The 56,720-nt window shown below is 72.1% G+C and carries 54 protein-coding genes and 1 riboswitch (1 of these 55 running past the window's edge); of the genes, 26 read left to right on the top strand and 28 right to left on the bottom strand.

What is annotated here, in order from left to right:
• Nucleotides 1-1,055, bottom strand: the 5' portion of a protein-coding gene (locus AB0D27_RS17125) for an aminotransferase class V-fold PLP-dependent enzyme (RefSeq protein WP_362508765.1). The gene continues 46 nt to the left of window position 1, outside the view; 1,055 of the gene's 1,101 nt are visible here — the first part of the coding sequence; it begins with the start codon at nt 1,053-1,055; the stop codon falls past the left edge of the window.
• Between the two features lie 174 nt (nt 1,056-1,229).
• Here AB0D27_RS17125 and AB0D27_RS17120 point away from each other — a divergent pair, with 174 nt between their 5' ends.
• The 5 genes from AB0D27_RS17120 to AB0D27_RS17100 all read left to right on the top strand — a co-directional run bounded on the left by AB0D27_RS17120 (nt 1,230) and on the right by AB0D27_RS17100 (nt 5,962).
• Nucleotides 1,230-2,078, top strand: a complete 849-nt coding sequence (locus tag AB0D27_RS17120) for a transporter substrate-binding domain-containing protein (RefSeq protein ID WP_362508615.1) — start codon at nt 1,230-1,232, stop codon at nt 2,076-2,078.
• Nucleotides 2,075-2,908, top strand: coding sequence for an amino acid ABC transporter permease (locus AB0D27_RS17115; protein WP_362508612.1), 834 nt, complete (start codon nt 2,075-2,077; stop codon nt 2,906-2,908). Before AB0D27_RS17120 ends, AB0D27_RS17115 begins: the two co-directional genes overlap by 4 nt.
• A complete protein-coding gene (locus tag AB0D27_RS17110; RefSeq protein WP_362508609.1) occupies nt 2,905-3,711 on the top strand; it encodes an amino acid ABC transporter ATP-binding protein in 807 nt (268 codons plus the stop codon). The genes AB0D27_RS17115 and AB0D27_RS17110 overlap by 4 nt, the downstream gene beginning before the upstream one ends.
• 33 nt (nt 3,712-3,744) lie before the next feature.
• Nucleotides 3,745-4,836: an amidohydrolase family protein gene (locus tag AB0D27_RS17105; RefSeq protein WP_362508607.1), complete on the top strand. Its 1,092-nt coding sequence runs from the start codon at nt 3,745-3,747 to the stop codon at nt 4,834-4,836.
• 247 nt (nt 4,837-5,083) lie between these two features.
• Nucleotides 5,084-5,962: an SCO1860 family LAETG-anchored protein gene (locus tag AB0D27_RS17100; RefSeq protein WP_362508604.1), complete on the top strand. Its 879-nt coding sequence runs from the start codon at nt 5,084-5,086 to the stop codon at nt 5,960-5,962.
• Between the two features lie 222 nt (nt 5,963-6,184).
• Here AB0D27_RS17100 and cobC read toward each other — a convergent pair whose 3' ends face one another.
• Genes cobC through cobM form a run of 6 tightly spaced genes read right to left on the bottom strand, consistent with a single transcriptional unit; the run spans nt 6,185 to nt 12,694 of the window.
• Complete coding sequence (cobC, locus tag AB0D27_RS17095) at nt 6,185-7,342, bottom strand: Rv2231c family pyridoxal phosphate-dependent protein CobC (RefSeq protein WP_362508601.1); 1,158 nt, start codon at nt 7,340-7,342, stop codon at nt 6,185-6,187.
• Complete coding sequence (locus AB0D27_RS17090; protein WP_362508598.1) at nt 7,332-8,264, bottom strand: sirohydrochlorin chelatase; 933 nt, start codon at nt 8,262-8,264, stop codon at nt 7,332-7,334. Before AB0D27_RS17090 ends, cobC begins: the two co-directional genes overlap by 11 nt.
• Complete coding sequence (locus AB0D27_RS17085; protein WP_362508595.1) at nt 8,261-8,890, bottom strand: precorrin-8X methylmutase; 630 nt, start codon at nt 8,888-8,890, stop codon at nt 8,261-8,263. The genes AB0D27_RS17090 and AB0D27_RS17085 overlap by 4 nt, the downstream gene beginning before the upstream one ends.
• On the bottom strand, nt 8,887-10,626 hold the full coding sequence (cobJ, locus tag AB0D27_RS17080; protein ID WP_362508592.1) for a precorrin-3B C(17)-methyltransferase: 1,740 nt from the start codon (nt 10,624-10,626) through the stop codon (nt 8,887-8,889). The genes AB0D27_RS17085 and cobJ overlap by 4 nt, the downstream gene beginning before the upstream one ends.
• Nucleotides 10,623-11,873: a precorrin-6y C5,15-methyltransferase (decarboxylating) subunit CbiE gene (gene cbiE, locus AB0D27_RS17075; protein ID WP_362508589.1), complete on the bottom strand. Its 1,251-nt coding sequence runs from the start codon at nt 11,871-11,873 to the stop codon at nt 10,623-10,625. Before cbiE ends, cobJ begins: the two co-directional genes overlap by 4 nt.
• On the bottom strand, nt 11,870-12,694 hold the full coding sequence (gene cobM / locus AB0D27_RS17070; RefSeq protein WP_362508586.1) for a precorrin-4 C(11)-methyltransferase: 825 nt from the start codon (nt 12,692-12,694) through the stop codon (nt 11,870-11,872). Before cobM ends, cbiE begins: the two co-directional genes overlap by 4 nt.
• 153 nt (nt 12,695-12,847) lie before the next feature.
• Between cobM and AB0D27_RS17065 the strand changes: the two genes are divergently transcribed.
• On the top strand, nt 12,848-13,633 hold the full coding sequence (locus tag AB0D27_RS17065) for a ZIP family metal transporter (protein ID WP_362508583.1): 786 nt from the start codon (nt 12,848-12,850) through the stop codon (nt 13,631-13,633).
• 11 nt (nt 13,634-13,644) lie between these two features.
• Here the strand turns inward: AB0D27_RS17065 and cobI are convergent, their stop codons facing one another.
• The 10 genes from cobI to AB0D27_RS17015 all read right to left on the bottom strand — a co-directional run bounded on the left by cobI (nt 13,645) and on the right by AB0D27_RS17015 (nt 27,282).
• A complete protein-coding gene (gene cobI / locus AB0D27_RS17060) occupies nt 13,645-14,376 on the bottom strand; it encodes a precorrin-2 C(20)-methyltransferase (RefSeq protein WP_362508580.1) in 732 nt (243 codons plus the stop codon).
• Nucleotides 14,373-15,815, bottom strand: a complete 1,443-nt coding sequence (locus AB0D27_RS17055; protein WP_362508577.1) for a cobyrinate a,c-diamide synthase — start codon at nt 15,813-15,815, stop codon at nt 14,373-14,375. The genes cobI and AB0D27_RS17055 overlap by 4 nt, the downstream gene beginning before the upstream one ends.
• Nucleotides 15,809-16,408 (bottom strand): cob(I)yrinic acid a,c-diamide adenosyltransferase, encoded by a 600-nt coding sequence (cobO, locus tag AB0D27_RS17050; protein WP_362508574.1) that lies wholly within the window; start codon nt 16,406-16,408, stop codon nt 15,809-15,811. The genes AB0D27_RS17055 and cobO overlap by 7 nt, the downstream gene beginning before the upstream one ends.
• On the bottom strand, nt 16,408-18,405 hold the full coding sequence (locus AB0D27_RS17045; protein WP_362508571.1) for a putative cobaltochelatase: 1,998 nt from the start codon (nt 18,403-18,405) through the stop codon (nt 16,408-16,410). The genes cobO and AB0D27_RS17045 overlap by 1 nt, the downstream gene beginning before the upstream one ends.
• Nucleotides 18,402-22,055 (bottom strand): cobaltochelatase subunit CobN, encoded by a 3,654-nt coding sequence (cobN, locus tag AB0D27_RS17040; RefSeq protein WP_362508568.1) that lies wholly within the window; start codon nt 22,053-22,055, stop codon nt 18,402-18,404. The genes AB0D27_RS17045 and cobN overlap by 4 nt, the downstream gene beginning before the upstream one ends.
• Nucleotides 22,052-23,560, bottom strand: coding sequence for a cobyric acid synthase (locus AB0D27_RS17035; RefSeq protein WP_362508565.1), 1,509 nt, complete (start codon nt 23,558-23,560; stop codon nt 22,052-22,054). Before AB0D27_RS17035 ends, cobN begins: the two co-directional genes overlap by 4 nt.
• Nucleotides 23,557-24,498 carry a cobalamin biosynthesis protein gene (locus tag AB0D27_RS17030; RefSeq protein WP_362508562.1) on the bottom strand — a complete coding sequence of 314 codons (942 nt, stop codon included), beginning with the start codon at nt 24,496-24,498 and terminating at the stop codon, nt 23,557-23,559. The genes AB0D27_RS17035 and AB0D27_RS17030 overlap by 4 nt, the downstream gene beginning before the upstream one ends.
• A 109-nt stretch (nt 24,499-24,607) precedes the next feature.
• Nucleotides 24,608-24,749, bottom strand: a riboswitch (cobalamin riboswitch).
• A gap of 126 nt (nt 24,750-24,875) precedes the next feature.
• Nucleotides 24,876-25,100, bottom strand: a complete 225-nt coding sequence (locus AB0D27_RS17025; protein WP_362508559.1) for a hypothetical protein — start codon at nt 25,098-25,100, stop codon at nt 24,876-24,878.
• Nucleotides 25,101-25,112: 12 nt separating this feature from the next.
• A complete protein-coding gene (locus AB0D27_RS17020; protein ID WP_362508556.1) occupies nt 25,113-26,354 on the bottom strand; it encodes an inorganic phosphate transporter in 1,242 nt (413 codons plus the stop codon).
• 178 nt (nt 26,355-26,532) lie between these two features.
• The gene (locus tag AB0D27_RS17015; protein WP_362508553.1) at nt 26,533-27,282 is read right to left on the bottom strand and encodes a lysozyme; all 750 of its coding nucleotides are present in this window, start codon (nt 27,280-27,282) and stop codon (nt 26,533-26,535) included.
• 196 nt (nt 27,283-27,478) lie between these two features.
• On the opposite strand from AB0D27_RS17015, the gene AB0D27_RS17010 reads away from it, so the two are divergent.
• The 3 genes from AB0D27_RS17010 (at nt 27,479) to AB0D27_RS17000 (ending at nt 31,132) form a co-directional block, all read left to right on the top strand.
• Nucleotides 27,479-28,210: a class II aldolase/adducin family protein gene (locus AB0D27_RS17010; RefSeq protein ID WP_362508550.1), complete on the top strand. Its 732-nt coding sequence runs from the start codon at nt 27,479-27,481 to the stop codon at nt 28,208-28,210.
• Nucleotides 28,211-28,410: 200 nt separating this feature from the next.
• Complete coding sequence (locus AB0D27_RS17005) at nt 28,411-29,538, top strand: alpha/beta fold hydrolase (protein WP_362508547.1); 1,128 nt, start codon at nt 28,411-28,413, stop codon at nt 29,536-29,538.
• 190 nt (nt 29,539-29,728) lie between these two features.
• Complete coding sequence (locus AB0D27_RS17000; protein ID WP_362508544.1) at nt 29,729-31,132, top strand: hypothetical protein; 1,404 nt, start codon at nt 29,729-29,731, stop codon at nt 31,130-31,132.
• A gap of 18 nt (nt 31,133-31,150) precedes the next feature.
• Here AB0D27_RS17000 and AB0D27_RS16995 read toward each other — a convergent pair whose 3' ends face one another.
• Both AB0D27_RS16995 and AB0D27_RS16990 read right to left on the bottom strand, forming a co-directional pair.
• Nucleotides 31,151-31,564, bottom strand: a complete 414-nt coding sequence (locus tag AB0D27_RS16995; protein WP_362508541.1) for a VOC family protein — start codon at nt 31,562-31,564, stop codon at nt 31,151-31,153.
• Nucleotides 31,565-31,667: 103 nt separating this feature from the next.
• Complete coding sequence (locus AB0D27_RS16990; RefSeq protein ID WP_362508538.1) at nt 31,668-32,558, bottom strand: neutral zinc metallopeptidase; 891 nt, start codon at nt 32,556-32,558, stop codon at nt 31,668-31,670.
• 188 nt (nt 32,559-32,746) lie between these two features.
• Here AB0D27_RS16990 and AB0D27_RS16985 point away from each other — a divergent pair, with 188 nt between their 5' ends.
• The 4 genes from AB0D27_RS16985 (at nt 32,747) to AB0D27_RS16970 (ending at nt 36,838) form a co-directional block, all read left to right on the top strand.
• A complete protein-coding gene (locus AB0D27_RS16985; protein WP_362508535.1) occupies nt 32,747-33,616 on the top strand; it encodes a hypothetical protein in 870 nt (289 codons plus the stop codon).
• 91 nt (nt 33,617-33,707) lie between these two features.
• A complete protein-coding gene (locus tag AB0D27_RS16980; RefSeq protein ID WP_362508532.1) occupies nt 33,708-35,306 on the top strand; it encodes an ABC-F family ATP-binding cassette domain-containing protein in 1,599 nt (532 codons plus the stop codon).
• Nucleotides 35,307-35,678: 372 nt separating this feature from the next.
• Nucleotides 35,679-35,900, top strand: coding sequence for a helix-turn-helix domain-containing protein (locus AB0D27_RS16975; RefSeq protein ID WP_006123601.1), 222 nt, complete (start codon nt 35,679-35,681; stop codon nt 35,898-35,900).
• A gap of 146 nt (nt 35,901-36,046) precedes the next feature.
• The gene (locus tag AB0D27_RS16970; protein ID WP_362508529.1) at nt 36,047-36,838 is read left to right on the top strand and encodes an enoyl-CoA hydratase/isomerase family protein; all 792 of its coding nucleotides are present in this window, start codon (nt 36,047-36,049) and stop codon (nt 36,836-36,838) included.
• Between the two features lie 92 nt (nt 36,839-36,930).
• Here AB0D27_RS16970 and AB0D27_RS16965 read toward each other — a convergent pair whose 3' ends face one another.
• Nucleotides 36,931-37,662, bottom strand: coding sequence for a nucleopolyhedrovirus P10 family protein (locus AB0D27_RS16965; RefSeq protein WP_362508527.1), 732 nt, complete (start codon nt 37,660-37,662; stop codon nt 36,931-36,933).
• Between the two features lie 84 nt (nt 37,663-37,746).
• On the opposite strand from AB0D27_RS16965, the gene AB0D27_RS16960 reads away from it, so the two are divergent.
• Genes AB0D27_RS16960 through amaP form a run of 5 tightly spaced genes read left to right on the top strand, consistent with a single transcriptional unit; the run spans nt 37,747 to nt 40,088 of the window.
• Nucleotides 37,747-38,229 carry an Asp23/Gls24 family envelope stress response protein gene (locus tag AB0D27_RS16960; protein ID WP_362508524.1) on the top strand — a complete coding sequence of 161 codons (483 nt, stop codon included), beginning with the start codon at nt 37,747-37,749 and terminating at the stop codon, nt 38,227-38,229.
• Between the two features lie 31 nt (nt 38,230-38,260).
• A complete protein-coding gene (locus AB0D27_RS16955; RefSeq protein ID WP_362027959.1) occupies nt 38,261-38,446 on the top strand; it encodes a hypothetical protein in 186 nt (61 codons plus the stop codon).
• Nucleotides 38,447-38,449: 3 nt separating this feature from the next.
• Nucleotides 38,450-38,833 (top strand): hypothetical protein, encoded by a 384-nt coding sequence (locus tag AB0D27_RS16950; protein WP_362508521.1) that lies wholly within the window; start codon nt 38,450-38,452, stop codon nt 38,831-38,833.
• Complete coding sequence (locus tag AB0D27_RS16945; protein ID WP_362508518.1) at nt 38,830-39,504, top strand: DUF6286 domain-containing protein; 675 nt, start codon at nt 38,830-38,832, stop codon at nt 39,502-39,504. Before AB0D27_RS16950 ends, AB0D27_RS16945 begins: the two co-directional genes overlap by 4 nt.
• A gap of 5 nt (nt 39,505-39,509) precedes the next feature.
• Nucleotides 39,510-40,088, top strand: a complete 579-nt coding sequence (amaP, locus tag AB0D27_RS16940) for an alkaline shock response membrane anchor protein AmaP (RefSeq protein ID WP_362508515.1) — start codon at nt 39,510-39,512, stop codon at nt 40,086-40,088.
• A 10-nt stretch (nt 40,089-40,098) separates the two neighbouring features.
• Here amaP and AB0D27_RS16935 read toward each other — a convergent pair whose 3' ends face one another.
• From AB0D27_RS16935 to AB0D27_RS16910, 6 genes are all read right to left on the bottom strand, one after another.
• On the bottom strand, nt 40,099-40,854 hold the full coding sequence (locus AB0D27_RS16935; RefSeq protein WP_362508512.1) for an SDR family oxidoreductase: 756 nt from the start codon (nt 40,852-40,854) through the stop codon (nt 40,099-40,101).
• A gap of 4 nt (nt 40,855-40,858) precedes the next feature.
• Entirely contained in the window at nt 40,859-42,643 is a 1,785-nt protein-coding gene (locus tag AB0D27_RS16930; protein WP_362508510.1) for a glycoside hydrolase family 15 protein, read from the bottom strand.
• Between the two features lie 72 nt (nt 42,644-42,715).
• A complete protein-coding gene (locus tag AB0D27_RS16925) occupies nt 42,716-43,507 on the bottom strand; it encodes an SURF1 family protein (protein ID WP_362508507.1) in 792 nt (263 codons plus the stop codon).
• Between the two features lie 84 nt (nt 43,508-43,591).
• Nucleotides 43,592-43,825 (bottom strand): hypothetical protein, encoded by a 234-nt coding sequence (locus AB0D27_RS16920; protein WP_362508504.1) that lies wholly within the window; start codon nt 43,823-43,825, stop codon nt 43,592-43,594.
• 78 nt (nt 43,826-43,903) lie between these two features.
• Entirely contained in the window at nt 43,904-44,881 is a 978-nt protein-coding gene (locus tag AB0D27_RS16915) for a DEDDh family exonuclease (protein ID WP_362508501.1), read from the bottom strand.
• A gap of 555 nt (nt 44,882-45,436) precedes the next feature.
• Entirely contained in the window at nt 45,437-46,054 is a 618-nt protein-coding gene (locus AB0D27_RS16910) for a TetR family transcriptional regulator (RefSeq protein WP_362508498.1), read from the bottom strand.
• Nucleotides 46,055-46,153: 99 nt separating this feature from the next.
• Here AB0D27_RS16910 and AB0D27_RS16905 point away from each other — a divergent pair, with 99 nt between their 5' ends.
• The 8 genes from AB0D27_RS16905 (at nt 46,154) to AB0D27_RS16870 (ending at nt 53,970) form a co-directional block, all read left to right on the top strand.
• Nucleotides 46,154-46,951 (top strand): acetoacetate decarboxylase family protein, encoded by a 798-nt coding sequence (locus tag AB0D27_RS16905; RefSeq protein ID WP_362508495.1) that lies wholly within the window; start codon nt 46,154-46,156, stop codon nt 46,949-46,951.
• Nucleotides 46,951-47,835 (top strand): SDR family NAD(P)-dependent oxidoreductase, encoded by an 885-nt coding sequence (locus AB0D27_RS16900; protein WP_362508493.1) that lies wholly within the window; start codon nt 46,951-46,953, stop codon nt 47,833-47,835. Before AB0D27_RS16905 ends, AB0D27_RS16900 begins: the two co-directional genes overlap by 1 nt.
• Nucleotides 47,836-47,846: 11 nt before the next feature.
• A complete protein-coding gene (locus AB0D27_RS16895) occupies nt 47,847-49,130 on the top strand; it encodes an amidohydrolase family protein (RefSeq protein WP_362508490.1) in 1,284 nt (427 codons plus the stop codon).
• Complete coding sequence (locus AB0D27_RS16890) at nt 49,127-50,356, top strand: amidohydrolase family protein (protein ID WP_362508487.1); 1,230 nt, start codon at nt 49,127-49,129, stop codon at nt 50,354-50,356. The genes AB0D27_RS16895 and AB0D27_RS16890 overlap by 4 nt, the downstream gene beginning before the upstream one ends.
• A gap of 160 nt (nt 50,357-50,516) precedes the next feature.
• Entirely contained in the window at nt 50,517-51,227 is a 711-nt protein-coding gene (locus AB0D27_RS16885; RefSeq protein WP_362508484.1) for a VIT family protein, read from the top strand.
• A 110-nt stretch (nt 51,228-51,337) separates the two neighbouring features.
• Nucleotides 51,338-52,216: a sterol desaturase family protein gene (locus AB0D27_RS16880; RefSeq protein WP_362508481.1), complete on the top strand. Its 879-nt coding sequence runs from the start codon at nt 51,338-51,340 to the stop codon at nt 52,214-52,216.
• Nucleotides 52,213-52,887 (top strand): lysoplasmalogenase, encoded by a 675-nt coding sequence (locus AB0D27_RS16875; RefSeq protein WP_362508478.1) that lies wholly within the window; start codon nt 52,213-52,215, stop codon nt 52,885-52,887. The genes AB0D27_RS16880 and AB0D27_RS16875 overlap by 4 nt, the downstream gene beginning before the upstream one ends.
• A gap of 39 nt (nt 52,888-52,926) precedes the next feature.
• Nucleotides 52,927-53,970: a zinc-dependent alcohol dehydrogenase family protein gene (locus AB0D27_RS16870; RefSeq protein WP_362508475.1), complete on the top strand. Its 1,044-nt coding sequence runs from the start codon at nt 52,927-52,929 to the stop codon at nt 53,968-53,970.
• A gap of 15 nt (nt 53,971-53,985) precedes the next feature.
• Here AB0D27_RS16870 and AB0D27_RS16865 read toward each other — a convergent pair whose 3' ends face one another.
• Together AB0D27_RS16865 and AB0D27_RS16860 are read right to left on the bottom strand one after the other, a co-directional pair.
• Nucleotides 53,986-55,260, bottom strand: coding sequence for a CopD family protein (locus AB0D27_RS16865; RefSeq protein WP_362508473.1), 1,275 nt, complete (start codon nt 55,258-55,260; stop codon nt 53,986-53,988).
• 100 nt (nt 55,261-55,360) lie between these two features.
• Complete coding sequence (locus AB0D27_RS16860) at nt 55,361-56,698, bottom strand: CoA transferase (RefSeq protein WP_362508470.1); 1,338 nt, start codon at nt 56,696-56,698, stop codon at nt 55,361-55,363.
• Between the last annotated feature and the right edge of the window lie 22 nt (nt 56,699-56,720).

Here is a 56,720-nt window from a genome sequence, read left to right as displayed (position 1 = left end):
ACCGAGAGTCCCAGCTCGGCAAGCGCGGCCCCCAGTCCCGCGAGGCTGGAGTGAACGACGCCTCGAGTGGCGTCCGGCCCGTAGTGGTTCACCCGGACCATCGAGGTGGACAGAGCGCCCCCACCGGCGACCAGCGGCAGCCCCGGATCCGCCGCCAGCACCTTCGCGACCAGCGCCGAAGCGTCGACCCCCGCCGGCACCCGCAGCGTCGTGGCGACGGGCGCCGCGTCGGAGGCGGCGTACACATACGGCTCGAGCCCGCCGCCCAGAGCGACGGCGCCGGCCCGAGTGGCCGCCGCGGCCGAGGCATGCCGGTCCATCACCGCGTCGAGCCCCTCACCCTCGATCCGCTCGGCACACGCCTCGAGCGCCAGCATCTCCAGCTGCGCCGGCGCGTGCAGCAACGCCTTGCGGCCGCCGTCGACCCACCTCTCCTTCCAGTCCAGCAAGGACAGGTACGAGCGGCGTGGCGCCGCCGGATTCGCGGCCATCCGCGCCCAGGCCCGCTCGCTCACCGACACCGCCGACACCCCCGCGGGGCCGCCCATGGCCTTCTGCGCCCCGATCACGCACAGGTCGACACCCCACGCGTCCGGCAGCACCGGCTCGGCACCGATCGACGCGACGGCGTCCAGAGAGAAGAGCGCGCCGTGCTCGCGTACGACCTCGCCGATCTCCGCGACCGGATTGGTGTTCCCGGTGGCGGCCTCCGCGTGCACCAGCGACACGAAGTCGATGCAGGGGTGGTCGGCGAAGGCCTCGCGGATCTGCGCGGCGGTGACCGCGGTGTGGAAGGGCACCGCCAGGTCGATCACGCTCGCCCCGCAGTCCCGCAGCCAGTCCCCGAAGGTCTGCCCGTACGGCCCGGTGATCACGTTGAGCGCGGTGGTGCCGGGCCCGGCCGTCGCACGGATGGCCCCCTCCAGCGGGAGCAGCGCCTCGCCCTGCATGATCACGACGTCCTGCTCGGTGGAGAGCAGCCGGGCCACACGGTCCTCGATCGACGCGAAGTGCGCGGCGCTCAGTGGCGCCAGGTCCAGGAAGGGATGGGTCACGGCGGTGCTCTCTTCGTTCACGGGGGCGACGGATCAGAGCGTAACCGGCGCCGCCGCGGCGCCCCTGACCGGCGACTTCCGAGGCCGACCGGCCCGGTAGCCATCGGATTGATTTGAGCAACTCAAACCTTTCCTTATAATCGGAACCCTCAGTTCCCCCACAGGGAGGTCCCCGTGAACTCGGTCCTCGGACGCCGGTCCCGCATTCTGGCCGCCACCACCGCGACGGCCGGGCTGCTGCTCGTGGCCGGCTGTTCCTCGGACAGCGGAGGGGGCAAGGCCACCGCCAAGGGGGTTCCCCTGGTCAAGGCGGGCCAGCTCACGACGTGCACCCACCTCCCGTACCCGCCCTTCCAGTCGGAGATCAACGGCAAGGTGCAGGGCTTCGACGTCTCGCTCATCGACCTGGTCGCGGGGAACCTCGGCGTGAAGCAGGACATCGTCGACACGCCCTTCGAGAACTTCAAGACGGGCGCGTTCCTCAACTCCGAGCAGTGCGACCTCGCCGCGGCCGGCATGACGATCACCGCGGAGCGCAAGAAGAACGTCGACTTCTCCGACCCGTACTTCGACGCGACGCAGGCCGTCCTGGTCGACAAGAAGAGCGGTATCAACTCGCTCGCCGACGTGAAGGCCAAGGGCAAGAAGCTCGGCGCCCAGGCGCAGACGACCGGCGAGGACTACGCGAAGAGCAAGGGCTTCGACCCGGTCTCCTTCGAGTCCTCCGACGCGGTCCTGAGCGGTCTGCGTTCCGGCCAGGTGCAGGCCGTCATCATCGACTACCCGGTCGTGCAGGGCTGGCTCAAGGACAAGGCCAAGGCCGACGCCTTCAAGGTGGTCGACAACCTCAACACCGGTGAGCAGTACGGCTTCACGGTGAAGAAGGGCAACACCAAGCTCCTCGCCGCGATCAACAAGGCGATCAAGGACGCGAAGGCCGACGGCACGTACAAGAAGCTCTACGAGAAGTGGATCGGCCCGTACCACGCGTCCGCGGCCTCCGCCTCCCCGTCCGCCTCATGACTGAGGCCGACGCACCAGTACAGCCCCGCAAGTCTGGCCTGACCCGGCGTCAGAAGCGCGCGCTCTCACGCGGCGCGCAGTACGCCGTCTTCGTCGCCGCCGTGATCGCCTTCGCCGTCACGGCCGACTGGGGACGGCTGAAGAACCAGTTCGCGCAGTGGGACCTGGCCCGGCAGATGTTCCCGGAAGTCATCACGCTGGCGCTGAAGAACACCGTGCTCTACACGATGTCCGGCTTCGTCGTCGGCCTCGTGCTCGGCATGGTCATCGCCCTGATGCGGCTGTCCCCGGTGGGCCCCTACCGCTGGGTCGCCGGCATCTACATCGAGATCTTCCGGGGACTGCCCGCCCTGCTGATCTTCGTCTTCGTCGGCGTTGCCGTGCCGTTGGCGTTCCCGGGCACGGAGATCCCGGGCGGCACCTACGGGAAGGTGGCGCTGGCGCTCGGCCTGGTGTCGGCCGCCTATATGGCCGAGACGATCCGCGCGGGCATCCAGGCGGTGCCCAAGGGGCAGATGGAGGCGGCCCGTTCGCTGGGCTTCTCGCACGCGCGGGCCATGGTCTCCATCGTCATCCCGCAGGCGTTCCGCATCGTGATCCCGCCGCTCACCAACGAACTCGTGCTCCTCTTCAAGGACTCCTCGCTGGTGCTGTTCCTCGGTGTCACGCTGGAGGAGCGCGAACTCACCAAGTTCGGGCGCGACTTGGCGAGCCAGACCGCCAACTCCACGCCGATCCTGGTCGCGGGCCTGTGCTATCTGCTGGTCACGGTGCCGCTCGGGTTCGTCGTCCGCCGCCTGGAGGCCAAGGCCGGGGAGGCCACCAAGTGAGCACGCCAGAGATCGAAGTCCGGGGCCTGCACAAGTCCTTCGGCGACAACGAGGTGCTGCGGGGTATCGACCTGGAGATCAACCAGGGCGAAGTCGTCTGCGTGATCGGCCCTTCGGGGTCCGGCAAGTCGACCCTTCTGCGGTGCGTGAACCTCCTGGAGGAACCCACCAAGGGCCAGGTCTTCGTCGGCGGTACGGAGGTCACGCACCCCGACGTCGACATCGACGCCGTACGCCGCCGGATCGGTATGGTCTTCCAGCAGTTCAACCTCTTCCCGCACCTGTCGGTGACCGAGAACCTCACGCTGCCGCAGCGCCGGGTGCTGGGACGGGACAAGGCGGAAGCGGCCCGGGTCGCCGCCGAGAACCTGGAGCGGGTGGGCCTGGCCGAGAAGGCCGACGCGTATCCCTCCTCGCTCTCGGGCGGCCAGCAGCAGCGTGTGGCCATCGCCCGCGCGCTCGCCATGGGCCCCGAGGTGATGCTCTTCGACGAGCCGACCTCCGCACTCGACCCCGAGCTCGTCGGCGACGTACTGGCCGTCATGCGGATGCTCGCCGACGAGGGCATGACGATGATGGTCGTCACCCACGAGATGACCTTCGCGCGCGAGGTCGCCGACCGGGTCGTCTTCATGGACGGCGGCGTGATCGTCGAGCACGGCACCCCCGCGCAGGTCATCGGCAACCCGCGTCACGAGCGCACCCGGCACTTCCTGTCCCGGCTGCTCGACCCCGCGATGGCGGACGTCGAGGAGGAGAGCTCGGACCAGGTGGGCGGCAAGGGGGACCAGGGTCCGGATTAAGGTGCGGGGCCCGCGCGTCCTAAAGTGCGTTTCATGAGCGATCGCGCGGTACTGCACGTGAAGGGGCGGGTGCTCGTCGGGCCCGACGACGTCCGGGACGAACTCTGGGTCGTCGGCGGGAGGATCTCGTACGAGCGTCCCGTTGGCGCCCCTGACATCCGCACCGTCGAGGGCTGGGCGCTGCCCGGTCTCGTGGACGCGCACTGCCACGTCGGCCTCGACACCCACGGACCCGTCCCCGACGACGTCTCCGAGAAGCAGGCGCTCACCGACCGTGACGCGGGAACCCTCCTCATCCGGGACGCGGGCTCGCCCTCCGACACCCGCTGGATCGACGACCGCGAGGACCTCCCGAAGATCATCCGGGCGGGCCGGCACATCGCGCGCACCCGCCGCTACATCCGTAACTACGCGTGGGAGGTCGAACCGGACGACCTCGTCGCGTATGTCGCCCAGGAGGCCCGGCGCGGCGACGGCTGGGTCAAGCTGGTGGGCGACTGGCTCGACCGCGGCACGGGCGACCTGAGCGCCTGCTGGCCCCGGGGCGCCGTCGAGGCCGCGATCGCAGAGGCCCACCGGCTGGGCGCCCGCGTCACGGCGCACTGTTTCGCCGAGGACTCCCTGCGGGACCTGGTCGAGGCGGGCATCGACTGCGTCGAGCACGCGACGGGCCTGACGGAGGAGACGATCCCCCTGTTCGCCGAGCGCGGGGTCGCGATCGTTCCCACGCTGGTGAACATCGCCATCTTCCCGCAGCTCGCGGCCGGCGGTGACGCCAAGTTCCCGCAGTGGTCCGCGCACATGCGGAGGCTGCACGAACGCCGCTACGACACCGTGCGCGCCGCATACGACGCCGGGATCCCCGTCTACGTCGGCACCGACGCGGGCGGCACCCTCGCGCACGGGCTGGCCGCCGGCGAGGTCGCCGAACTCGTCACCGCGGGCATCCCGCCCCTCGAGGCGCTCTCGGCCGCCACGTGGGCCGCGCGGCGGTGGCTCGGGCGGCCCGGGCTCGACGAGGGGGCGCCCGCGGACCTCGTGGTGTACGACGGGGATCCGCGCGCGGATGTACGGGTGCTCGCCGCTCCGCGACGGGTGGTGCTGAACGGGCGGATCGTCGGGTAGTTGACGCGGCGTGACGAGCCGGCCGAGCGGCTCGTTATGCACTTTCCCGTGCTCTCCGGAGTGTTGACCGGCGTGTTCGCGTCGGGGCAGTTGACCGGGTGACGGCAGGGAACACCCGTGCCTCAAGGGTCGAAGACATGTGCGAAAACGCCACGTTGGAGTGAAGTCTCGTCAGGCTGCTGACTGTTCACTCTCCGTGCGTAATTCTTTCGGGGTCCCAAGCTTTTCTCTTATGGGGGTCCCACCCTTGAACCGCAATAACTTCCGTATGCCCGCACGCCGTTTCGCCGCCACGGCGGCCGCCACCGCCCTCGCCGCCGGTCCTGCGGCGCTGGCCGGCGCGGGCTCCGCCCACGCGACCGCTGACCACGGTCGCGCGAGCGCCGTCGTGCTCCGCACCGGGCTCGACGTGTCCCTGCTCAACAAGACCGTGAACGTTCCGCTCACGGTCTCCCTCAACGAGGTCCAGGCGCCGCGGAGCGCCCAGAAGACCGCGCTCGCCGCCCAGTTGGACGGGGTCGACGGGGGGCGTCCGTTCAGCGTGCTGAGCGCGGACGTGGCCACCGCGAAGGCCACGGTCTCCGCCGGGAAGGCCGAGGGCTCCACCCGTCTCGCGCACGCGACGGTCCATGTCCCCGGGCTGCCGCTGCTGTCTCTCATCGAGGTCGGCGCGGTGACCTCGAAGGCGACGTGCGAGGCCGGGAAGAAGCCCGTCGCCACCGCGAACCTTCTCGGCGGTGTCACCGTGTTCGGCAAGAAGGTGACCCTCTCCGCGGGCGGGCCTACGGAGGTGACGGTGCCGGGGGTCGGTGAGGTCCGCCTGGACCTCTCCAGGACGCGGACCACGTCCCGTACGGCGGCGGCGTCCGCGCTCGAACTCACGGTGTCCGTCAACCCGTTGAAGCTGAATGTGGCGGAGGTGGAGGGGACTGTGACGCTGGCGGGGGCGACGTGTGAGTCTCCGGTGGATCCGGTGTCCGATGTGCGGCCTCAAGGTGCCCCTGCGGCGGCGGACCTCGCTGAGACCGGGGGCGGTTCTCTGACGCCCTACATCGCGGGCGGCGCTGTCGCGTTGCTCGCGGCGGGTGGGGGAGCGGTCGCGCTGGCCCGGCGGCGCCGGGGCTGACCAAGGGCTTCTTTCGCCCCCGCCGCCCCTACCCTCCCCCACTCTCGGCTTCGCTCGAGCGGGGGGACCCCCACCGTACCTGGGGGGCTCCGCCCCCCCAGACCCCCCGTATCGCGCTTCGCGCTCGTCCTCAAACGCCGGACGGGCTGAATCCGGGTTGGGGGGCGGAGCCCCCAAGGACGGGACGGGTAGGGGCGGAGGGGGCGAGAAACCGCCTGGTCCTCAGCCCCCCACCACCGTCACGGCCCGATCGAACGCCTGCAAGAACCGGTTGACCGTGGACCGGTCGCGTACCGCCACCCGCAGCCACTCCTCATCGAGGCCGGGGAAGGTGTCCCCGCGGCGCACGGCGAAGCCGAGGTCGCGCAGGTGGCGGCGTACGGCGGCCGCGTGGGGCAGCCGGACGAGCACGAACGGCCCCTCCGCCGGCTCCACGACCGACACCCCGTCGGGGGCGAACTCCCGAAGCCCCGCCAGAAGGTGGGCCCGGTCCGCCGCCACCCGGTGCGCCGCATGCGCGGCCTCCGCGAGCGCCCGGGACGACACACACGCCTCGGCCGCCACCAGCGCGGGCGTGGACACGGGCCAGAGAGGCTGCGCCCGCTCGAGCGCCGTGATCGTCTCGGGTGAGGCGAGAACGTAGCCGATACGGAGCCCCGCCAGGCCCCACGTCTTCGTGAGGCTGCGCAGCACCACGAGACCGGGCACGTCCGTCCGCCCGGCAAGAGCTTCCCGCTCACCGGGCACCGCGTCCATGAACGCCTCGTCGACCACCAACAACCGGCCCGGCCGGGCGAGTTGGACGATCGAGGCGGCCGGGTGCAGCACCGACGTCGGATTGGTCGGATTCCCGATCACGACGAGGTCGGCGTCCTCGGGGACGGACGACGGGTCCAGCCGGAAGCCGTCCGAGGGCCGCAGCAGGACGCGGCCCACCGTATGCCCCGCGTCCCGCAACGCCGCCTCCGGCTCGGTGAACTGCGGGTGCACGACGACCGGTTGACGGGCCTTCAGGGCGCGGGCGAGCAGGACGAAGGCCTCGGCCGCGCCCGCCGTGAGCAGGACGCGCTCCACCGGCAGCCCGTGCCGCGTCGCCACCGCGGCCCGCGCGTCGCGCCCGTCAGGATAAGCCGCGAGCCCGGTCAGCGACGTGGCGATCCGCTCCCGCAGCCACGCGGGAGGCGTGTCCACGCGGACGTTCACCGCGAGATCGGTGAGCGCGGAGCCGTCGTCGCGCACCTCGGCGTCACCGTGATGGCGCAGATCGTGCGCGCCGCCCGCGTGCGCTCTGCCGTCGAGAGCGCCGCCCTCGCTCGCAGCGCCGCCCGCGTGCGCTCCGCCGTTGAGAGCGCCGCTCTCGCCCGCCCCCTCAGTGCGCATGGGAGTGGGAGTGCCCGTGAGAGCTGTGGTGTCCGTGGTGGTGGTGATCGTCGTCGTCCGGGTGGAAGTGCGGCTGCTGGGGGAGCCCCACCTTGTCCTCGAACCCGGGCAGGGCGATCCGGTAGACACAGGAGTCGCAGTTCATCCGCAGGTCACCCTTGACGGCTTCCTGGTAGCGCTCCATGACCAGGTCGAGCAGCTCGGGCTCGGGGCCGATGACGTCGGCGGACCGCACCTCGACGTCCGGGTGAGCGGCCGCCCAGCCCTCGGTCTGCTGGCGTACCCGGTCCGGGAGGATGCCCGTGAAGAGGAAGTAGGGGAGCACGACGATGCGGCGCGCGCCCAGCTTCACACAGCGGTCCAGGCCCGACGGCACGTCCGGCGCCGCCAGCGACACGAAGGCCGTCTCGACGCCCGCGTACCCCCGGCCCTCCCAGAGCAGCCGTGCCGCCTTGTGGACCTCGGCGTTGGCGTCCGGGTCGGTGGAGCCGCGTCCGACGAGCAGCACGGTCACATCGGCCCGGTCCTCCGGGGTGCGGGCGGTGCCGCCGAGGACCTCGTCGAGCCGCCGTTCCAGGACGGTCAGCAGCGACGGGTGCGGGCCCAGCGGACGCCCATACGTGTACGAGATTCCGGGGTGCCGTTCCTTCTCGCGGGCCAGCGCAGCTGGAATGTCACCCTTGGCGTGCCCGGCGGACACCAGCATCAGCGGTACGGCGGCGAAACGCCGTACCCCCTGCTCGACCAGTTCGCTCACGGCGTCACCGAGCGGCGGCGGCGACAGCTCGATGAACCCGCCCGCGACCGGCAGTTCGGGGTGACGGCGCCCCAACTCCCCTACGAAGTCACGGAAAGCCTCGGCTCCGGCCTCGTCCCGGGTGCCGTGTCCGGCGATGAGCAGGGCGGGGGCAGGGGTGGTCACGATGTCTCCTTGACGAACGGTGAGGCCTGGGCGGCCTCCGGAACAGGGTGGTACAGCAGGGCGTTGAGCGCGGCGGCGGCGACCGCCGAACCGCCCTTCTCCGACACGTTGCTGACGGCGGGCAGCCCGCTGTCGCGGAGCGCGGCCTTGGACTCGGCGGCACCGACGAAACCGACGGGCAGACCGATGACGAGCGCCGGATCGGCGTCCAGCCTCAGCAACTCCTCCAGGGCGGTCGGCGCACAGCCGATCACCCACAGCGCGCCGGGCCCGACATCCTCGTACGCGAGCCGGATCGCATGCGCCGAACGGGTCAGGCCGGGGCCCGACTTGGCGTCCTTGAGGCGGCAGACGGTGTCGCGGCGGGTGATCCCCGCCGCGACCATTTCCACGTCCGCCACGACGGGCGCCCCGGCGTGCAGCGCGGTGTGTGCCCGGCGCAGGGTGTCCTCGTCGGTGACGAGGTCCGTCGCGTACTCCAGATCGGCCGCGGAGTGGATCACCCGCTCCACGACCGCGCGCGTCAGCGGCGGGAAATGCGAGGTGTCCAGGCGGGCGCGCAGCCGCCGGAAGGACTCCTGCTCGATAGGGTGCACGACCCGGGCCCCGGGGAACACCTGGCTCACTTGGCCTCCTCCTGCCAGCGGTAGCCGCGCGGCGTCACCATGCGCCCGGCGATCTCTCGGGTCGCCGTGTTGCCCACGGTCACGACGGTCATCATGTCCACCGTCGCCGGATCGAGTCCCGCGAGGGTGCTGAGACGGCTGGATTCGTCCGGCCGCGAGGCGTTGCGTACGACACCCACCGGCGTCGTCGGCTCCCGGTGCTCGGCGAGGACCGCGAGCGCCTTCGGAAGCTGCCAGTCCCGGCCCCGGCTGCGCGGGTTGTAGAACGTGACCACGATGTCCGCCTCGGCGGCGGCCCGTACGCGGCGCTCGATGACCTCCCACGGGGTGTGGAGGTCGGACAGGCTGATCGACACATGGTCGTGGCCGAGCGGCGCGCCCAGGATCGCGCCGGCCGCGAGCGCGGCGGTCACCCCGGGCACCCCCACCACGTCGATGTCGTCGGACGCCTCGGCCAGCGCGGGCGACGCCATCGCGTACACCCCCGCGTCCCCGCTGCCGATCAGCGCGACGGCCTGCCCGCGCCGGGCCTCGGCCACCGCCGTCCGTGCCCGCTCCTCCTCGGCGCCGAGCCCCGACTCCAGGATCCGGGTGCCGGGCCGCAGCAGATCGCGGATCTGGTCGACGTACTGGTCGAGCCCGACGAGCACGGAGGCCCGCCGCAGCTCCTCCTTGGCGCGCGGAGTGAGCAGATCGCGCGCGCCGGGCCCCAGGCCCACCACGGCGAGCCGCCCGCGCGCCGCCCGCCGCACCACCGCGCAGGTCGCCATCGCGGGCTGCCCGTCCGCACGCGCCGACTTCCGCTTGGGGACGAGGAGTTCACCTCCCCCTACGAGGGCCGCCGCCTCCGCGACGGACGGCGTTCCGACGGCGGCGAGCGGCGCGTCCGACGGGTTCGGCACGTCGACCTCCGCCAACTCCTCGGCGGTGTACGTCACCACGGGCACCCCGAGCCGCTCGGCCGCCGCGACGATGCCGGGCTCCGCGGCCTTGGCGTCGACGGTGGCCAGCTCGGCGACGGACCTGGCGGAGAGACCGGCGTCGCGGAGAGTCTCTTCGACCAGTCCGAGGATCTCGTCGGCGGGCGCACCCTTCGAGGCGCCGACGCCGACGACGAGGGAGGGGGGCCGGAGCACGACTTCCCGCACCGAGGGTTCAAGGACGCGGTCGGTGAGGCGGATACGGTACGCCTGTGGGCCATCACCCCGCGCGATGGGCACAGCCGTCGGCGCCGGATTCGCGATATTGGGCGGCAGGGCAGGAAGAGGCCACCTCAACTCCGCGTCCAGCGCCACGGGTTCCCCGTCCAGCATGGCCCGGGAAACCCCCGCGACATCCCCCTCCACGGGGAACCCGAGCGTGTCCAGCCCCGGCACCCCCACGGAGTCGGTCGCAGTGGTCACCACAGGCTCGGCCCCCAGCAACTCGCCCACCTCGCGGGCGAGTTCGTTCGCGCCGCCGGCATGCCCGCCCACGAGGGAAACAGCGAACCGGCCGCCCTCGTCGACGCACACGACCCCGGGGTCGGTCCCCTTGTCGGACAGCAGCGGCGCGACGAGCCGTACCACCGCGCCCGTGGCGAGGAAGCACACCACCTGCTCGCACTCCGCGAACGCGGCCCGCACGGCGTCCCCGACGGACGGTCCGTCGTACACACGGGCACGTGTGGACCACGCCGCGGCCAGCCGGTCACGGGCCGCCGCGCCCGCCGCCGTGGCGGAAATCAGGCCGATCACTGGGGGACTCCTTCGGTACGGGCCGGAGGCCGGACGCCCCACAGCAGAAAAACCGGATTGGTGGCCGCGAGCCGGGTGACGCCACCCGGCAGCGGCGAGAGCCGGGACGACTGCAGCAGGACGCCGTCGCAGTCGAACCCGGCACCGGTGAGCGCGTCCCGGGCGGCCGGCACCCGGTCCAGCGCGGCCATGGCGACCACGACGGCACGCCGGGCCCGCCGCGCGCAGACCGTGACGATCGCGGGCAGCTCACGTCCGCCGCCGCCGATGAACACCGCGTCCGGGTCGTCCAGATCGGAGAGCACCGTGGGCGCGGCCCCGTGCACGACCCGGACGTCCACGCCGTGCGCCTCGGCGTTGGCACGGATCCGCTCGACCCCGTCCCGCGTCTTCTCGATCGCGGTGACGGCGGCGCCGAACCGCGCGCACTCGACGGCGACGGACCCGGAGCCCGCGCCGACGTCCCAGATCAGTTCGCCCAGGCGGGGCCCGATCCGGGCCAGTGCAAGCGCCCGTACCTCGAACTTGCTGATCATCGAGTCGCGATGTGTGAACTCGCCTTCGTCCAGGGCCCATTGGGTGGGACCCGGCTGCGGCCCGGCGACGGTCCGCACGGGGGCGAGGGCACGTGACTCGTCCAGGCACAGGACGACGCTCACCGCCGTACCCCAGTCCCGGACGGCGGCCTCGGCGGGGCTGACCCGCTCCACGCGCTCGTGCTCGGGGTCGCCGAGGGCGCTCGCCACGACGAGGACGCGGTCGCCGCAGCGGTAGGCGAGGGCGGCACCCAACTCGGCGGGCCCGGAGCCGGGGCCGGTCAGCACGGCCACCTTCGGGTGCGCCCGGCAGACGTTCAGCGCGCTGCGCAGGTCACGCCCGTGCGCACTGACCACCACCGCGTCGTCCCAGGGCAGCCCGAGCCGCGCGAAGGCGGTGGCGACGGACGACACGCCGGGGCGGACGTCCAGCCGCTGTGCCCCGAACCGCTCGGCCAGCGCCCGCACGATCCCGAAGAACCCGGGGTCGCCGGAGGCCAGCACGACGACCCGGCCGTCCTTCTCCACGTACCGCTCGATCGTGTCGAGGGCGGGCGCGAGAGGTCCGAGGACGACCTGTTCGGCTCCCTCCGGCAGTCGCGCCGCCGCCAGATGGCGCCGGGCGCCGACGACGAGTCCGGCCTCCGCCAGAGCGGAGGCCGCGTCCGGCGGCAGCGGCGCCCCCGTCCCCGTACCGACGACGGTGATCACGACGGACTGCCCTTCCGCGCCGCACGCAGCTCCGCGCGCGCCCGCGGGTCGGCCTTGCGGAAACCGTGGAAGTGACCGGGGTGGTAGAGGTGCGAGCGCGTGCCGCTCGCGTCGAGCGCCGGGCCGACCAGGAAGAGCGTGTGCTTCCAGAGCTTGTGTTCCTTGACCGTCTCCTCGAGCGTCTCGATCGTGCACCTCACGATCAGCTCCTCCGGCCAGGTCGCCTGATAGGCGACCACGACCGGCGTGGACGTCGGATAGCCGCCCTCCAGCAACTCCCGCACCAGCTGCCCGCTGCGCGCGGCGGACAGGAACAGCGCCATGGTCGTGCCGTGCCGCGCGAACTCGCGGACCTCCTCACCGGGCGGCATCGGCGTCTTGCCGCCGCCGAGCCGGGTGAGGATCACCGACTGCGCGACCTCGGGGATCGTCAGCTCGCGCTGCGCCAGCGCGGCCACGGCGGAGAACGACGAGACGCCCGGGATGATCTCGGTCTCGACCCCGATGTCCGTACACCGGTCGAGCTGTTCCTGGGTGCCGCCCCACAGCGCGGGATCGCCGGAGTGGATACGGGCGACCTTCAGGCCGTGCCGCGAAGCCCGCTCGTACACGGCCACGACGTCCTCGAGGGACATCGTCGCGGAATCCAGGATTTCCGCGCCCTCGCGCGCGTGGTCGAGGACCTCCGCCTGCACCAGGCTGGCCGCCCAGATCACGACGTCGGCCTCGGCGATGGCACGCGCGGCGCGGAACGTCAGCAGGTCGGCGGCGCCGGGCCCTGCCCCGACGAAGGTCACCTTGCCGGTGGGGGCATCGGCCATGGGAATCGGTCCTCTCCTACGAAAACTCGAGTGCTGCGAGAGCCGGTACGCGCGTGGGGCAGGGAGCCGCTACGCGCGTGCGGCGAAGAATCAGTACGCGCGGCGTCGTCGACAGACGTGCGCGAACGAGGGCTGATCGGATAGCAAGGGCGTATGGCGGTCCTCGTCGCGCTCGGCGCGTTCCTGATGACGTTGGCCGGCGGCTGGACGGCACAGCGCGTGACCGACCGCCGCCACCTGGTGCTGGGCCTGGCCGGCGGCCTGATGCTGGGCGTGGTCGGCCTGGACCTGCTGCCGGAGGCCCTGCACGCGGCGGGTACCGAGGTCTTCGGCGTACCCGCCGCGCTTTTGCTGTTCGTGGCCGGGTTTCTGCTGGCCCATCTGGTGGAACGGCTGCTGGCCGCCCGCCAGGCCGCGCACGGCGGCGAGGAGCACTTTGAGACCGGCACAGCAGCGCGAAGCGCTTCGACGAGGGGTGGTGGCCGGGAGACGGGCGGGCGCGCGCCCGAGGTGGGCCTGACGGCCGCCGCCGCGATGGTCGGCCACAGTGCGATGGACGGCGTCGCGATCGGCGCCGCCTTCCAGGTCGGCGGCAGCATGGGCCTGGCGGTCGCGCTCGCGGTGATCGCCCATGACTTCGCGGACGGCTTCAACACGTACACGATCACGAGCCTGTACGGGAACGCCCGCCGCAAGGCGGTCGCGATGCTGGTCGCCGACGCCGCGGCCCCCGTGATCGGCGCGGCCTCCACGCTCTTCTTCACCCTGCCTGAACAACCGCTCGGCGGCTATCTCGGCCTCTTCGGCGGCGTACTGCTGTACCTCGCCGCCGCCGAGATCCTCCCCGAGGCGCATCACGAGCACCCGGCCCGCTCGACCCTGCTGTGCACGGTCGCGGGTGTGGGCTTCGTCTGGCTGGTGGTCGGCCTCGCCGCATGACCTTGCGCGGCTCACAGTTTCCCGCCGCGCCGGCCGTCGCGCCGCGCGGGCGCGATGAGCGTGGAGAGATACGGCAGCGGCTCACCGTCCAGCTCGCCCGCGGGCCGGATCGACTCCTCCTCGAGCCCGAGCGCCGACCCCCACACGGCGTCCTCGATCCGCCCGGTCTCGCGCAGCGCCTGCGCGACCTCCCGCGCCTGCCGCCCGAACTTGTACGCGACGACGGTGCCGGGCCCGTTGAGCGCGTCCTTGAGCACGGCGGCCCCCGCGGTGACCGGCACGAGGGTGAGCGGCTCGGTCCCCTCGGTGAGAACGGCACCGGAGCGCGCCGCGAGATCCTGCATCGCGGTGATACCCGGCACGGTCTCGATCACCGTGCCCGGCACCAGCTCCCCGATGGTCTGCGCGAGATAGGTGAACGTGGAGTACACGTTGGGATCACCGATGGTGGCGAAGGCGACGGTGCTGTGCTTGTCGAGCAGGTCCGCGACCCGCGCACCGGCGGCGTCCCAGGCGGCCTCGCGCCGGCCCCGGTCGCTGCGCTCGTTGAGCGCGAAGACGATCCGCAGGACCTTCTCCTCGGGCACGTAGTGCAGCACGGTCGCCTCGGCCCGCCCTCGTTCACCGGTGTCCATGACGGGCACGACGACGACCTCGGCGGTCCGCAGGGCGTTGACGCCCTTGACGGTCACCAGCTCCGGGTCACCGGGCCCGACCCCGACTCCGATCAGCTTGCTGCTCATGACGTCAGGCACCTCTCCACGAACCGACGGGCGACACCGGGCTCGGATGCCCAGTGCGTGTGCAGATAACTCGCGTGCACACCTTGCTGTACGAAACCTTCGAGCCGCCGCTGAGGGGCGCGCACACCCCAGGCGGGAGCCGCCCCGGCGCCGGGTTCGACGACGGTCCGGTGGAACTCGTGCCCGCGCATGCGCGTCCCCGCCGAAGCGAGCACGCTCTGCGACACGGCGACGGCGTCCCGGTAGCCGAGCGTCAGCCGCTCACCCATCCGGGCCGTGGCGTCGAGCACCCCGCACATGGGCTGCCCGTCGAGCTCACGGCACAGATACAGCAGCCCGGCACACTCGGCGGCGACGGGTGCCCCGCCCAACGCCAGCTCGGCAACCGCCTTCCGCAACGGCTCATTGGCCGACAGCTCAGCCGCGTACACCTCGGGAAACCCACCCCCGATGACCACCCCGCCCGTCCCATCGGGCAGCCGCTCGTCCCGAAGCGGATCAAAGCTCACGACCTCGGCCCCGGCGGCGGCAAGCAGTTCGGCATGCTCGGCGTAGGAAAACGTGAAGGCCGGCCCACCGGCGAGAGCGACCACTCTCAGCCCGTCCGGCGTTTGAGGACGAGCCCTTGGGGCGACGGGGGGTTCGGGGGCGCAGCCCCCGAGTTCGGGATCGGGAAGGGGCGGCGGGGGCGAATCCAGCACAGCCTCAGCCGCGCTCCACCCCGCACCCGACAACGCGGGCGCACTGCGCGCCAGCGCGAGCAGACCGTCGAGATCGCACCCCTCCCGCACCCGCGAGGCCATGGCGGCAACCGCATCCACGGCTTCCGCGCGCCGCTCGGCAACAGGCACGAGCCCAAGGTGCCGAGAGGGAGTCTGTACCTGCTCAGCTCGCCGAAGCACCCCGAGAACGGGAACCCCGGACGCGTCCAGAGCCTCCCGCAGCATCACCTCATGCCGCTCGGACCCCACCTTGTTGAGGATCACCCCCGCGACCCGCACCTCGGGATCCCAGGAGGCGAACCCGTGCACCAGCGCCGCCACGGACCGCGACTGCGACGACGCGTCGACGACCAGCACCACCGGCGCCCGAAGCAACTTCGCGACATGAGCGGTGGACGCCAGCTCCCCCTGCCCCGCGGCCCCGTCGAACAGCCCCATGACACCCTCGACGACCGCGAGATCGCACCCGCGCGCGCCATGCGCGAACAACGGCGCGATCAACTCGGGGCCGCACAGATACGCGTCGAGGTTCCGTCCCACACGCCCGGTCGCGAGCGCGTGATACCCGGGGTCGATGTAGTCGGGCCCCACCTTGTGCGGGGACACGGCAAGCCCCCGCGAGGCGAAGGCCGCCATCAGCCCCGTGGCAACGGTGGTCTTGCCACTGCCCGAGGAGGGCGCGGCGATGACCAGCCGAGGGACGGAAGAAGTCACCACTCGATGCCCCTCTGCCCCTTCTGCCCGGCGTCCATCGGATGCTTGACCTTGGACATGTCCGTCACCAGGTCGGCGAACTCGACGAGCTTCTCGGGGGCGTTGCGCCCGGTGATGATCACGTGCTGAGTCCCCGGCCGATCCCGCAGCACAGCGACGACCTCATCGACATCCACCCACCCCCAGTGCATCGGGTAGGCGAACTCATCCAGGACGTACAACCGGTACGTCTCGGCGGCGAGGTCCCGCTTGACCTGCTCCCAGCCCTCGCGGGCCTTCTCCTCGTTGTCCATCTGGGAGTCGCGCTGGACCCAGGACCAGCCCTCGCCCATCTTGTGCCAGTCGACGGAGCCGCCCTCGCCGGAATCACCGAGCACGCGCAGCGCGTTCTCTTCCCCGACCTTCCACTTCGCCGACTTGACGAACTGGAACACCCCGATGGGCCACCCCTGGTTCCAGGCGCGCAGCGCGAGCCCGAACGCGGCGGTGGACTTGCCCTTCCCGATCCCCGTGTGCACGACGACCAGCGGACGGTTACGCCGCTGACGTGTCGTCAAGCCGTCGTCCGGCACGACACTCGGCTGTCCCTGAGGCATTACGCGGCCCTCCTGCTGCCCTGAATTCCCTTGACAAGACCGGCGATCGAGTCCGCCCGCAGCTCGTCCAACGTCACTGCAGTGCCGCCCAGTTCACCGGCGAGCTGCCCGGCGAGCCCGAGCCGCACGGGCCCCGCCTCGCAGTCGACGACCACGGAGGCGACCCCGTCGGCCGCGAACAGCCGCGCCGCACGCCCAGCCAGCGCGACCGGCTCCGGCCCACCCGTGGCCCGCCCGTCGGTCACCACGACGACCAGTGGCCGCCGGGCCGCGTCCCGCAGCCGCTCGACCCGCAGCACGTCGTGCGCCCGCAGCAGCCCGGCCGCGAGAGGCGTCCGCCCGCCCGTCGGCAGCGACTCCAGCCGGGCCGCCGCCGCGTCCACGGAAGAGGTGGGCGGCAGCGCGAGGTCGGCCGACGATCCCCGGAAGGTCACCAGGCCCACCTTGTCCCGCCGCTGGTAGGCGTCGAGGAGCAGCGACAGCACGGCGCCCTTCACCGCGCTCATCCGCTGCCGGGCCGCCATCGACCCGGAGGCGTCCACGACGAAGAGCACGAGGTTGCCCTCACGCCCCTCCCGGGTGGCCTGCCGCAGATCGTCCCGCCGTACGACCAGTCCCGGCCCCGACCGTCCGCGCGCCCGCTGATGAGGCGCGGCGGCCCGCACGGTCGCCGCCAAGTGCAGCTTGGTGAGCGCCCCTCGGGGCTGCCGCGAGCCGGTGGTCCGCCCATGCTCGGTCCGCGCGCGCGAACGCCGCCCGGCCGCGCCCTCACCGAGCCCGGGCACGCTCAGTACCTTCGTACGGAAGGGTTCGGCCGCCCGTGCGGGGGACTGCTCGCCGCCTGGCTGCGGCTGTCCGCCCTCGCTGGGATCGCCCTGCGCGGGAACCTCCCCCGGCGCGGGGGAGTCGCCCTCCGGCCCGTCCTGCGGTGGCCTGCCGCCCCCGCCGGGCCCGTCCGGATCGGGATCGTCGTCGTTCTCGTCCTGCCCCCCGAACTCCTCCAGCGTCTCGTCGAGCTTGTCCTCGTCGAGGCCGGGCGCGTCAAAGGGGTTGCGGCGCCGCCGGTGCGGCAGCGCGAGCAGGGCCGCCTGCCGTACGTCCTCCGCGAGCACCTCGGTCCGCCCGGCCCAGGCGGCCAGCGCGGTCGCGGTGCGGGCCATGACGATGTCGGCCCGCATGCCGTCCACCTCGAAGGCCGCACAGGTCGCCGCGATCTGCCGCAGCGCGCCGTCCCCGAGCCGTACGGAGGGCAGCAGCTCGCGGGCGGCCACGATCCGGGCCCGTACGGCGGACTCCTCGTCGGCCCAGCGCGTGGCGAAGGCCTCCGGGTCGTCGTCGTAGGCGAGCCTGCGCCGGACGACCTCGACCCGCTGGTCCGGCTCCCGGGAGGCCGCGACCTCGACCGTGAGCCCGAAACGGTCGAGCAACTGCGGCCGCAGCTCGCCCTCTTCGGGGTTCATGGTGCCGACGAGCAGGAAGCGGGCGGCATGCCGTACGGAGACGCCCTCGCGCTCGACGTAGGAGGCGCCCATCGCGGCGGCGTCGAGGAGCAGGTCGACCAGGTGGTCGTGGAGGAGGTTGACCTCGTCGACGTACAGGATCCCGCGGTGCGCGTCGGCCAGCAGCCCCGGCTCGAAGGCCTTCACGCCCTCGGCGAGCGCCCGCTCGATGTCGAGCGCGCCGACCAGCCGGTCCTCGGAGGCGCCGACCGGCAACTCCACCATGCGGGCGGGCCGTCGGACGCCGGCACCGGGCTCGTGCGGCCCGTCCGGGCACGCCGGATCGGGTGCGGCGGGCGCGCACGAGAAACGGCACCCGGCGACGATGTCCACCTCCGGCACGAGGGCCGAAAGGGCTCGTACGGCGGTCGACTTGGCGGTGCCCTTCTCGCCGCGCACCAGCACGCCGCCCACCGCCGGCGAGACGGCGTTCAGCAGCAGCGCGAGCCGCAGGTCGTCCTGGCCGACCACCGCCGTGAACGGAAACGGAGTACTCACTGGTCGTCGCCCTCCAAGTCGCCTTCGAGCTCCAGATAGGTGGCGCGCAGCCGCTCCAGCGTGTCCGCGTCCGGTTCGGCCCACAGCCCCCGGTCGGCGGCCTCCAGCAAGCGTTCCGTGATCCCGCGCAGCGCCCACGGGTTGGACTTCTTCATGAAGTCCCGGTTCTCCGCGTCGAAGACGTACTCCGCGCTGAGCTTCTCGTACATCCAGTCGTCCACGACCCCGGCCGTCGCGTCGTACCCGAAGAGATAGTCGACGGTCGCCGCCATCTCGAAGGCACCCTTGTAGCCGTGCCGCCGCATCGCCGCCATCCAGCGCGGGTTGACGACGCGGGCGCGGAAGACGCGGTGCGTCTCCTCGCCGAGGGTGCGGGTCTTCACCTGGTCGGGTACGGCGGAGTCGCCGACGTACGCCTCCGGGGAGGTCCCCGTCAGGTGCCGGACCATGGCGACCATGCCGCCGTGGTACTGGAAGTAGTCGTCGGCGTCGACGAGGTCGTGCTCACGCGTGTCGACGTTCTTGGCCGCCACGGCGATCCGCTTGAACGCGGTCTCCATGTCGCCGCGCGCCGCCCGCCCATCGAGCCCGCGCCCGTACGCGTAGCCGCCCCACACCGCGTACACCTCGGCGAGGTCGGCGTCGGAGCGCCAGTTGCGGGCGTCGATGAGGGGGAGCAGACCGGCGCCGTACGCTCCCGGCTTGGAGCCGAAGATACGGGCCGTCGCGCGCCGCCGGTCGCCGTGCTCGGCGGTGTCCTCGTCGGCGTGCTTGCGCACGTAGTTCCGGTCGGCGGGCTCGTCCAGCTCGGCGACCGCGCGTACCGCGTCGTCGAGGAGGCCGACGACGTGCGGGAACGCGTCCCGGAAGAAGCCGGAGATCCGGACGGTGACGTCGATGCGCGGCCGGCCGAGTTCGTCGAGCGGGACGACCTCGAAGCCGGTCACCCGGCGGGAGGCGTCGTCCCACACCGGGCGGCAGCCGAGCAGCGCCAGGATCTCCGCGATGTCGTCGCCCTGCGTGCGCATGGCGGACGTACCCCAGACCGTCAGACCGACGGACGTCGGGTACTCGCCGGTGTCCTGGAGGTAGCGCTGCACCAGGGAGTCGGCGAGGGACTGACCGACCTCCCAACTGAGCCTGGACGGGATCGCCTTGGGGTCGACGGAGTAGAAGTTGCGGCCGGTCGGCAGGACGTTGACGAGTCCGCGGGTGGGCGAGCCCGAGGGGCCGGCCGGGACGTAACCGCCGTCCAGGGCACGGAGGATGTGGGTGATCTCGTCCGTCGTACGGGCCAGCCGCGGCACGACCTCACGGCATGCGAACTCCAACACCGCGACGGCGTCGGGCAGTTCGAGGCCCAGGACCTCCCTTACGAGAGCAGTGCTCTCGGACGTCACCCAGCCGCGCTCCTCCATGCCCTGCGCGATCCGGCGGCACAGCTGCTCCAGCAGGTCGATGGCGTCGGCTCCGGTCCGCGCCGGTCCCTCGACGAGGTCCGTCAGCTCCACCGGCACCTTCACCGGCGCCCCCGGCTCGGCGAGCAGCTCCTTCTCGACCAGGCCGAAGTGCTCGGCGAGACAGGCCCGAAGACCCGGCAGCGCGTTCGCCGCGCCGCCCCACACCTGTGAGGCGCGCAGCACGGCCAGCACGAGGTTCACCCGCGGCTCGGCCTCCGGCCCGCCGCCGAGAATGTGCAGACCGTCCCTGATCTGCACGTCCTTGATCTCGCACAGATAGCCGTCGATGTGCATGACGAACTCGTCGAAGTCGCCGTCGTCCGGCTGCTCGTCGATATGCAGGTCATGGTGAAGCTCCGCGGCCTTGACCAGGGTCCAGATCTGCGCGCGCACGGCCGGGGCCTTCGTCGGGTCCAGGTCGGAGACGAGAGCGTACTCGTCGAGGAGCTGCTCCAGCTTCGCCAGATCGCCGTACGTGTCCGCGCGCGCCATCGGCGGTACGAGGTGGTCGACGACCGTGGCGTGCCCGCGCCGCTTGGCCTGCGTGCCCTCGCCGGGGTCGTTGACGATGAACGGGTAGATGAGCGGGAGTTCGCCGAGCACGGCGTCGGGCGCGCAGCCTCCGCTGAGTCCGAGTCCCTTGCCGGGCAGCCATTCCATCGTGCCGTGCTTGCCCATGTGGATGATGGCGTCGGCGCCGAACGAGTTCTCCAGCCACCTGTACGCCGCCATGTAGTGGTGCGACGGCGGCATGTCCGGGTCGTGGTAGATCGCGATCGGGTTCTCGCCGAAGCCGCGCGGCGGCTGGATCATCACGACGACGTTCCCGAACTGGAGACAGGCCAGCACGATGTCGTCGCCGTCGACGTAGAGGGAGCCCGGAGGCTCGCCCCATGCCTCGAGCATCCCGTCCCGCAGCCCCGGCTCGAGTGTGTCGAACCATGCCTGGTAGTCGGCGAGCGGCACCCGCGCGGGCGCGGCGGCCAGCTGGTCCTCGGTGAGCCACTCGACGTCGTGGCCGCCCGCCTGGATGAGCCGGTGGATCAACTCGTCGCCTTGGTCGGGGTATGCGGAGAGGCTGTATCCGGCGCCCCGCAGCGCGTCCAGGACCCGTACGGCCGACGCGGGCGTGTCGAGACCGACCGCGTTGCCGACCCGCGAGTGCTTGGTGGGGTAGGCGGTGAAGACGAGCGCGAGCTTCTTCTCCTCGTTCGGCTTGTGCTTCAACCGGGCGTGCCGTACGGCGATTCCGGCGACGCGCGCGGCCCGCTCCGGGTCGGCGACGTACACCGGCACCTCGTCGGGACCCTGCTCCTTGAAGGAGAACGGCACGGTGATGAGCCGTCCGTCGAACTCCGGGATCGCGACCTGCATCGCCGCGTCCATGGGGGACAGGGCGGCGTCCGACTCGGCCCAGGTGTTCTTCGACGAGGTCAGGCAAAGCCCCTGCAGCACAGGGATGTTGAGGTCGGCGAGCGCACCGATGTCCCAGGCCTCCTCGTCGCCGCCCGCGGACGCCTGGGAGGCGTGCGTGCCGCCCGCCGCGAGCACGGTGGCGACCAGCGCGTCGGCCTTCTGGAGGATTTCGTACAGGCCCGCGTCCGCGCCGCGCAGCGAACCGCAGTACACGGCGAGGGCGTTGGCGCCGCGCGCCTCGATCGCGTCGCACAGCGTGTCGACGAAGGCGGTGTTGCCGCTGAGCTGATGAGCCCGGTAGAAGAGCACACCGACGGTCGGACGGCCCTCGATGTACGCGCGCTCGCCGTGGACGCCGTACTCTGGCATCTTCCGCGGCTCCTCGAAGCCCTCGCCGGTGAGCAGCACGGTGTCGGACAGGAACCGGGCCAATTCGGTGAGGTTGTCCGGGCCGCCCTCGACGAGGTAGCGCAGCGCCTCCGCCACCACGCCGGCGGGCACCGACGACTCGGCCATCAACTCGGCGTCCGGGACGGACTCCCCGCCGAGCAGGACGGTCGGGATGCCCGAGGCCCGCAGCTGGTTCAGGCCCTCCTCCCAGGCACGCTTGCCGCCCAGGAGTCGTACGACGGCGATGTCCGCGCCCTCGATGAGCGCGGGCAGCTCCTCCGCGACCTCCACCCGGGTCGGATTACCGATGCGGTACGGGGCGCCGGAGGCACGGGCCGCCAGCAGATCCGTGTCGGCGGTCGACAACAACAACACTGTGCTCATGCGGGCGCTCCCGGTGGAATGAAAGGCAGTCCTTGCGGCGCGCCCGACTCGATGAGCCGCCACAGCGCGTCCGTGTCCGCGTGTTCCTCGATCAGATCGCCGAGCCGGTCCAACTGCTGCTCGCGCAGCGCCGCGAACGACGTGTCGGCGGCCGGTACGAAGCGGCGGCCCGCGGCGGCCGCCACCTCGCGCAGGAAGGCCCGCCGGAATCCGTCCGACTCCAGCGAGCCGTGCCAGTGGGTGCCCCAGACGGCGCCGACCCGGCAGCCATCGAGGAAGGGCTCTCCTCCCGTGACGTCGGCGACGCCGTGGTGGATCTCGTATCCCTCGACCCGCTCGCCGAGAGCCTCGCCGACCGGCCGCGTCAGGGTCTTCTCGCGCGCGAACCGCACGCGTACGGGGAGGAGTCCGAGACCCTCGACATGACCTTGACGGCTTTCCACCTCGTCCTCGATGTGCTCGCCGAGGACCTGGAAGCCACCGCAGATACCGAGAACCGGCCGCCCCTCGGCGGCCCTGCGCGCGAGGGCGTCCGCGAGTCCCCGCTCCCGCAGCCACTCCAACGCCTTCACCGTGCCCCGGGTCCCGGGTACGACGACGAGGTCGGCGTCCGCCAGCTCCTCGGCCCGGTCCACGAACCGCACCACCACGCCCGGCTCGGCGGCCAGCGCGTCCACGTCGGTGAAGTTGGACATGAGGGGTATCGCGCAGACGGCGACCCGCAGGACGTCCTCACCGGCGGGCGGTGCGACCACGGACTCCCGCACGGCACCTCGCAGTGAGACCCGGAGTCCGTCCTCCTCGTCGATGCCCAGGCCGTGCCGGAAGGGCAGCACGCCGTACGAGGGTCGCCCGGTGAGGTCGTGCAGCATGTCGAGCCCCGGCTCCAGCAGGGAGACATCCCCGCGGAACTTGTTGACGAGGAACCCCGCGACGAGTTCCTGGTCCTGCGCGCTCAGCAGCGCGACCGTCCCGAAGAAGGAGGCGAACACGCCACCGCGGTCGATGTCACCGACGACGAGCACGGGCAGTCGTGCGTTCCGGGCGATCCCCATGTTCACGATGTCGGTGCGCCGCAGATTGATCTCGGCCGGACTGCCGGCCCCCTCACAGATCACCGCGTCATACGTGCCCCGCAACTCGGCGAGGCACTCCAGCACGGTCCCGAGCAGCGCCTCCTGCCGTCCGCCGTGGTAGCCGCGCGCGCTCATCTCGCCCACGGGCTTGCCCATGAGCACGACCTGACTGCTCCGGTCGCTGCCCGGCTTGAGCAGCACGGGATTCATGAGCGCGCTGGGCTCCACGCGTGCGGCCTGCGCCTGCATGGCCTGCGCGCGGCCGATCTCGGCACCTTCGCGCGTGACGAAGGAATTGAGGGACATGTTCTGCGCCTTGAAGGGGGCGACCTTGACGCCCTGGCGCACCAGCCACCGGCAGATCCCCGCCGTGACGACGCTCTTGCCGGCGTCGGAGGTGGTCCCGGCGATGAGCAGTCCGCCGCTCATGAGGTGGCCCCCTTGGAAAGCGTCCGTCCGACGGCGCACACGGCGAGCGCGAGCAGGCTCACGCGCCGCGACAGCCGGACGGCCCGCTCGATGTCGGCGACCGACACGGGCCGCCCTTCGGCATTGAGTACGGGCCGGTGCTCGACCCGGCCCCCGTATGAGAGCGTCCCGCCGAGCCGCACCCCGAGCGCCCCCGCGAACGAGGCCTCCACGGGCCCGGCGTTGGGACTCGGATGCTTGCCGGCGTCCGCGCGCCAGGCGCGCACGGCGCCCCGCGGATCGCCCCCGGCCACGGTCGCGAGCACGGCGGTCAGCCGGGCCCCCGGCCATCCCGCCACGTCGTCGAGCCGCGCGGAAGCCCACCCGTACCGCCGGTACTTGGGGGACCTGTGCCCGACCATGGCGTCCAGCGTGTTCACGGCACGAAAGGCCACGAGCCCCGGCACACCCGCGACGGCCCCCCACGCCAGGGCCCCCACCACGGCGTCGGAGGTGTTCTCGGCGACGGACTCGACGACGGCACGCGCGATGCCGTCGGAGTCCAGTGTCTGGGGGTCGCGCCCGCACAGATGCGGCAGCCGTTGCCGGGCGGCCTCGACATCACCGACGGCGAGCGCGTCGCCGATCGCCCGCGCCTCACGCCCGAGGGAGGTCCCGCCGACGACGGCCCAGGTGGCGGCGGCGGTCAGCGCGACGGAGGCGGCCCGAGAGGGACGTACGCAACGACTCGCGAGCGTGGCGAGGCCGGTGGCGCCGCCCACGCACACGGTGGTGTGCAGCGCGCCCCACCCACGGTGGTCCCGCCACAACACCCGCTCCACCTCTGACGCGGCCCGCCCGAACGCGGCGACCGGATGCCCCCGGCGGGGATCGCCGAGCAGCAGGTCACCGAGGAGGCCGGCGGCGGCGCCGTACGCGAAGACGCGATCGGCACGCATCGGTTCAGCCGACCGTCAGGTCGGGCTGCGCCGTCGTTCGCTTCGTTGGCAGGGCACTTGGGCAGCCGCGCATGGCGATATGTCCTCACTCAGGGTGTCCACGCCCTGGTTCGACGAGACCGGCGGTGAGAGTTCCTGGCTCCCGGGAACGTCATTCCCCGGTGACAGTGGCGGGACCGCGCCGGACTCACACCGGCTTCCTCTCATGCCGCCGTACTTGGCTCCGGCAGTCCACCACGGGGCCGGAACACCCGTCAACTTGCTGTTGACCTGCGGGGGGAGAGTGTGCGAAGGCCCACATGCGGGTGGGGTGCGGGACGATGTTCCGTCCCGCACCCCACCTGAAGTGATGCCCGTTTTGGGCTACTTGGTTCGGCTCACTTGCCGACAATGATGAAGATCCCGTACGCCACCGCCGCCGCGCAGGCCGCGAAGCAGGCGTAGGCGCCGGTGGTCGCGAGGGCCACGGAGCCGCCCCGAGTCGAGGCCGACTCGCGCTTGGACAGGCTGACGATGCCGAGGGTGAAGAGGCCGACGAGGGAGACGGTGGCCACGAGGCTGACGCCGAAGACGGAGGCGAGGGCTGCCCAGTCGATGTTCATGCTGTTCGTTCCTTACACCGTGGCCGGGCGGGTGGGCTCCGCGTCCGGGGCCGGGATGGTGGTCTTCAGGTCGGTGTCGGCCGTGGCGATCGAACCGGCCGGCGGCGGGCTGACGGCGGCGATCGCCGTGGTGACGACGCCCGCGGGCTCGGCGGTGACGTCGTTGACGTTGTCGACCGTGACGGGCCGGCGGCGGGAGAGCTTCCAGATGGTGCCGGCACCGGCCACCAGCAGCACGCCCGTGAGGGCGATGCCCCACGCGCCCTGCTTGGTCAGGAACTCGGCGCTCGCGCCGGCCAGACCGGCGGCGGGCAGCGTCAGGCCCCACGCCACGAACATGCGGGTCGCGGTCGACCAGCGGACGACGGCGCCCTTGCGGCCGACGCCCGAGCCCATCACGGCGCCCGAGCAGACCTGGGTGGTGGAGAGCGAGAAGCCGATGTGCGAGGAGGCCAGGATGGCCGTCGCGGCGCTGGTCTGGGCGGCGAAGCCCTGCGGCGGCGCGAGGTCGGTGAGGCCCTTGCCCATGGTGCGGATGATGCGCCAGCCGCCCAGGTAGGTGCCGAGCGCGATGGCCATACCGGCCGAGACGATGACCCAGCTGGGAGGGTTCGAGCCCGGGGCGATGACACCGCCGGTGACCAGGGCGAGGGTGATGATGCCCATGGTCTTCTGCGCGTCGTTCGTGCCGTGGGCGAGGGAGACCAGCCCCGCGGAGGCGATCTGCCCCGCGCGATAGCCCTTGGCGGTCGCCTTCTCCTCGGCCCGCCCGCCGATCTTGTACGTCAGCCGGGTGGCCAGCATCGCGGCGAGTCCGGCCACGATCGGCGCGGCGACCGCGGGGATCAGCACCTTGGTGACGACGGTCGAGCCGTTCACTGACGACCAGCCGGCCGACATGACCGCGGCGCCGATCAGTCCGCCGAAGAGCGCGTGGGAGGAGCTGGAGGGCAGACCCAGCAGCCAGGTCAGCAGATTCCACAGGATGGCGCCGACGAGCGCCGCGAAGATCACTTCGGTGCGAATGCCCTCTTCGTTGATGATTCCGCCGGAGATCGTCTTGGCGACCTCCACGGAGAGGAACGCACCGACGAGATTCAGCACGGCGGACATGGCCACCGCCGTCTTGGGCTTCAGAGCGCCGGTCGAGATGGTCGTCGCCATCGCGTTGGCAGTGTCGTGGAAACCGTTCGTGAAATCGAACACGAGAGCGGTGACGATCACGATTCCGAGGAGGAGCGTGATGTGTTCCATTTACCCAGGCTTCTGTTTGACGTCAGTGGCACGTGGACCGTAGGCAACCTGGGTGAACGGAAGATGAACTGGGTCGGGCGGTGGGGTGTCTCAATGGGTGGACCACCCCTCCGCTTGCGTCGGAGGGGCGGCCCCGCGCCTCGAACGAAGGCGGAATATCGGGCTCCGGTCCCGGCTTCTAGCCCCTCGCGAGCCGCTTCAGCCCGGTCAGGGATCCGTTGAAGAGATTTTGGTCACCCGGCAGGGCGCCGCTGTTGTCGTACTGCCAGAACGTCCAGTACGACCAGCCGCCGGGCAGTGCCCCCGCGTCCGCCGCGTCGTAGCGGGCCAGCCACAGGGCGTGATTCGCGGCGAAGGCGCGGCTGGCGCCGGTGCAGGTGTTCCACCAGTGCGCGGTCGTGTAGATCACCGGCCGGCGGCCGGTCTCCCGCTTGACCTCGTCGCTGAATGTCTTGATCCACTTCACCATCCCGGCCTTGCTCAGGCCGTAGCACTTGTGCTTGCTGTAGGGGTTGTACTCGATGTCCAGCGCGGGCGGCAGCGTCCAGCCGTCCGCGCGCCAGGCGCCGCCGTTGCGCACGAAGTACGCGGCCTGGGTGGCGCCGGACGACTTGTCCGGGACCGCGAAGTGGTAGGCGCCGTGGAGGATGCCCGCGGTGCGTGCCCCGTTGTACTGCCGGCTGAAGTACGGGTTGCGGTAGGTGTGGGACTCGGTCGCCTTCACATAGACGAACCGGGCGCCCTTTGCTTTCGCGCTCTGCCAGTCGACGTTCTTCTGGTGCGAGGAGACGTCGTGCCCCTTGGGTTTGCCCGCGGCCTCGGCCGGAAGCGCGCTGAGGGCGGTCCCCCCGGCGGTGAGCGCCGCCACGACGGCCGCCGCCGCGGTGACGCGGGCACGGTGGCGGAACGGTGTGTGATCACGGGCCATATTTCCCCCCGGAATGGCGACGTGCACGACAAATCCCCCAGAGATTACTGGTAGTTCGGCCGATGCCCGTCGATCGCCAGCCAATCACCGACAGAGGGGGATGTATGCCCATATGCGACCTTACGGACGCCCGGCTTCCGCCCTAGAGTGCCCTCGCCTGCGGCGCGTTGACGTCCGCGCCTGGCAGGATCACGGCATGGCTGAGCAGCGGCGGGACGGACGGGACGCACGGGGGGACGCGCAGGGTGCGGGGGAGCGGGGCGAGTTGGGCGGAAGGGGCGCGCGGGACGCGGTGGAGCGGGCATGGGACGAGCTCGTCGCGACGGCCCGCCGGACGGTGGCCGACGGACTGGTCGTCGGTACGTCGGGCAATGTGTCGGTACGCGTCGGCGGCACCGTCCTGGTCACGCCCACGGGAGTGCCGTACGACCGGCTGACGCCCGACGACGTCGTGGGCGTCGACCTGGACGGCCGGCGGGTGCTCGGTTCGCTCCTTCCGACGAGCGAACTGCCGATGCATCTCGCGATCTACCGCGCGACCGACGCGCGCGCCGTGGTCCACACCCACGCCGCGCACGCGACGGCCGTCTCGACCCTCGTCCCCGAGCTCCCACTGATCCACTACATGGCAGGCGCCCTCGGCGGACCGGTCCGCGTTGCCCCTTATGCGACGTACGGCACTCCGGAGTTGGCCGAGAACATGCTCCGGGCCCTCGCCGACCGCACGGCCTGCCTCCTCCAGAACCACGGCACCATCGCCTACGGCGCGACCCTGTCCCAGGCCTACGACCGCACCGCCCAACTGGAATGGATGTCCCGCGTCTGGCTCCTGTCCTCCGCCGTCCCGGGCCTGACCCCCACGCTGCTGTCGACACAGCAGGTGAACGAGGCGGGGGCCCGTCTGAGCACCTACGGCCAGCGGCCTTAGCCGTGCGGTCCGGTGTTCCGGGGTCGGCGGGGCTGCGTTTGTCCCGAGCGGGGTGAGAGGGAGCCGCCCCGCCGAAGGCGAACGCCGTGGCGATCCTGCGGTGCGCCGCGATCTCTCCGGGAAATCCCCGATCCTGGCCGGGGACAACATTCAAGCTCCTCCCGCTGGCCGATAGCGGGCTGCCCCGGGAGACTGAACCCGTGCGCACTGTCAGAGCGACGGCCGCAGCCGTCACCGTAGCCATAGCCGCGGGCGCAGCCTCCGTGGCGGCGGGCCGGTTCGCGAGCGACGCCGCGCTGAAGGCGCAGCCCGGCAGGCCACTGCCCACCGAGCCCCGGCTCACCGTGCACGCCACGACGGCGGGCGGGATCATCCTCACCCGGGACCTGGCATCCCAGCGCCCCGGCATCTACGGCCTCGCCGGCGACGGCACCCACGCGGTCGTCGGCCCGGTCATGAACGCCACTCCGCACCCCGCCGACACGGTCGTACGCCGCCTGGAACGGGTCAGCCACGGTGCCCTCGAACCCGGCGACAAGGTGTGGTTCACCCCGAACCTGCACATCGGCAACCCGAGCGCCGCCCTCGGCCTGGAGCACGCCGACGTGGACATCCCCGGCGAACTGGGCACACTGCCCGCCTGGTTCGTGCCCGCGGTCCGGGACACCTGGGTGATCACCGTGCACGGCCTGGCCACCACCCGCGAACACCCCATGAACGTCATGGAGTTCCTGAACAGCCGCCACTTCCCCGTACTCGACCTCGCCTACCGGGGCGACCTCGGCGCACCCCGCTCCCAGGACGGCCTGAACCACCTCGGCGAGACCGAGTGGCGGGACCTGGACGCCGCCATCCGGTACGCCGTGCGGTACGGCGCCGAGCGGGTCATCCTGTTCGGCTGGTCCACCGGCGCCACCATGGCCCTGCGCGCCGCCGCGCACTCCGCGCTGCGCGACCGGATCACCGGGCTCGTCCTGGACTCGCCCGTCCTCAGCTGGGAGACCACGCTGCGCGCCCTCGCCACGGCCCGCGGCACCCCCAGCGCCCTGCTGCCCCTCGCGGTGCGCGCCGCGCAGGGCCGCACGGGCCTGCACGGCGACCGCATCGAGAACGCCGCACGCCCCGACCACCTCAAGGTGCCCACCCTGGTGGTGCACGGCCCGGACGACACCATCGCCCCCTGGGGCCTCTCCCGCCGCCTCGCCGAGCGCCGCCCGAACCTGGTCACCCTGTACACCGTTCCGCAGGCCCAGCACGGCGCCATGTGGAACGCCGACCCGGCGGCCTACGAAGAGGCCCTGCGCCGCTTCCTCACCCCCCTCATGTAAGCCGGCGCGCCCTGCCGCACCAGGCCCCCGGCGCACCCGAGGGCGCGCTTCCGGTTCGGTCTTGAACAACTCTCGCGGGGGCTCCTTCCCAGCTGCCGAGCGCCCCGAGAAGGCTCCGCGTCCACCACCCCTGTCGCCTGCCGTGACATTCCGTTTGGGTTTTCGGACTGTCAACCGGAAGACTGCACCTGTGACGTCCCGTAACCCGCGCGACTCCAGGCTCCGACTCGTCAGCCCGCGGCCCCTGGCCGCCGCCCCCCGAGCGGTGACCCAGCGCCGCACGCGCCGCCCCGCACCGAGGCCTCCCGAGGGCACACCGCCGCCCGCGGAACTGGCCCGTATGGCGCGCACCGGCCTGGCCGACGCGGCCCGTGTCGCCCGCTGGGCCGACGCCGCCCTGCGCCCGGGGCGCGACGGCGCGGCCCCCGACGGGAAGGGCGCCCTCTCCGACGCCACCGCTGAACGGGCCGCCGCCGACCTGGGGCTGACCCGGGCTCAGGTCCGCGCCGACTGGGACACCGCACGCCTGGCGGGCCTCATCGAGGTGCACGGGGACAGCGCCCGCCCGGGCTGGCGGCTGCGGGCCTGGAACCGCGACGACAGCGCCGTCCTGCGCGGCTGGGTCGCCTTCTTCGACGCCTGGTCGCTCGCCTATCCGGAACCCGCGGACCGCGAGCCCGCCGCAGTCGCCGAGGTCGTCTCCTCGATGCCTCAGGTGCTCTCCTTCCTCCAGCTCTCCGCGGGGCCCGTCCCCGTGGAGCAACTCCTCGACCTCCTCGAACAGCGCGTCACGGAGCTGCGCACCGAGCGCTGCGAAATCCCGTACGGCCCCCGGCCGGAGCCGGCCCAGGAGACCGCCGAGGTCGCGGACGCCCCCCTCGCCCCGCTCCTCGACTGGGCCCTGCACGCCCTCGCCTCGGTAGGTGCCCTCACCTACGGCGACGGCCAGGCCACCCTCACCCCGCTGGGCAGCTGGGCGGTCTGGGTCAAGCTGGAGCAGATCTGCGTCGCCGCGCAGAGCCCCGCCGGGAACATCGAGCAGCCCGCCGAGGACATGCTCCGCGGCTGCGCCCAGCTGCGCCCGAACGCGGCCCGCGCCGAGTACCGCGCCTGGCTCGCCGCCCGTCCCGTGGGCAGCGCCGTCACCGAACTGATCGACGCCGCCCGCGGCGAGGACGCCCTCACCCGCGGCCTCGCCTTCGAGGCCCTGCGCGTGGTCGGCGCCCCCGCGGAGCCCGATGTGCGCGCCGTCGCCGAGGAGACCTCGCTGCGCCCCTACGCCCTGCTGTGGCTCGCCGAGCACGACGGTCACGACCCCGAGGACGCCCACGAGGTGCTCACCCGTCAGGAGGCCACCTGGCTGTGGGTGGACACCGCGGCCGCCGTCGCCGACCACGGCGAGGCCCCGCTTCTCGTACGGCACCTCGAGTCCGCCGTGCAGCCCACCGTGCCCGCGCTCCTCGACGAGGTGCGCGCCGTCGGGCACCCGCGCACCGTGCAGGTCCTGGTCGCACTCGCCGCCGCCCATCCGGACCCGGCCCTCGCCAAGGCCGTACGCCGTGCCGCCTTCCAGGTGCACACCGGGGGCAGCTGAGCGGGGAGCGGACGGGCCCTACGCCGCTATCTCCGGGGCGTACGTGCCGAAGCTCCAGATGTTGCCCTCGATGTCCCGGGCCATGTAGTCCCGTGAGCCGTAGTCCTGGTCCGTCGGGGGCATCAGGATCTCCGCGCCGTGGTCCACGGCCCGCCGGTGGTGTGCGTCGACGTCGTCCACGACGATGTACACCCCGCAGGGGCCCGCGCCCTTCATCGCCTCGTCGAAGCGGCCGCCGCGGCCCTTGGAACCGAGCATCACGGCGCCGTTGCCCTGCACCAGTTCGGCGTGCATCACCAAGCCGTCCTCGCCCTCGTACACCGACAGTTCGGTGAAGCCGAAGGCCTCTGTGAGCTGCCTGACCGCTGCCTTCGCGTCCGCGTACAGCAGCGTCGGGTAGATGCTCGGGCGCCCGCCGTCCAAGCCTGCCATGCCGATCACTCCCTCTCGTCTCGCCGCCTGAATCCGATTCGCTGCCCAGTCTGGCACCGGGCACTGACAACGCCCGTCGAGCGCGGGCCGCCCGCCGTCGCTCTCAGCGGAACGTGTTGCACTGAGCCATGTCGCCGCTGGTGAAGCCCTGGTAGAACCACTGCTGCCGTTGCTCGGCGGAGCCGTGCGTCCAGGTCTCCGGGGTCACCCGGCCCTGGAACCTCTCCTGGACCCGGTCGTCGCCGACGGCAGCCGCCGCGTCCAGACCGTCGCGGATGTCGGCGTCCCTGAGACTGGTCAGCAGCGCCTTGCCGGTCGCGTCGTTCCTGGCGGTCGTCGCCTGCCGCGCCCACACACCCGCGTAGCAGTCGGCCTGCAGCTCCCCCTTCACCGAGTTGCTGTCCGCGCCGGTCACACCGTCCTGGGACCGGGCCAGCGTCCCAATCAGGTCCTGCACATGGTGCCCGTACTCGTGCGCCACCACGTAGGCCTGCGCGAACGGTCCGCCGCTGGAGCCGAACTCGGTGCGCAGCTCGTCGAAGAAGCCCAGGTCCAGATAGACCTTGCGGTCGCCGGGGCAGTAGAAGGGCCCGACGGCGGACGTCGCGGTGCCGCACGCCGTGCCGACCCGGCTGCTGAAGAAGACCGTCGGGGACCGCGTGTAGGTGCCGCCGCGGCGGGCGAACTCCTGCGTCCAGTAGGTCTGGACGCTGTTGACCACCGCCACCATGCGGCAGTCCTCCTGGGCGTTGGCGTCCCGTCCCTTCTTGCAGGACTGCTGGACCTGCGCGAGCGAGTAGGCGCTCGCCGCGGGAGGGTCACTGCCGGAGGACAGTCCGAGCTGGTCGGGACCGATTCCGAAGAACAGCGCGAGGAGAAGGGCGATCAGCCCGGCGACGCCACCGCCGACGGTCGCCCTGCCGCCGGGGATTCGACTGCCGCGCACATCCTGCACCTCGGAGGTGTCCAGGTCGGCGTCGTCGTCGAACTGCATGGCACATCCCTGTCTGCCGTACGTCGCTCCGTGGCGCCATCCTCATACGCCCCCAGCAGCGCGGCCCGGACGGAGGTCCGAACGGGGGACGCGCTCGACCCCGTCCGCCGTGTCCCGAGAGCCCTTCCGCCCACCCGCGTCTAAGCTCTGCGCCTGATCCATGGGCTGTGGTGGCGAAGGGGGGCACGGTGGCCGTTCCGCCGATCCAGGTGACGGCCCCGGACACCCTCGCCCGACGCCCCCAGCACACGCCCGCCGAGCCCGCACCCATCCCGAGGACACCGCCGCGAGCGCCCCACCGGGACCCCGGGCCCCGAGCGCCCCACCAGGACCCCGCCCCGCACCGCGCCCTGCGCCGTGTCCTGCCCGCCGTCCTCGCCCTCCTTCTGGCAGCCCCCCTCCTCGCGGCAGCGCACCGGGTCCGCCCGGCACCCTACGGAGACCACCTCACCGTCCACGCGCGCGTGGAGCACGACCGGCGGCCCGCGCTGCGGAGGACGGGGATCACCGTCGAGGCGTACGACCAAGCGACCGGGCGTCCCCTGTGGGCGTACGCGCGAAAGGGCCGGCACCCGCTGGACGTGCTCCACGCGCGCGGGGACGCGATCGCGCTCTGGGACGACGGACTGGTCACCGCCACCGCTACCGCCACGGCCACTGAGCCCGGCGGCGGCAGCGCGGCGCGCTGGCACCGGGCCCTTCCCGGGGCAGCCCCGTGGCTGGCGGCCCACGGGAGAGCGGGCGTGCTGCGCAGCCTCGGCCCCCGCATGCTGGCCGTCGTCACCCCGCGGCGCATCGCCGCGTACCGCATCGCTGACGGCGATCTGCGCTGGGTGCTGCCCGCCCGCCTCGGCTGCGCCTTCGCTCCCGCGCGCGCGGTGCGTCACCACAGGGCGCTGCTCATCGCGCAGCCCTGTGCCGCCACCGACAACTGGACCGGCGAGATCATCGCCGTGGACGACCTGGGCAGGATCACCCCGGACCGGACGCCGCTGGGCAACGAGCGTCACAGTGCCGAACACCCGCACATCGGAAAAGTGGTTGCACGACCCCGTTAGACTTGGCCCATGGCCATTCTCCTCGCGCACTAGACGGCGGGAACGTCCTCAGCCGTCCATCCCGCCAACGACCCTGCCCTGGAGTCTGTCCGTGATCTCCGCCTCCGGTATCGAGCTGCGCGCCGGCGCCCGCCTCCTCATCGAGTCCGCCACCTTCCGCATCGCCAAGGGCGACCGCATCGGTCTGGTCGGCCGCAACGGCGCGGGCAAGACGACGCTCACCAAGGTCCTCGCAGGCCAGGGCGTCCCCGCCGCCGGCAACGTCACCCGCTCCGGCGAGGTCGGCTATCTGCCGCAGGACCCGCGCACCGGCGACCTCGACATACTCGCCGGTGACCGCATCCTCTCCGCGCGCGGCCTGGACACCCTGATCCGCAAGATGCGCGAGAACGAGCAGCGCATCGCGGGCGGCTCGGGCGCCACCCGCGAGAAGGCCATGCGGCAGTACGAGCGCCAGGAGACGGAGTTCCTCACCAAGGGCGGGTACTCCGCCGAGGCCGAGGCCGCCACCATCGCCGCCGCGCTCAACCTGCCGGACCGGGTGCTCGGTCAGCCCCTGCACACGCTCTCCGGTGGTCAGCGCCGCCGTATCGAGCTGGCCCGCATCCTTTTCTCGGACGCGGACACGCTGCTGCTCGACGAGCCCACGAACCACCTCGACGCCGACTCGATCGTCTGGCTGCGCGACTACCTGAAGACGTACCGCGGCGGCTTCATCGTGATCTCCCACGACGTCGACCTCGTCGAGACGGTCGTCAACAAGGTCTTCTATCTGGACGCCAACCGCGCCCAGATCGACGTCTACAACATGGGCTGGAAGCTCTACCAGCAGCAGCGCGAGGCCGACGAGAAGCGCCGTAAGCGCGAGCGGCAGAACGCCGAGAAGAAGGCCGCCGTGCTGCACTCGCAGGCCGACAAGATGCGCGCCAAGGCCACCAAGACGGTCGCCGCGCAGAACATGGCCAAGCGCGCCGACCGGCTGCTCGCCGGGCTCGACGCGGTACGGGTCTCGGACAAGGTCGCCAAACTGCGCTTCCCCGAGCCCGCGCCCTGCGGCAAGACCCCGCTCATGGCCGAGGGTCTGTCGAAGTCGTACGGCTCGCTGGAAATCTTCACCGATGTCGACCTGGCCATCGACAAGGGCTCCCGCGTCGTGATCCTGGGCCTGAACGGCGCCGGGAAGACGACCCTCCTCCGCCTCCTCGGCGGCGTCGAGACGCCCGACACCGGCGAGGTCGTCGAGGGCCACGGCCTCAAGCTCGGCTACTACGCGCAGGAGCACGAGACCCTCGACCCCGAGCGCACGGTCCTGGAGAACATGCGCTCCGCCGCCCCCGACCTCGACCTCGTCCAGGTCCGCAAGACGCTCGGCTCGTTCCTGTTCTCCGGCGACGACGTCGACAAGCCCGCCGGCGTCCTCTCCGGCGGCGAGAAGACGCGGCTCGCTCTCGCCACCCTCGTGGTCTCCTCCGCGAACGTCCTCCTCCTCGACGAGCCGACGAACAACCTCGACCCGGCCAGCCGCGAGGAGATCCTCGGCGCGCTGCGCACCTACAAGGGCGCCGTCGTCCTCGTCACCCACGACGAGGGCGCCGTCGAGGCGCTCCAGCCGGAGCGGATCATCCTGCTGCCGGACGGCGTCGAGGACCTGTGGGGCGCCGACTACGCGGATCTGGTCGCGCTGGCATAAACCGAGACCCGGGCCCCGGGCGTGTCAGCGGGGCTTGATCGAATGACTGATCCACTGCGTATGGATCATTCGGCCGATCCGTGATCCATCATCTGTGTGAGATCTCCTCGTACCGAGGTGTGTCCTACATCGATTTCGCGGCCGAGCCCTTTATTCCCAAGGGCTCGGCCGTCTCGCGTCGCTGACCAGGCACTTCGCGCAAGAACCCGTTCGGGCGCACGGACGACGACAGCCGGAACCCGTTATTCCACTCGTGGGGACGGGCTCCTGTCGTCAAAACCTTGTCTTACGGACCTTGCCGAATGGGTGGCCATGAGGCCCGGGAGGGGTGATCATGAGAGTCCAGAGCGCACTTCCCATGAGGAGGCACGGGTGGCCGAGACTCTGAAGAAGGGCAGCCGGGTGACCGGCGCCGCGCGCGACAAGCTCGCGGCAGACCTGAAGAAGAAGTACGACTCCGGTGCGAGCATCCGGGCGCTGGCCGAAGAAACCGGCCGCTCGTATGGCTTCGTGCACCGGATGCTCAGCGAATCGGGCGTCACGCTCCGAGGGCGTGGCGGAGCGACGCGGGGCAAGAAGGCCGCCTCGGCCTGAGGCCGGGCGTCCCCATCGGCTTCGGTGGTGACCACCCGGTCGGTCGGGTGACCGACCGGGTGGTTACTGTGCAGTCACTTAGGTGTGTCCCTCGTGTTCCTCATGAGGTACGCATCTGATCCGACCGCATTCATCGGAGGCGCCCCATGGCTTCGCTCGACCCGGTATTCGACAAGGACGGCGTACGGCTCACCCTCGACGACGCGATCGCCACGGTGACGCTGACCAACCCGGCCAAGCGCAACGCCCAAAGTCCTGCTCTGTGGCGGGCGTTGGCGCAAGCCGGACGGTCACTGCCGGGCTCCGTCCGGGTGGTCGTCCTGCGCGCCGAGGGCAAGTCCTTCTCCGCGGGGCTCGACCGACAGGCGTTCACGCCCGAGGGGTTCGACGGGGAACCGTCGTTCATCGACCTCGCTCGGGGCTCCGACGCCGAGCTCGACGGGACCATCGCCGAGTACCAGGAGGCGTTCACCTGGTGGCGGCGCAGCGACATCGTGTCCATCGCCGCCGTGCAGGGGCATGCCGTCGGTGCGGGATTCCAGCTCGCGCTCGCCTGTGATCTGCGCGTCGTCGCGGACGACGTGCAGTTCGCCATGCGCGAGACCAGCCTGGGGCTGGTGCCCGACCTCACGGGGACGCATCCGCTGGTGAGCCTCGTGGGATACGCCCGCGCACTCGAAATCTGCGCGACGGGTCGCTTTGTGTCGGCCGAGGAGGCCGAGCGGAGCGGGCTCGCCAACCTCGCGGTGCCCGGCGGCCAGCTTGAGGACGCGGTCCGTGACTTGGCGTCGGCCCTGCTGGCCGCGCCGCGAGACGCCGTCATCGAGACGAAGGCCCTTTTGCGCGGGGCGCAGGACCGTACGTACGAGGAGCAGCGTGTCGCCGAGCGTGCCGCGCAGGCTAGGAGGCTTCGGGACCTCGCCGGGGTGGGGGACTGAGATTGTCTTTGGGCTGCGGGTCGTGGGGGCTGCTTGCGCCCACGCGCCGGAGCCGCACATGTCACAGCCCCCGCCCCTATAGGGACGCTCCTTCAGTGAACGGCGGTTACCACTACGGCCACCGACGGGCCGTCGGGCAGTGCGCGCGTGACCGCCGCTCTGACGGCCCTGGCCACATCGACGGTCCGCTCCTCCGCCGTCACCGCCAGTTCGACGCGGACATGGCGGCGCGGCAGGGACGTCTCCCCGCCGGAGAGGTCGGTGATGTGGACGGGGTGGCCCAGGGCGTTCGTCAGATGGGTAACGCCCGGAACGGAGAGGGCGGCGGTCGCCGCCCGTGCCTCGTCGGGGTCCGTCGGATCGGGGGCCTCTCGTACGTCGTCAGGGCGTACGGCGACGGGAGCCCCGCCCTCCTCCACCAACCCCGTGGCCCGCAGGTCCACCTCCGTGACCGTCAGGCCCAGTCGCTCCGCCGCCGCCGCGGCCAGGGCCAGGCGCAGGCGAGCCGCAGTCGTCGGGAGTGGCTCGGCGCCCGGGGCCGTGGGGTCGGCCGAGGTCTTGAACTCGGCGTGAATGCGCAGGGGACCGGGCGGTAGCGCGCCGGGCGGGGGCGGCACGGCGGGGTCGTACACCTCGTCCGGGTCGGCGAGCGAGATCCGGAGCGTGCCGAGGCGCACCCCGTGCACGGGTTCCGCCGCGCGCCGCAGAACCGAGTCGGCCGCCCCCTCCGCGATCCACGCGCCGTCGTGCGGGAGGCCGAGGGGCAGTACTCTGCCGAGCCCGAGCCGCTGCTGTGCCCCTTGCGTCCACCGGTCTGCCGTCATTGCTCCAGCCTGCCGCATCCCCGGCGCATGTCCCCGCAACCCCGCTTACTGTGGGGGAGGGGACGACCGAAAGGACGTACGCCGATGGCTGACATGACGGAGCGGAACCGCGCGGAGAGCCCCGACGCGGACACGGAGCTGCCGGGGACCCGTAAGACCACCCGACGCGGCGGCGGAGATCCGGCCACCCGGGGACGGACCACGATCGCCGACGGTGTGGTGGAGAAGATCGCCGGGCTCGCCGCCCGCGACGTACTCGGCGTGCACGCGATGGGCAGTGGGCTGAGCCGGACCTTCGGGGCGGTGCGCGACCGGGTTCCCGGCGGCACGAAGTCCGTCTCGCGGGGTGTGAAGGCCGAGGTCGGCGAGGTGCAGACCGCGCTCGACCTGGAGATCGTCGTCGAGTACGGCGTGTCGATCGGGGACGTCGCCCGCGCCGTACGGGAGAACGTCATCGCGGCCGTCGAGCGGATGACCGGACTCGAGGTCGTCGAGGTCAACATCGCCGTCAGCGACGTAAAGCTGCCGGAGGAAGAGGAAGAGGAGCCGGAGACACGGCTTCAGTGACGCCCGGCCACAGAACCGCTGAGGAGCGCACATGAGCTTGGCCGTGATCGGCATGATCGCCGGAATGGCGCTGGGCTTCGCCGGCTACTTCGGGGGTTTCGGCGCCTTCCTCCTGGTGGCCGCCCTGGGTGCCGTCGGTTTCGTCGTGGGGCGGTTCCTCGAAGGGGATCTGGACCTCGGCGACTTCTTCCGCACCCGCGACGACCGGCGGCGGTGAGGCGTGCCCCCGCACGTCGACCGGATCGGCGAGACACGGCGTCCCGTGACGGCCGTCGCGGCGGCCGAGCGGGGCGCGACCCGGATCGCCGACCGGGTCATCGCGAAGATCGCCGCACAGGCGGCGCGGGAAGTGCTTCAGGCGCCGCCCCGGGACGCCGGGCCCCCGCACGCGACGGTCACCGTGCACCACGAGAGCGCCCGCGTCCGTGTCAGCCTCGAACTCGGCTACCCCTGCGACATCGGCCGCCAGTGCAATGCCGTGCGTCGTCATGTCGCCGAGCGGGTAGAGGAGTTGGCGGGGATGGAAGTGCCGGAGGTGGCCGTCCAGGTGGAACGCCTGCACCTGGCGCAGGCGCCCGGCGCGGCACAGGGGAGGACGCAATGAGCGAGCCCCAGGGCTCCGAGAGCACCCAGCGCATGCCCGTCATGGAAAAGGCGGACGGGAGCGCGCTGGGACAGTCCGCCTCCGCGGCGGCCTATGAACCGCTGCACACCGTCGAGGACGAGGACGGCGGCCAGGGCCGGTTCTGGTCCGCCCGCCGGGTGTCCGCGGGCATCCTCGCCGTGCTGCTGCTCGTCGGCGCGGGCGCCTTCCTGTACGACATCGCGGCCGTGCGCGCCCATCGGCCCGCCATGCGCTGGCGCCGAGCGCTGGCCCGGCAGCTCAGCGAGCGGCCCCTCGACGACACCTGGGTGCTCATCGGCGCGGGAGTCGCGGCCGCCCTCGGAATCTGGCTGATCGTCCTGGCCACCACACCCGGGCTGCGGGACGTGCTGCCGATGCGGCGCGTCCACGCCGACGTGCGGGCGGGGCTGCACCGCGGCGCCGCGGCGTTGGCGCTGCGCGACCGGGCCATGGAGGTCGCCGGAACGCAGTCGGTCCGGGTCCGTGTGGGACGCAAGAGGGTCGATGTCCGCGCGGTCTCGCACTTCCGTGAACTCGACGACGTGCGCGCCGACTTGGACGCCACACTCGCCGACGGCATCAGGGGGCTGGGGCTCGCCCGGCCGCCCGCGCTTTCGGTGCATGTCAGGCGCCCGGGACGGAAGGGGTGAGGCCGGTGCTCCGGATCGTCAACCGCGCACTGATCGGGGTCATCGGTCTCGTGCTGGTCGTCCTCGGCGGCTCCGTGCTCGCCGTCGGGCTCGGTGTGCGTCCGCCCTCGTGGTGGATCCACGACGGGCGGCACGACGTACTGCTCAGCGACGCCGAGCGGACCCGTTGGCGGGGCGACGGCTGGTGGTGGCCGACCGTCATCGTCGTCCTCGCGGCCCTCGTGCTGCTCGCCCTGTGGTGGCTGGCGGCCGTACTGCGGCGCCGCCGGCTCGCCGAGGTGCTCGTCGACACCGGCGACGGCGAGGGCGCCCTGCTGCGCGGGCGGGCCCTGGAGGGCGTACTGGCCGCCGAGTCGACGCAGTTGGACGGCGTCGAACAGGCCCAGGTCCTGCTGACCGGCCGGCGCAGCACGCCCGAGGCGCGGGTGCGGCTGCTGCTGGAACCGCATGTGGACCCCGGCCACGCGCTGCACCTGCTGACGGCGGAGGCGCTCGCGCACGCGCGGGACTCGGCGGGCCTCGCCGCGCTCCCCGCGGAGGTACGCCTCCGCGGGGTCAAGCACCGTGCCGAGCGGGTGAGTTGACGGCCCGGGATCAGAACCCGTGCCGCATCCCGCCGTCCACCGGCACCATGATGCCGGTGAGGTACGAGGCCGCCGGGGAGAGCAGAAACGCGGCGGTGCGGCCGAACTCCTGCGGGGTGCCGTAGCGGCGCAGCGGAATGCGGGACTCGTTGGCCGCGCGGGTGGCCTCCGGGTCGGCGGAGAGGCCGTCGAGTTCGCGGACGCGGTCGGTGTCGATGCGGGACGGGAGCAGGCCGACGACGCGGATGCCGCGCGGGCCCAGCTCGTCCGCGAGGGACTTGGCGAATCCCGCGAGGCCGGGCCGCAGAGCGTTGGAGATGGTCAGCCCGGGGATCGGCTCGTGCACCGAGCCGGAGAGCACGAAGCCGATGACACCGCCCTCGCCGAGCTCCGCGGCGGCCGCGCGGGCCAGCCGCACCGCGCCCAGGAAGACCGACTCGAACGCGGCCGTCCACTGCTCGTCCGTGTTGTCGGCGACGAACCCGGGCGGCGGGCCGCCGACGCTGATCAGGATGCCGTCGAAGCCGCCGAAGTGCTCACGTGCGGCGGCGATCAGCCGTCCCGCGGTTTCGGGGTCGGCGTTGTCGGCGGCGACCCCGACCGCGTTCGGGCCCAGCGCGGACGCGGCGTCGGCGGCGCTCTTCTCGGCGCGCCCGGTGACGATCACCTTCGCGCCGTCGCCGACGAGTTCTCGCGCGGCGGCGCTGCCCAGGCCACGGGTGGCTCCCGTGACGACGTACACACGGTCCTTCAGTCCAAGATCCATGCCCCTATCCTGCCTGCTCGGTCCCGAACAGGGTGAGGGCGGTCCCCACCAGACCGATGTGGCTGAACGCCTGCGGGAAGTTGCCGAGCAGGCGGCCCGCGACGGGGTCGTACTCCTCGGCCAGCAGGCCCACGTCGTTGGCCAGCGCCGCCAGTCGTTCGAACATCTCGCGGGCCTCTTGGGTGCGGCCCGTCCTGTGCAGCGCCTCGGCGAGCCAGAACGAGCAGACCAGGAAGGTGCCCTCGTCGCCGGGGAGCCCGTCGATGACGGTCTCGTCGGTGCTGTAGCGGCGCAGGAAGCCGCTGTGGCCCAGCTCCTCGCGGACCGCGTCGATCGTGCCGATGACCCGCGGATCGTCGGGCGGCAGAAAGCCGACGCGGGGGATGAGCAGTGTCGAGGCGTCCAGCTCGCGTGAACCGTAGGACTGCGTGAAGGTGTTGCGCTCGGGGTCGTAGCCGCGCTCGCACACCTCCCGGTGCACCTCGTCGCGCATCGTGCGCCAGCCCGCCAGGTCGCCGCCGAGCTTCGGATTGCTCTCCAGGGAGCGTACGGCGCGGTCGGCTGCCACCCAGGCCATCACCTTCGAGTACACGAAGTGCCGGCGCGGGCCCCGCACCTCCCAGATCCCCTCGTCCGGCTGCCGCCACGCCGTGCGCAGGAAGTCCATCAGCGCGACCTGCACCCGCCACATGTGCGGCTTGGACGGCAGGCCCGCACGCCGGGCCAGCGACAGCGAGTCGATGACCTCGCCGTACACGTCCAGTTGCAACTGCTGTACGGCGTCGTTGCCGACCCGGACCGGGAACGAGCCCGCGAAGCCGGGCAGCCACGGCACCACGTACTCGGTCAGGCGGCGCTCGCCGGCGAGGCCGTACATGATCTGGAGGTCCGCCGGGTCGCCCGCGACCGCGCGCAGCAGCCAGTCGCGCCAGGCCTCGGCCTCCTCGTGGTAGCCGGCCGACAGGAGCGCGCCGAGGGTGAGCGTGGAGTCGCGCAGCCAGCAGTAGCGGTAGTCCCAGTTGCGCACGCCGCCGATCTCTTCGGGCAGCGAGGTGGTGGGGGCGGCCACGATGCCGCCCGTCGGCGCGTAGGTGAGGGCCTTGAGGGTGATCAAGGAGCGGACGACGGCGTCCCGGTGCGGGCCGTCGTAACGGCAGCGGGCCGCCCACTCCTGCCAGTCCTCGACGCTGGTTTCCAGCGCCTCGAACGGGTCGCTCAGCGGCGGCCGCGGTTCGTGGGAGGGATGCCAGGTCAGTACGAAGGCGACCCTCTCGCCCGCCTCGACGGTGAACTCCGAGTGGGTGCGGAAGTCCTTGCCCCAGGTGTGCACGGGCGGTTCGGTGCGCAGCCACACCGAGTCCGGGCCCGCGACCGCCACCCGGTGACCGTCGGCGCGGCGCATCCACGGCACGATTGAGCCGTAGTCGAAGCGCAGCCGGAGCAGGCTGTGCATCGTCACCCGGCCGCTGAGCCCTTCGATGACGCGTACGAGATCGGGGGCGTGCTCGCGCTGCGGCATCAGGTCGGTCACCCGGACCGCGCCCGCGTCCGACTCCCACTCGGTGTCGAGCACGAGCGTGTCCGGTCGGTACGCGCGCCGGGTGCAGGGGCCCGCTCCCTTCGGCGCGATGCGCCAGTGGCCGTGGTCCTCCTCGCCCAACAGCGCCGCGAAGCAGGCCGCCGAGTCGAACCGGGGCAGACACAGCCAGTCGACGGAGCCGTCGCGGCCCACCAGAGCGGCGGTCTGCTCGTCCCCGATGAGCGCATAGTCCTCGATGCGTCGGTGCACGTGGGGCGAGTTCCCGGCCGGGGTGGGGGCCAATCCGGGCGCGGGACCGACCGGGTGATACCCGGCCCGGCGTTACACGCCCGCCGTGGCCGTTTCCGGCGCCGCCTCCGTCGCGGCGGCCTCTGCCCGGTCACGGCGTTCGCGGCGGACCAGGATCACCCAGCCCACGGGGACGCCCGCGGAGAAGAGCCACCACTGGATCGCGTACGCCATGTGCGGACCGATGTCGCTGTGCTCGGGATCGGGGATCAGCTCGGGGGAGTCGCCCTTGGGCCGCGGCGCGGTCTGCTCGATGTAGCCGCCGAGGACCTGCCTGCCGAGCCGCCGCGCCTGCTGCTCACTGTTGATCAGCATGACCTGGCGGTCGGGCAGGCCCTTGACGTTCTTGATGCCGCTGTCGGCGGTCGTCTGGTCGGCCATGAGCCGGCCGGTGACGGTGATCTCGCCCCGCGCCGGCACCGGGATCTTGGGGAACGCGGTCTGTGCCCCGTCCGCCGGGACCCAGCCCCGGTTGACCATGAGCACCCGGCCGTCGTCCAGGACGAAGGGAGTCAGGACGTGGTAGCCGACCTCGCCGTCGGCATTGGTGCGACGGCGTACGACCTCTTCGTGCGCGGTGTCGAAGTGGCCCTTCGCGGTCACCCGGCGGTAGAGGTCGTCGTGCTTGATGAGCTGTCCCGGTGCGGTGAGCGACTCGGCGGCCACCGGCTTCGCGGCCAGCGAGTCGGAGATCACCGTGTTCAGCGCCACCTTGTGCTCATGGCGGTGCAACTGCCAGAAGCCCAGCTTGATCATCGTGGGGATGAGCACGAGGGCCACAAGGGTGAGGATCACCCACTGGCGGGACAACAGGAAGCGGTACACCCCACGACCGTACAACTCGGTCGCGGGGCGCATTCAGGGGGGTGCACGCCGAAGCGGGCAGTGGGCTCGGCCCCCGGCCGGGCTTCAGGCCTTGTCGATGATCCCCACCTTCCCCTCCGCGCGGGCGCAGTGCGCCCCGCAGAACCAGTGGCCCTCGACTTCGACGCCCTGGCCGATGATCTGGACGCGACAGTGCTCGCAGATGGGGGCCATCCGGTGGATCGCGCAGGAGAAGCAGTCGAAGACGTGCACCGCGCCCTGCGCGTGCACCTCGAACGTCATGCCGTAGTCATTGCCACATACTTCGCATCTCGCCATGCGCCACAGGGTGGGGCGCCGACGCCGCGCGGGCGAGCGGGCGCCGGGCGAGTCGCCCGCCAATCACCCGTACGTCCGTCACGTCCCCGACGCCGGCTCCACGTCCCGCAGCAACTGGCCGAACGCCGCCTCGTCGATCACCGGCGTACCGAACTGCTTGGCCTTGACCACCTTCGACGTACTGGAGTCCGGGTCGTTCGTCACCAGCAGGCTGGTGAGCCGGGACAGGCTGGTCGCGACATGCAGGCCGGCCTCGACGGCGCGGTCCTCCAGCAGTTCACGGTCGACGGAGGTGTCCCCGGAGAACGCGACCCGCATGCCCTGCTTGAGAGGTTTGCCCTCTTCATATCGGCCTGGGTTGGGATAGGGGCATGCGGGGCGCTTGCGGGAAGGCCGCCAACTGCCGGACGGGTAGCCCCCGGAGGATTGGCGGCCGATCCGTGGCCCGGAGGCCCACTCGGTGAGCGGCCGGCATTCCAGGAGCGGCAGCCGGATGCCGTCACGTGCGGCGGCCCGCAGGCTCGGCCGGAACGCCTCGGCCAGCACGCGCGCGTCGTCCAGCGCGTGGTGCGCGCGCTGCTGTACGACCCCGAAGTGCGCGGCCAGCGACTCCAGCTTGTGGTTGGGCAGCGGCAGCCCCAGCTCCTTGGAGAGCGCGATCGTGCACAGCCGCTGCCGCACCGGCGCCTCGCGCTCCGTGCGCGCGTACTCCCGCGCGATCATCGACCAGTCGAAGACCGCGTTGTGCGCGACCAGCACACGGTCGGCGAGCCGGGAGGCGAAGTCCTCGGCGATGTCCTGGAAGAGCGGCGCCCCTTCCAGGACATCGCTCGTCAGACCGTGGATCCACACCGGACCCGGGTCACGCTCCGGATTGACCATCGTGTACCAGTGGTCCTCGACCTCACCGCGCGCGTCCAGCCGGTAGACGGCGGCCGAGATTATCCGGTCGTCACGGGCCAGCCCTGTGGTCTCCACGTCAACGACCGCGTATCCCTGCGGATACGCGGCCGGCCAGGAGGCTGGGGACGCTGCGGTCGTGAGGTCTTCGAGCATGGTCCCTGAGGATACGGGCCGCGACTGACAGGCCGGCCGTCGCCTTCCCGCAACGAGGAGCCGCTCAGGGCCCGCCACTTGGCCACGCGCGCGGGGAGCCGCAAGAGGGGTGGACAGCCCTGGAGTTGACGCGCCTCGGCTCGGCGCCGCCCCAGGTCCCCGGCCGTCAGCGGTTCGAGGCGCATCCGTCGACCGCCCGGGCGGCAGGCGGTACACAGCGCTGGTGGCCCCTTCAGGGGCGCTGCCTCCGCGCACCAGTGCGAGCAGGGTGTGCTTCCGGGCGGCCGCCTCGCCGAGGCCGGCGGCTCGCTGATCCGGCAGATCGACGGGGAACGGATTCGGCCCTCGCCGCTCGCGTCCGCGCACCCGAGCACCGGCGTGACGAGCCCCTCGGAGCCGCCGGCGTTCGCGTCCGCGCACCCGAGCACCGGCGTGACGAGCCCCTCGGAGCCGCCCCGCGATCAGGAAGTCCAGGAAGGCGCCGACCGGGTGGGCCGGCGAATATTTCCGAGGCCCGGGTGTGTCCGCTTCCGTGGGCCCGAGGGCCGCGTCGGCTCAGCCGGCGAGCAGCGATTCCACCAGCGCCCTTACGGAGGTGGCGAACAGCCTCTCCTGATCGACCGGCCCGGCCAGGGCGCGCGCGAGGGCGGGGTCGTCCGCCGCGGCCTCGGCGCCCCACAACTCCTCCTCGGCGGGCCGCTGCGCGGGCGCGCGTTCCCGGTTGCGCTCGACGAGGACGAAGCCGACGACCTGGAACTGCACGGCGCGTACGACCTCGGCGGCCCGCGCGCCCCGCAGTCCCGCCGCATGCACCTCGCGCACCAGCGCCTGCTGGGCGGGCAGGAACATGCGCTCGGTCAGACCGCGTTCGTGGACCATCGCGACGAGATGTGGATGGGCGCGCAGCTGTCGGCGAAGGGTGCGGGCCACGGAGGCGACGCGCTGTGCGGGGGTCCGGCCGGCCGGGCGGATCTCGCCCAGCTCCGCCACGGTCCGCTCGACGAGCGCGTCGAGCAGGGACTCGCGATTCCCGACGTGCCAGTAGATCGAGGTGACCGCGCTGCCCAGCTCGGCGGCCAGCTTGCGCATGGTCAGGGCGTCCGGGCCGTGCTGCTTCACCAGATTCGCGGCGGTGTCGAGGACCGTCTCGCGGGTCAGTGCCGGTCTCGTCATGGCGCCCCCAAGTCTTCGTCGTGCACGCGTATTTACCCTTCGCCGCGACTGCTGTAACTCTGTTACAGGTGACGGCCCATCAGAGAAGGGCGGTACGACATGGCACGAGTCAGGTACGGCGCACGGACCGAGGCGGAGATAGCCGCCGCGCGCATCGCGAGTTCCCGGCTTCCCGACATCTGGTCCACCGGCGTGGTGGCCGTCTGGGAGAGCGATCCCGACGCGGTCGCGGCGGTGCTGCCGCCCCCGCTGAAGCCCACCGGGCGGCCCCTGGTGCGGGTGAACATCAGCAAGGTCGACCTGCCCGGATATCCCCTGGGCGCGGGATCGTTCGCCGTGGCCGCGGCGCACGACGGCGTCGAGGGCTGGTATCCGCTCGTCATGCCGATGACCCACGAGCGGGCCCTCCTCGGCGGTCGCGAGGTCTTCGGGGAGCCGAAGAAGCTCGGCGAGGTGACGGTCGAGCGCGACGGTCTCGTCGTCCGCGCCGCACTCGCCCGGCATGGCATCGCGTTCGTCGAGGTGCGCGGCGCGGTGAGCGGGGACCTGCCGCTGCCCGAGCCCACCCAGAAGACCGACTTCTACTTCAAGTTCCTTCCCTCGGTGGACGGTTCCGGCTTCGACGCCGACCCCGTCCTCGTGCACTGCCTGCGCAACGAGAAGGTGCGCAAGCTGGAGCGAGTCACCGGTGACGTCGTCCTGCGCGAGTCGATGTACGACCCGGTCGCCGACCTCCCGGTGCGCGAACTGGTCGAGATCACCCTCGGGGAGAAGACCACCGACCAGAGGGGCAAGGTCGTCGAACGGGTCAGCGGGCGAGCCCTGCTGCCGTACATCCACCAGCGTTACGACGACCCTCGGCAGATCCTCGACGGGCCGCCCGAGGGGAGCCTGTGATGGAGCTGCGCGCAGGGCAGGTCGCCGTCGTCACCGGCGCGGCGAGCGGCATCGGGCTCGCGATGGCACGACGGTTCGCTGCGGACGGCCTGAAGGTGGCCCTGGCGGACGTGGAAGAGGGGGCCCTGGAGAAGGCCGCCGCCGCGCTGCGCGAGGACGGCGCCGAGGTCTACGCGCGCGTGGTGGACGTCGGGCAGCGGGACCAGGTGGAGGCGCTGGCCGCCGAGACGTACGAGAAGTACGGCGCCGTGCACGTCCTGTGCAACAACGCCGGTGTCGGCTCGGGCGCCGAGGGCCGCATGTGGGAGCACGACCCGAACGACTGGAAGTGGGCGTTCGCCGTCAACGTGTGGGGCGTCTTCCACGGCATCCAGGCGTTCGTCCCCAGGATGATCGCCGGCGGTGAGCCGGGCCACGTCGTCAACACCTCGTCCGCAGACGGCGGGATCGCACCGCTGCCCACCGCCTCCGTGTACGCCGTCACCAAGGCGGCCGTCGTGACCATGACCGAGTCGCTGTACGCCCACCTGAAGGCGGAGCACGCGCGCGTGGGCGCGTCGGTGCTCTTCCCAGGGCCCCACATGCTCCGTACCGGCCTGTGGGAGTCGCACCGCAACCGGCCCTCGCGCTACGCGAAGCAGAAGCCCAGGAAGACCCCGTACCGCAGCCTCGGTCAGTGGGAGGCCGCGATGAAGGAGGCGGGTCACGAGGTGCGGTTCACGCCGGTCGAGGAGGTCGCCGACCTCGTCGCCGAGGGCATCCGCCGGGACCGCTTCTGGCTGCTGCCGGAGAGCGAGCACAGCGACCGGCAGATCCGGGCGAGGTCGCAGTCGATGCTCGACCGGGCCAATCCGTCGTACTTGGAAAACTTCATCCTCGACTGAGGGGGCGCGCGATGACCGACCAGGACCCCTATCTGATCATCTCCTCCGACTGCCATGCCGGCCTCCCCACCGAGGAGTACCGGCCCTACCTTGACCCCCGTTTCCACCGGGACTTCGACGAGTTCCTCGCGGGCCGCGACCGGCGCCGCGAGGAGATGACGCGGCTCGGCATCCGCAACGAGGCGTTCGCGAACAAGTGGTTCCAGGACAACGAGGAGGGGCTGCGCGGCGGTTGGGACACCGCGCAGCGCCTCAAGGAACTGGACGGCGACGGCGTCGCGGGGGAGGTGGTCTTCCCGGACGCGGACGCCGTGGACAGCCAGACGGCGGCGCCCTTCGGCGTGGGTCTCGGCCTCTCCGGGGACCAGGACCCCGAGCTCGGCATGGCGGGCGCGCAGGCACACAACCGCTGGCTCGCCGACTTCGTCTCCGAGAACCCCGAACGGCACTGCGGCGTCGCCCTGTTGCCCGTCACCGCCGACACCGAGCGTGTCGTCGCGGAGGTGCACCGGGCCAAGGAGTCGGGACTCGGCGCCTTGATGATCCCCTCCATGTGGGTGGACAAGGAGCCGTACCACGACCGCCGTTACGACCCCGTGTGGGCGGCGGCGGCAGAGTGCGGGATGCCGGTGGTCACCCACTCCGGGGCGGCACCGCGCCACGAGTACGGCGACCACTTGGGAATCTACGTCAGCGAGGTCACCTGGTGGCCCGCCCGTCCCCTCTGGTTCCTGCTCTGGTCCGGGGTCTTCGAACGGCACCCGGGCCTCACGTTCGGTGTGGCCGAGTCGGGTTGCTGGTGGCTCCCCAACCTCCTGTGGTTCATGGACCGCCTCTACCTCGGCGCGCACGGCGGCAAGAAGCTGTCCCCCTTCGCGGAGCTCAAACGGCCACCCCATGAGTACCTCGACCGGCAGCTCTTCATCTGTGCGACGAACACCAAGCGTCGCGAACTGGCCCAGCGCTACGAGATCGGCGTCGACAACATCCTCTGGGGCAGCGACTTCCCGCACCCGGAGGGCACCTGGCCCGACACGCGCGCGTGGCTGGCGAAAACCTTCCATGACATCCCGGTGTCGGAGACCCGCCGCATGCTCGGTCTCGCGGCGGCGGACGTCTTCGGCTTCGACGTCGACAAGCTCACGCCGCTCGCCCGGCGCATCGGCCCGACCCCCGCCGACCTGGGCCAGAGCGACGACCAGACGGCCGTCGAGGCGTCCTGGGCGCGCTCGCGCGAGGTGGGCCGCCACTGGCTGACGGACCACGACTTCCCGACCCTGGGGGTGACCCCGTGACCGACGACCACTACACGGTGATCTCCGCGGACTGTCACGCGGGCGCCGATCTCCTCGACTACAGGCCGTACTTGGCGAAGAAGCACCACGAAGCCTTCGACGCGTGGGCGGCCACGTACGTCAACCCCTACGAGGACCTGCTCGCCGACACGGCCGACAAGAACTGGAACTCCGAGCGCCGCCTCGCGGAGCTGGAGGAGGACGGGATCGTCGCGGAGGTCGTCTTCCCGAACACCATCCCGCCGTTCTTCCCGTCGGCCTCCCTGATGGCACCGGCCCCCACGGCAGAGGAGTTCGAGCAGCGGTGGGCGGGGCTGCGTGCCCACAACCGCTGGCTCGCGGACTTCTGCGCGGCCGCGCCGGGCCGCCGTGCGGGTGTCTTCCAGATCCTCCTGAACGACGTTGACGAGGCGGTGAAGGAGATCCGCTGGGCCGCGGACGCGGGCCTCAGGGGTGGCCTCCTGCTGCCCGGCACACCCCCCGGCTCGGGGCTTGCTGAGCTGTACTCATCGACGTACGACCCGATCTGGGCGGTCTGCGCGGAGCGGGGCGTGCCCGTGAACCACCACGCGGGCTCCGCCTCGCCCCCGCTGGGCGACGAACCGGCCGCCCGGGCGGTCTTCATGGTGGAGACGACGTGGTTCTCGCACCGGGCGCTGTGGCACCTGGTGTTCGGCGGCGCGTTCCACCGTCACCCCGGCCTGAAGCTCGTGTTGACCGAGCAGGGCTCGGGCTGGATCCCCGGCGTGCTCGACATGCTGGACTACTACCACGGGCGCCTGATGGCGGCTGCCACGAAGGCGTTGACGGCCGAGTCCAAGTTCGGCGCGGGACTCGCCGCGGCGATGGGCAAGGGCCCTTCGGAGGTCTGGCGGGACAACTGCTTCGTCGGCGCCAGCTTCATGCGCCCGCACGAGGTGTCGCTGCGCGACCGCATCGGTCTCGACAAGATCATGTGGGGCAGCGACTACCCGCACGACGAGGGCACCCACCCCTACTCCCGAGAGGGCCTGCGCATCGCCTACGCGGGCCTGCCGAAGGAGGAGATCGCCGCCATGGTCGGCGGCAACGCGGCCCGCGTGTACGGCTTCGACCTGACCCACCTGGACGGGATCGCGGCGAAGGTCGGCCCCACGGTGGCGGAAATCGCCGAGCCCCTCGACGCACCGCCCGCGGACGCGACGAGCCCGGTGTTCGCGAAGGGAGCGTCGGTACGGGTGTGGTGACGCCCGGGGGCCGTCGGTACGGGTGGAGTGAGGCTCCGGGGACCCCGTCGGTACGGGTGCAGTGAGGCTCCGGGGACCCCGTCGGTACGGGTGGAGTGAGGCTTCGGGGGCCGTCGGGTCGGTACGTTGCTGACGGCGCCCGAAGTGCGATCCTCCCCCTGTGATGGAACCAACGCACGACGAGGCTCACGCGGGCGTGCTCGGCGCGCGGCTGAACTGGCTGCGCGCCGCGGTTCTCGGCGCCAACGACGGCATCGTCTCCACCGCGGGCCTCGTCGTCGGCGTGGCGGGCGCCACGGACGACCGCTCCGCGCTGCTCACCGCGGGGCTCGCGGGACTGCTGGCCGGCTCCATGTCGATGGCGACGGGCGAGTACGTCTCCGTGTCCACCCAGCGGGACTCGGAGCTGGCCGCCCTGGCACTGGAGAAACGGGAGCTCAGGGAGCAGCCGGAGGCCGAGCTGGAGGAGCTGACCGAGCTGCTGGAGCAGCGGGGCATGTCACGGCGGGTGGCCCTCGAGGCGGCGGAACAACTCACGGCGCGGGACGCCCTGAGGGCCCACGCGCGCGTGGAGCTCGGCATCGACCCCGACGCGCTCACCAATCCCTGGAACGCGGCGTGGGCGAGCTTCCTTTCCTTCACGGTGGGCGCGCTGCTCCCGCTGCTCGCGATCGTGCTTCCGCCGGCGCACTGGCGACTGCTCATCACCGTGGTGTCGGTACTGGCCGCGCTCGTCCTCACCGGCTGGACCAGCGCGCGACTCGGAGCGGCGAAACCGGGACGGGCGGTGCTGCGGAACGTGGCCGGGGGCGCGCTGGCGATGGGGGTGACGTACGCGGCGGGAGCCCTGCTCGGCGCGGCGGGCGTATGAGCGCGCCGTGGCCATTGGCGGAGATCACCAAGAAGCAAGCGCGTACCGCCGGTAATACTTGTGGGTAACAACGTCTAGCCGCGGGCGACCAGCGGTTCTACGGTGCACCCATGCCGAACCTCCCCAATGTCGTGGTCTGGTCCATACCCGCCTTCGTACTGCTCACCGTCATCGAGATGGTGAGTGTCCGGCTCCATCCGGACGATGAGGGCGCGGAGGCGGGGTACGAGGCGAAGGACGCCGCGACGAGTGTCGGCATGGGGCTCGGGAGCCTCGCCTTCGACTTCCTGTGGAAGATCCCGATCGTCGCGATCTACTCCGCGATCTACGAACTGACGCCCCTGCGGGTGCCCGTCCTGTGGTGGACGGTCCCGCTGATGCTGCTCGGACAGGACTTCTTCTACTACTGGTCCCACCGCGGCCATCACGTGATCCGCATCCTCTGGGCCTGCCACGTCGTCCACCACTCCAGCCGGAAGTTCAACCTCACCACCGCCCTGCGCCAGCCGTGGACGACCTGGACCGTATGGCCCTTCTACGTCCCGCTCATCGCCCTCGGCGTGCACCCGGCCGCGCTCGCGTTCTGCTCCTCCGCGAACCTCGTCTACCAGTTCTGGATCCACACCGAGCGCATCGACAAGATGCCCCGGTGGTTCGAGTTCGTCTTCAACACGCCCTCCCACCACCGCGTCCACCACGCCTCCCAGGGCGGCTATCTGGACCGCAACTTCGGCGGCATCCTCATCGTCTGGGACCGGCTCTTCGGATCGTGGGTCCCGGAGACCGAGCGGCCCGTCTACGGGCTCACCAAGAACATCGCCACGTACAACCCGTTGCGCGTGGCCACCCATGAGTACGCCGCCATCGCCAGGGACGTGAAGGCGGCGGCGAGTTGGCGCGAGCGGGCGGGGCGGGTCTTCCGCGGGCCCGGCTGGCAGCCCGCCCCGCCGGCCGCCGCGCAGACGCCGGCCACGGAGCCCGTCGCGTGAAAAACCCACGCCTCGCGCGCGTGCTGCTCGTTTCCTTCGGCGTCGCGGTCGCGGTGGACCTCGTCTGCCTGGCCGCCGGATACGACCCCGGGCACCGGATCGCCAAGCCCCTGCTGATGCCGCTGCTCGCCGCCCACGTGGGCGCACGCGGCGGTCCGCGCCTGCTGGTCGCCGCCCTGCTCTGCGGCTGGGGAGGCGACGTTCTACTGCTCTTCGACGCCGACCCCGCCTTCCTCGTGGGAATGGCATCCTTCGCGGCGGGGCACGTGGGGTACCTCGTTGTGTTCCGGAGAGGTCCACGCGCGCGTGGACCATGGATCGCAGGGTCGTACGCTCTGGCCCTCGTCGCCACCGTCACCCTCCTGTGGCCCGACCTCCCCGCCGGTCTCCGCATCCCCGTCGCGGGCTACAGCCTGCTGCTGACCGCGATGGCGTACGGGGCCACGCGGCTCGGACCCGTCGCGGGTCTCGGCGGCGCCCTCTTCCTGCTCTCGGACACACTGATCGCCACCGGAGTCGCCGACTGGCCGCAGCTGCCGAGGCCGGACTTCTGGATCATGCTCACGTACTGCGCGGCCCAGTTCCTGCTGGTCCGCGGCGTGCTGGACACCCTCGGCGCGCGGCCCGCGCCCGCGGCGGCGTACGGTGAGATGCGCTCAACCACCCCCTGAGCGCATTCATCGACGCCCCGCACGAGAAGGACCCTCGCCATGCGCGCCACTCTCATCCACGCCCCGTACGACATGCGCGTGGAGGACGTTCCCGAGCCCGTGGTGCAGCTGCCCACCGACGCGGTCGTACGGGTGCTGCGCTCCTGTATCTGCGGCAGCGACCTGTGGGCGTACCGCGGCGAGGCGGCGCGGCAGCCGGGGCAGCGGATCGGACACGAGTTCCTCGGCCTCGTCGAGGAGACCGGCTCCGAGGTGACCGGTGTCCGGCGCGGTGACCTCGTCGTCGCGCCCTTCATGTGGTCCGACGGCGTGTGCGAGTACTGCCGCGAGGGGCTCACCACCTCGTGCGAGCACGGTGGCTTCTGGGGTGCGGTCGGCTACGACGGCGGGCAGGGCGAGGCCGTGCGCGTCCCGTTCGCCGACGGCACCCTCGTACAGCTGCCCAAGGAGGCGGCCTCCGACGAACACCTGCTGTCCGCCCTCCTGACGCTCTCCGACGTCATGGGCACGGGACATCACGCGGCTCTCGGCGCGGGGGCTCGCAAGGGCGCCACCGTCGCCGTCGTCGGGGACGGGGCCGTCGGGCTGTGCGCCGTACTGGCCGCCAAGCGGCTGGGCGCCGAGCGGATCATCGCGCTGGGGCGCCACCAGGTACGTACGGACATCGCGCGGCGCTTCGGCGCCACGGACGTCGTCGCCGAGCGCGGTGAAGCGGCCGTCGAGGCCGTGCGCGAGCTGACCCGGGGCCAGGGCGCGCACTGCGTCGTCGAGGCGGTCGGCACCGAGCAGTCCATGCGGACAGCCGTGGACATCACCCGCGACGGGGGCGCCATCGGCTTCGTGGGGGTTCCGCACGGCAGCGGTACGGGCCTGGATCTGGGCGTCATGTTCGACCGGAACATCGCCCTGCGCGGCGGTGTCGCACCCGTGCGCGCGTACATCCCGGAACTGCTGCCCGACGTCCTCGACGGCACCATCGACCCGTCGCCCGTCTTCGACCGGACGGTCGGCCTGGAGGACGTACCCGAGGGCTACAAGGCCATGGACGAGCGCACGGCCCTCAAGGTCCTGGTCGCCAACTGAGCCGGTGGCCGGGGCTCACCATCGGATGGGCAGCGGCAGCGCCGTCAATGCGCCGGAGACCGTGACGACCACGCCCAGTGCCACGACCTCCGCCCGCGCGGGGGAGTAGGCGCTGAGCGGGTCCGCCGCCCGGCGCAGCCGCAGCCGCGCCGACAGGGCGAGGACGGCGACGACGGCCACCACGAGCAGCTTGGCCAGCAGGGCGCGCCCGTACGCCGTCGCCGTCAGCTGGTCCAGGACGGTGCCGGGTGGCATCCGGCGCAGCGCGCTCCAGGTACCGGTCGCCGTGATCACCGCCAACAGGACGGCCGCCACGCGCGCGTAGAGACCGAGAAGCGCGACACCCGCCTCCGAGGGCCGCTTGATTCCGGCGTGCGAAGGACGCGCGACGTCCGCCTCCGAGGGACGCGCGACGTCCACCTCTGAGGGTGGCACGGCCCGGGCCTCCGAGGGTGGCACGGCACCCGCCTCCGAAGGACGCGCGAGGTCCGCCTTCGAGGCGGGCACGGCCCCCGCCTCCGAAGAGCGCGCGGAACCCGTCCCCGAAGGGCGCGCGGAACCCGTCCCCGAAGGGCGCGCGGAACCCGTCCCCGAAGGGCGCGCGGAACCCGTCCCCGAAGGGCGCCACTTCCGCAGCGTCCGCAGCACGTGCAGCAGGCTGCCCGCCCACAGTGCCGCGCACGTCAGGTGAATGAGGGTCAGGCCGGAGCCGAGCAGCGAGTTGTGCTCCGTCGACGGGTGGGCGCGCAGCGCCTCCGCGACCACCACCGCGGCCAGTGGCCACCCTTGGGTGGCCGGCCGGCGCGAGCGGGCGCACAGCCATGCCACCGCGAACGCGTTGACCTCCAGCAGCGCCAGCTTGCCGTCCCGGGTCCGGTAGAGGCCGCCGACGTCCATGTCGGAGAGGTGGTGCGGCAGCAGATTGCCGGTGGCCACGACGGAGGCGAGCCCCAGCGCGGCGACGAACCCGGCGGCGGCGCAACAGGCCGCCCAGCTGCGCGGTTGGTGTTCCAGGGGCGCGCCCGGCACGCGGCGGCCCAGCCGGGCCGCGAAAAGTTCGCCCGCCGCAACGCACAACGCCGCGAGCAGGACCGCACGCAGCACGGCGATGCCGGCGACGCCGGGGGCCGCGGCCTCGCCCGTCCCCTGCAGCGCGGCGCGCGGACCCAGCAGCGGGATGAGGGCCGCGACGGCCACCAGGGCGAGTACGGCGACCGCCCGGCCGGTGGCACGGCGCCGCGCCGGCTCGCTCTCGCCCGCCACCTCGGCTGCCGGTCGTATCAACGTCACCTCACGATCCTCGCCAGGTGTCACAGATCCGGGCAAGTCCGGGGAAACAACTGGCGGAACGGCATTCCGCCCACAGATACGTTCCCGGCCGACCCGCGACTCAGGCCCACCGGGCCGAGTCGGTCCCCCAAGGCCCCGGCGGTCGCGCCCAGTCGGCCGGACCGCCCGTGAAGGAGACCGGCGGCAGGGCGTAGCGCAGCCGCCCGATGCCGCTGTCCCGCTCGGCGAGCCAGGCATCCGGCCGGTCGTACGCCGCCTCGGTCGCTCCACCCGTCGTCCTACCTGTCACCCCTGTCACCCCTGTCACTCCTGTCACCCCTGTCACCCCCGTCACCGCGTCCGCCGTCCCGCTCCGCTCGATCCCGTCCGTCAGCCAGGCCGCCGTCCGGGCCAGCGACAGCCGTAGGAGCCGGCCGTGGCCCTGCTCCGACTGCTCGGTCAGCGCCCGCAGAACAGCCGCCGCCAGCAGATAGCCCGTCCCATGGTCGAGGGCCTGCGCGGGCAGCACACCGGGCTGTTCCCGGGAGCCCTCGATCGCGGCGATCCCGGTGGCCACTTGCACCAGGCTGTCGAACCCCCGCCGCGCACCCCACGGCCCGTGGTCGCCCCAGGCCGACAACTGCGCCACGATCAGCCCGGGCCCGCGCTCGGCCAGCGCCTCGGGCGAGAGCCCGAACCGGTCCAGGGCGCCAGGCCGGTACCCGGTGACGACGACGTCCGCCGCCGAGAGCAGCTCCTCGAAGGCGCGCCGGCCGACCGTCAGGTCCAGCGTCGTCGACCGCTTCCCGAAGCCCGTGTCCGCGTGCGCGTCGGGATCCTCCGGCAACTGCGGCGCGTCCACCCGCAGCACGTCCGCCCCCAGCAGGGCGAGGGTGCGGGTGGCGACCGGGCCCGCGATGACCCGGGTCAGGTCCAGCACGCGCAGTCCGGCGGCAGGCAGCAGCGGATCGCCGGCGAGCGGACTCCGCACGCGCGCGCGTGCGGAGTCCGTACGGTGACGCTCGATCAACGGCCGCTCAGCGACCGCGATCCCTTGCTCGTGCGCGGCCCACTCCTTGGTCGTCCGCAGCGCGACAGCCAGGCCCCCGGCGCCGTACACCGACTCCTCCACCTCCAGCGCGGACCGCTCGGCGAGCAGACGGGCGACGTCCTCCACGGTCGCGCCGTCCGTCAGCCCCAACGCGTCCACCAGCCGGGCCCGGTGATGCGGATAGTTCGCGTGCGTCCGCACCCACCCGTCAGCCGTCGGCCACAGCCGCGACAACGGCGCGAAGCTGACCGGCGCGCGCCCGTCGACCATCAGATGCCGCTCACTGACGAACGCGGTGGCCACGGCCCCGTCGTCCACGCGTACCCGGGGCACCTCCGCCGGTTTGCGCTGTTCTCCTACGACGGCTCCGTCGGCGTGCTCAGCTGGGCTACTGACCTGGCTCGTCACTGAACTGGACCTCCCTCGAGGC

The organism is Streptomyces sp. NPDC048415 (assembly GCF_040651675.1).
In the GTDB taxonomy this organism is placed as follows: Bacteria; Actinomycetota; Actinomycetes; order Streptomycetales; family Streptomycetaceae; genus Streptomyces.
This window is presented reverse-complemented; position numbering and strand designations above follow the sequence as displayed.

What these genes read in the sequence shown, in the direction of transcription:
- AB0D27_RS17115 (WP_362508612.1), top strand. Translation starts at nt 2,075, where the DNA reads ATGACTGAGGCCGACGCACCAGTACAGCCCCGCAAGTCTGGCCTGACC.
- AB0D27_RS17105 (WP_362508607.1), top strand. Translation starts at nt 3,745, where the DNA reads ATGAGCGATCGCGCGGTACTGCACGTGAAGGGGCGGGTGCTCGTCGGG.
- cobC (WP_362508601.1), bottom strand. Translation starts at nt 7,342, where the DNA reads ATGCGCACTGAGGGGGCGGGCGAGAGCGGCGCTCTCAACGGCGGAGCG.
- cobM (WP_362508586.1), bottom strand. Translation starts at nt 12,694, where the DNA reads ATGGCCGATGCCCCCACCGGCAAGGTGACCTTCGTCGGGGCAGGGCCC.
- AB0D27_RS17065 (WP_362508583.1), top strand. Translation starts at nt 12,848, where the DNA reads ATGGCGGTCCTCGTCGCGCTCGGCGCGTTCCTGATGACGTTGGCCGGC.
- cobI (WP_362508580.1), bottom strand. Translation starts at nt 14,376, where the DNA reads ATGAGCAGCAAGCTGATCGGAGTCGGGGTCGGGCCCGGTGACCCGGAG.
- cobO (WP_362508574.1), bottom strand. Translation starts at nt 16,408, where the DNA reads ATGCCTCAGGGACAGCCGAGTGTCGTGCCGGACGACGGCTTGACGACA.
- cobN (WP_362508568.1), bottom strand. Translation starts at nt 22,055, where the DNA reads ATGAGCACAGTGTTGTTGTTGTCGACCGCCGACACGGATCTGCTGGCG.
- AB0D27_RS17035 (WP_362508565.1), bottom strand. Translation starts at nt 23,560, where the DNA reads ATGAGCGGCGGACTGCTCATCGCCGGGACCACCTCCGACGCCGGCAAG.
- AB0D27_RS17030 (WP_362508562.1), bottom strand. Translation starts at nt 24,498, where the DNA reads ATGCGTGCCGATCGCGTCTTCGCGTACGGCGCCGCCGCCGGCCTCCTC.
- AB0D27_RS17025 (WP_362508559.1), bottom strand. Translation starts at nt 25,100, where the DNA reads ATGAACATCGACTGGGCAGCCCTCGCCTCCGTCTTCGGCGTCAGCCTC.
- AB0D27_RS17020 (WP_362508556.1), bottom strand. Translation starts at nt 26,354, where the DNA reads ATGGAACACATCACGCTCCTCCTCGGAATCGTGATCGTCACCGCTCTC.
- AB0D27_RS17015 (WP_362508553.1), bottom strand. Translation starts at nt 27,282, where the DNA reads ATGGCCCGTGATCACACACCGTTCCGCCACCGTGCCCGCGTCACCGCG.
- AB0D27_RS17010 (WP_362508550.1), top strand. Translation starts at nt 27,479, where the DNA reads ATGGCTGAGCAGCGGCGGGACGGACGGGACGCACGGGGGGACGCGCAG.
- AB0D27_RS16995 (WP_362508541.1), bottom strand. Translation starts at nt 31,564, where the DNA reads ATGGCAGGCTTGGACGGCGGGCGCCCGAGCATCTACCCGACGCTGCTG.
- AB0D27_RS16990 (WP_362508538.1), bottom strand. Translation starts at nt 32,558, where the DNA reads ATGCAGTTCGACGACGACGCCGACCTGGACACCTCCGAGGTGCAGGAT.
- AB0D27_RS16970 (WP_362508529.1), top strand. Translation starts at nt 36,047, where the DNA reads ATGGCTTCGCTCGACCCGGTATTCGACAAGGACGGCGTACGGCTCACC.
- AB0D27_RS16965 (WP_362508527.1), bottom strand. Translation starts at nt 37,662, where the DNA reads ATGACGGCAGACCGGTGGACGCAAGGGGCACAGCAGCGGCTCGGGCTC.
- AB0D27_RS16960 (WP_362508524.1), top strand. Translation starts at nt 37,747, where the DNA reads ATGGCTGACATGACGGAGCGGAACCGCGCGGAGAGCCCCGACGCGGAC.
- AB0D27_RS16955 (WP_362027959.1), top strand. Translation starts at nt 38,261, where the DNA reads ATGAGCTTGGCCGTGATCGGCATGATCGCCGGAATGGCGCTGGGCTTC.
- AB0D27_RS16945 (WP_362508518.1), top strand. Translation starts at nt 38,830, where the DNA reads ATGAGCGAGCCCCAGGGCTCCGAGAGCACCCAGCGCATGCCCGTCATG.
- AB0D27_RS16935 (WP_362508512.1), bottom strand. Translation starts at nt 40,854, where the DNA reads ATGGATCTTGGACTGAAGGACCGTGTGTACGTCGTCACGGGAGCCACC.
- AB0D27_RS16920 (WP_362508504.1), bottom strand. Translation starts at nt 43,825, where the DNA reads ATGGCGAGATGCGAAGTATGTGGCAATGACTACGGCATGACGTTCGAG.
- AB0D27_RS16915 (WP_362508501.1), bottom strand. Translation starts at nt 44,881, where the DNA reads ATGCTCGAAGACCTCACGACCGCAGCGTCCCCAGCCTCCTGGCCGGCC.
- AB0D27_RS16910 (WP_362508498.1), bottom strand. Translation starts at nt 46,054, where the DNA reads ATGACGAGACCGGCACTGACCCGCGAGACGGTCCTCGACACCGCCGCG.
- AB0D27_RS16905 (WP_362508495.1), top strand. Translation starts at nt 46,154, where the DNA reads ATGGCACGAGTCAGGTACGGCGCACGGACCGAGGCGGAGATAGCCGCC.
- AB0D27_RS16900 (WP_362508493.1), top strand. Translation starts at nt 46,951, where the DNA reads ATGGAGCTGCGCGCAGGGCAGGTCGCCGTCGTCACCGGCGCGGCGAGC.
- AB0D27_RS16895 (WP_362508490.1), top strand. Translation starts at nt 47,847, where the DNA reads ATGACCGACCAGGACCCCTATCTGATCATCTCCTCCGACTGCCATGCC.
- AB0D27_RS16880 (WP_362508481.1), top strand. Translation starts at nt 51,338, where the DNA reads ATGCCGAACCTCCCCAATGTCGTGGTCTGGTCCATACCCGCCTTCGTA.
- AB0D27_RS16870 (WP_362508475.1), top strand. Translation starts at nt 52,927, where the DNA reads ATGCGCGCCACTCTCATCCACGCCCCGTACGACATGCGCGTGGAGGAC.